The 57671-nt window shown below is 65.6% G+C and carries 49 protein-coding genes and 1 pseudogene (1 of these 50 running past the window's edge); 20 read left to right on the top strand and 30 right to left on the bottom strand.

The features are described 5' to 3' along the window. A protein-coding gene (locus CBY09_RS03320; RefSeq protein WP_133066230.1) for an FG-GAP repeat protein crosses the window boundary here: on the bottom strand, positions 1–1342 show its 5' portion. The gene continues 977 nt to the left of window position 1, outside the view; only the first 1342 of its 2319 coding nucleotides appear in the window; the start codon lies at positions 1340–1342; the stop codon falls past the left edge of the window. A 276-nt stretch (positions 1343–1618) separates the two neighbouring features. On the opposite strand from CBY09_RS03320, the gene CBY09_RS03310 reads away from it, so the two are divergent. Then, positions 1619–3343: a hypothetical protein gene (locus CBY09_RS03310; protein ID WP_133066229.1), complete on the top strand. Its 1725-nt coding sequence runs from the start codon at positions 1619–1621 to the stop codon at positions 3341–3343. 292 nt (positions 3344–3635) lie between these two features. On the opposite strand, the gene CBY09_RS03305 is transcribed toward CBY09_RS03310, so the two are convergent. Next, positions 3636–6032, bottom strand: a complete 2397-nt coding sequence (locus CBY09_RS03305; RefSeq protein ID WP_094286407.1) for a DNA polymerase II — start codon at positions 6030–6032, stop codon at positions 3636–3638. 402 nt (positions 6033–6434) lie between these two features. Between CBY09_RS03305 and CBY09_RS03300 the strand changes: the two genes are divergently transcribed. Together CBY09_RS03300 and groL are read left to right on the top strand one after the other, a co-directional pair. Next, positions 6435–6725, top strand: a complete 291-nt coding sequence (locus CBY09_RS03300) for a co-chaperone GroES (protein WP_056173280.1) — start codon at positions 6435–6437, stop codon at positions 6723–6725. Positions 6726–6820: 95 nt separating this feature from the next. After that, positions 6821–8467: a chaperonin GroEL gene (gene groL / locus CBY09_RS03295; protein WP_094286405.1), complete on the top strand. Its 1647-nt coding sequence runs from the start codon at positions 6821–6823 to the stop codon at positions 8465–8467. A gap of 123 nt (positions 8468–8590) precedes the next feature. Here the strand turns inward: groL and CBY09_RS03290 are convergent, their stop codons facing one another. The 3 genes from CBY09_RS03290 to edd all read right to left on the bottom strand — a co-directional run bounded on the left by CBY09_RS03290 (position 8591) and on the right by edd (position 11543). Next, positions 8591–8890, bottom strand: coding sequence for a DUF805 domain-containing protein (locus CBY09_RS03290; protein ID WP_094286403.1), 300 nt, complete (start codon positions 8888–8890; stop codon positions 8591–8593). Positions 8891–9126: 236 nt separating this feature from the next. Beyond that, a complete protein-coding gene (gene eda, locus CBY09_RS03285; protein ID WP_094286401.1) occupies positions 9127–9783 on the bottom strand; it encodes a bifunctional 4-hydroxy-2-oxoglutarate aldolase/2-dehydro-3-deoxy-phosphogluconate aldolase in 657 nt (218 codons plus the stop codon). Next, on the bottom strand, positions 9774–11543 hold the full coding sequence (edd, locus tag CBY09_RS03280; protein WP_094287951.1) for a phosphogluconate dehydratase: 1770 nt from the start codon (positions 11541–11543) through the stop codon (positions 9774–9776). Before edd ends, eda begins: the two co-directional genes overlap by 10 nt. Positions 11544–11642: 99 nt before the next feature. Between edd and CBY09_RS03275 the strand changes: the two genes are divergently transcribed. Further along, a complete protein-coding gene (locus CBY09_RS03275; RefSeq protein ID WP_094286399.1) occupies positions 11643–12572 on the top strand; it encodes an SMP-30/gluconolactonase/LRE family protein in 930 nt (309 codons plus the stop codon). 90 nt (positions 12573–12662) lie between these two features. Here CBY09_RS03275 and CBY09_RS03270 read toward each other — a convergent pair whose 3' ends face one another. From CBY09_RS03270 to pgi, 3 genes are all read right to left on the bottom strand, one after another. Beyond that, a complete protein-coding gene (locus tag CBY09_RS03270) occupies positions 12663–13094 on the bottom strand; it encodes a GNAT family N-acetyltransferase (RefSeq protein ID WP_094287949.1) in 432 nt (143 codons plus the stop codon). Between the two features lie 45 nt (positions 13095–13139). Then, positions 13140–14369: an AGE family epimerase/isomerase gene (locus CBY09_RS03265; protein WP_094286397.1), complete on the bottom strand. Its 1230-nt coding sequence runs from the start codon at positions 14367–14369 to the stop codon at positions 13140–13142. 113 nt (positions 14370–14482) lie between these two features. Further along, a complete protein-coding gene (gene pgi, locus CBY09_RS03260; protein ID WP_420807440.1) occupies positions 14483–16045 on the bottom strand; it encodes a glucose-6-phosphate isomerase in 1563 nt (520 codons plus the stop codon). Positions 16046–16226: 181 nt separating this feature from the next. Here pgi and zwf point away from each other — a divergent pair, with 181 nt between their 5' ends. Then, the gene (zwf, locus tag CBY09_RS03255; RefSeq protein ID WP_063460134.1) at positions 16227–17681 is read left to right on the top strand and encodes a glucose-6-phosphate dehydrogenase; all 1455 of its coding nucleotides are present in this window, start codon (positions 16227–16229) and stop codon (positions 17679–17681) included. Between the two features lie 47 nt (positions 17682–17728). Here zwf and gloA2 read toward each other — a convergent pair whose 3' ends face one another. The 7 genes from gloA2 to CBY09_RS03220 all read right to left on the bottom strand — a co-directional run bounded on the left by gloA2 (position 17729) and on the right by CBY09_RS03220 (position 24807). Further along, positions 17729–18166, bottom strand: coding sequence for an SMU1112c/YaeR family gloxylase I-like metalloprotein (gene gloA2 / locus CBY09_RS03250; RefSeq protein WP_205734084.1), 438 nt, complete (start codon positions 18164–18166; stop codon positions 17729–17731). Then, complete coding sequence (gene glk, locus CBY09_RS03245) at positions 18163–19140, bottom strand: glucokinase (protein WP_094286393.1); 978 nt, start codon at positions 19138–19140, stop codon at positions 18163–18165. Before glk ends, gloA2 begins: the two co-directional genes overlap by 4 nt. 229 nt (positions 19141–19369) lie before the next feature. Next, a complete protein-coding gene (locus CBY09_RS03240; protein WP_094286391.1) occupies positions 19370–20437 on the bottom strand; it encodes an ABC transporter ATP-binding protein in 1068 nt (355 codons plus the stop codon). A 14-nt stretch (positions 20438–20451) separates the two neighbouring features. After that, positions 20452–21321 (bottom strand): carbohydrate ABC transporter permease, encoded by an 870-nt coding sequence (locus CBY09_RS03235; protein WP_094286389.1) that lies wholly within the window; start codon positions 21319–21321, stop codon positions 20452–20454. Next, positions 21311–22192 carry a carbohydrate ABC transporter permease gene (locus tag CBY09_RS03230; RefSeq protein ID WP_094286387.1) on the bottom strand — a complete coding sequence of 294 codons (882 nt, stop codon included), beginning with the start codon at positions 22190–22192 and terminating at the stop codon, positions 21311–21313. The genes CBY09_RS03235 and CBY09_RS03230 overlap by 11 nt, the downstream gene beginning before the upstream one ends. A 122-nt stretch (positions 22193–22314) precedes the next feature. Continuing rightward, positions 22315–23499, bottom strand: a complete 1185-nt coding sequence (locus CBY09_RS03225) for a carbohydrate porin (protein ID WP_476692198.1) — start codon at positions 23497–23499, stop codon at positions 22315–22317. Positions 23500–23556: 57 nt separating this feature from the next. Continuing rightward, positions 23557–24807 carry an ABC transporter substrate-binding protein gene (locus CBY09_RS03220; RefSeq protein WP_094286382.1) on the bottom strand — a complete coding sequence of 417 codons (1251 nt, stop codon included), beginning with the start codon at positions 24805–24807 and terminating at the stop codon, positions 23557–23559. A 168-nt stretch (positions 24808–24975) separates the two neighbouring features. On the opposite strand from CBY09_RS03220, the gene CBY09_RS03215 reads away from it, so the two are divergent. Together CBY09_RS03215 and CBY09_RS03210 are read left to right on the top strand one after the other, a co-directional pair. Then, positions 24976–25692, top strand: coding sequence for a response regulator transcription factor (locus CBY09_RS03215; RefSeq protein WP_063460119.1), 717 nt, complete (start codon positions 24976–24978; stop codon positions 25690–25692). Positions 25693–25853: 161 nt separating this feature from the next. Continuing rightward, on the top strand, positions 25854–27248 hold the full coding sequence (locus CBY09_RS03210; RefSeq protein ID WP_094286380.1) for a sensor histidine kinase: 1395 nt from the start codon (positions 25854–25856) through the stop codon (positions 27246–27248). Positions 27249–27443: 195 nt separating this feature from the next. On the opposite strand, the gene tal is transcribed toward CBY09_RS03210, so the two are convergent. Genes tal through CBY09_RS03190 form a run of 4 tightly spaced genes read right to left on the bottom strand, consistent with a single transcriptional unit; the run spans position 27444 to position 32770 of the window. After that, positions 27444–28394: a transaldolase gene (tal, locus tag CBY09_RS03205; RefSeq protein ID WP_094286378.1), complete on the bottom strand. Its 951-nt coding sequence runs from the start codon at positions 28392–28394 to the stop codon at positions 27444–27446. A 10-nt stretch (positions 28395–28404) separates the two neighbouring features. Continuing rightward, complete coding sequence (locus tag CBY09_RS03200; RefSeq protein ID WP_094286376.1) at positions 28405–29487, bottom strand: ABC transporter ATP-binding protein; 1083 nt, start codon at positions 29485–29487, stop codon at positions 28405–28407. 26 nt (positions 29488–29513) lie between these two features. Then, positions 29514–31745 (bottom strand): ABC transporter permease, encoded by a 2232-nt coding sequence (locus tag CBY09_RS03195; RefSeq protein ID WP_094286374.1) that lies wholly within the window; start codon positions 31743–31745, stop codon positions 29514–29516. Beyond that, positions 31745–32770, bottom strand: coding sequence for an ABC transporter substrate-binding protein (locus CBY09_RS03190; protein WP_094286372.1), 1026 nt, complete (start codon positions 32768–32770; stop codon positions 31745–31747). The genes CBY09_RS03195 and CBY09_RS03190 overlap by 1 nt, the downstream gene beginning before the upstream one ends. A gap of 237 nt (positions 32771–33007) precedes the next feature. Here CBY09_RS03190 and CBY09_RS03185 point away from each other — a divergent pair, with 237 nt between their 5' ends. Next, positions 33008–33853 carry a MurR/RpiR family transcriptional regulator gene (locus CBY09_RS03185; protein ID WP_063460113.1) on the top strand — a complete coding sequence of 282 codons (846 nt, stop codon included), beginning with the start codon at positions 33008–33010 and terminating at the stop codon, positions 33851–33853. A gap of 113 nt (positions 33854–33966) precedes the next feature. Here CBY09_RS03185 and CBY09_RS03180 read toward each other — a convergent pair whose 3' ends face one another. The 9 genes from CBY09_RS03180 to CBY09_RS03140 form a co-directional block, all read right to left on the bottom strand. After that, positions 33967–35883 (bottom strand): bifunctional metallophosphatase/5'-nucleotidase, encoded by a 1917-nt coding sequence (locus CBY09_RS03180; protein WP_420807437.1) that lies wholly within the window; start codon positions 35881–35883, stop codon positions 33967–33969. A 372-nt stretch (positions 35884–36255) separates the two neighbouring features. Further along, complete coding sequence (locus CBY09_RS03175) at positions 36256–37293, bottom strand: ABC transporter ATP-binding protein (protein WP_094286370.1); 1038 nt, start codon at positions 37291–37293, stop codon at positions 36256–36258. Continuing rightward, a complete protein-coding gene (locus CBY09_RS03170; protein WP_094287943.1) occupies positions 37290–38294 on the bottom strand; it encodes an ABC transporter ATP-binding protein in 1005 nt (334 codons plus the stop codon). Before CBY09_RS03170 ends, CBY09_RS03175 begins: the two co-directional genes overlap by 4 nt. A 29-nt stretch (positions 38295–38323) precedes the next feature. Continuing rightward, complete coding sequence (locus tag CBY09_RS03165) at positions 38324–39235, bottom strand: ABC transporter permease (protein ID WP_094286368.1); 912 nt, start codon at positions 39233–39235, stop codon at positions 38324–38326. 118 nt (positions 39236–39353) lie between these two features. Next, the gene (locus CBY09_RS03160; protein ID WP_094286366.1) at positions 39354–40934 is read right to left on the bottom strand and encodes an ABC transporter substrate-binding protein; all 1581 of its coding nucleotides are present in this window, start codon (positions 40932–40934) and stop codon (positions 39354–39356) included. Between the two features lie 89 nt (positions 40935–41023). Then, entirely contained in the window at positions 41024–42241 is a 1218-nt protein-coding gene (locus tag CBY09_RS03155) for a M20 aminoacylase family protein (protein ID WP_094286364.1), read from the bottom strand. Positions 42242–42412: 171 nt separating this feature from the next. Then, on the bottom strand, positions 42413–43393 hold the full coding sequence (locus CBY09_RS03150; protein ID WP_094286361.1) for an ABC transporter permease: 981 nt from the start codon (positions 43391–43393) through the stop codon (positions 42413–42415). A 138-nt stretch (positions 43394–43531) separates the two neighbouring features. Continuing rightward, positions 43532–45112, bottom strand: coding sequence for an ABC transporter substrate-binding protein (locus CBY09_RS03145; RefSeq protein WP_094286359.1), 1581 nt, complete (start codon positions 45110–45112; stop codon positions 43532–43534). A 512-nt stretch (positions 45113–45624) separates the two neighbouring features. Beyond that, complete coding sequence (locus CBY09_RS03140; protein WP_094286357.1) at positions 45625–46671, bottom strand: porin; 1047 nt, start codon at positions 46669–46671, stop codon at positions 45625–45627. Positions 46672–46985: 314 nt separating this feature from the next. Between CBY09_RS03140 and coq7 the strand changes: the two genes are divergently transcribed. Further along, positions 46986–47603: a 2-polyprenyl-3-methyl-6-methoxy-1,4-benzoquinone monooxygenase gene (gene coq7, locus CBY09_RS03135; protein WP_094286355.1), complete on the top strand. Its 618-nt coding sequence runs from the start codon at positions 46986–46988 to the stop codon at positions 47601–47603. A gap of 36 nt (positions 47604–47639) precedes the next feature. On the opposite strand, the gene CBY09_RS03130 is transcribed toward coq7, so the two are convergent. Continuing rightward, positions 47640–48089, bottom strand: coding sequence for an OsmC family protein (locus CBY09_RS03130; protein ID WP_094286352.1), 450 nt, complete (start codon positions 48087–48089; stop codon positions 47640–47642). Positions 48090–48447: 358 nt separating this feature from the next. Between CBY09_RS03130 and ilvA the strand changes: the two genes are divergently transcribed. The 3 genes from ilvA (at position 48448) to CBY09_RS03115 (ending at position 51483) form a co-directional block, all read left to right on the top strand. Further along, positions 48448–50007 carry a threonine ammonia-lyase, biosynthetic gene (gene ilvA / locus CBY09_RS03125; RefSeq protein WP_094287941.1) on the top strand — a complete coding sequence of 520 codons (1560 nt, stop codon included), beginning with the start codon at positions 48448–48450 and terminating at the stop codon, positions 50005–50007. A gap of 85 nt (positions 50008–50092) precedes the next feature. After that, complete coding sequence (locus CBY09_RS03120) at positions 50093–50899, top strand: adenosylcobinamide-GDP ribazoletransferase (RefSeq protein WP_094286350.1); 807 nt, start codon at positions 50093–50095, stop codon at positions 50897–50899. Then, positions 50896–51483, top strand: coding sequence for a histidine phosphatase family protein (locus tag CBY09_RS03115; RefSeq protein WP_094286348.1), 588 nt, complete (start codon positions 50896–50898; stop codon positions 51481–51483). Before CBY09_RS03120 ends, CBY09_RS03115 begins: the two co-directional genes overlap by 4 nt. 46 nt (positions 51484–51529) lie before the next feature. On the opposite strand, the gene CBY09_RS03110 is transcribed toward CBY09_RS03115, so the two are convergent. Then, positions 51530–51985, bottom strand: a complete 456-nt coding sequence (locus CBY09_RS03110) for a type II secretion system protein N (RefSeq protein ID WP_094286347.1) — start codon at positions 51983–51985, stop codon at positions 51530–51532. A gap of 48 nt (positions 51986–52033) precedes the next feature. On the opposite strand from CBY09_RS03110, the gene gspG reads away from it, so the two are divergent. The 8 genes and pseudogenes from gspG to CBY09_RS03070 all read left to right on the top strand — a co-directional run. Then, on the top strand, positions 52034–52498 hold the full coding sequence (gene gspG, locus CBY09_RS03105) for a type II secretion system major pseudopilin GspG (RefSeq protein ID WP_063460098.1): 465 nt from the start codon (positions 52034–52036) through the stop codon (positions 52496–52498). Positions 52499–52635: 137 nt separating this feature from the next. Next, on the top strand, positions 52636–53067 hold the full coding sequence (locus CBY09_RS03100; RefSeq protein ID WP_094286343.1) for a prepilin-type N-terminal cleavage/methylation domain-containing protein: 432 nt from the start codon (positions 52636–52638) through the stop codon (positions 53065–53067). Next, positions 53064–53438 carry a type II secretion system minor pseudopilin GspI gene (gspI, locus tag CBY09_RS03095; protein ID WP_094286341.1) on the top strand — a complete coding sequence of 125 codons (375 nt, stop codon included), beginning with the start codon at positions 53064–53066 and terminating at the stop codon, positions 53436–53438. Before CBY09_RS03100 ends, gspI begins: the two co-directional genes overlap by 4 nt. Then, positions 53438–54256 (top strand): PulJ/GspJ family protein, encoded by an 819-nt coding sequence (locus CBY09_RS03090; protein ID WP_205734083.1) that lies wholly within the window; start codon positions 53438–53440, stop codon positions 54254–54256. The genes gspI and CBY09_RS03090 overlap by 1 nt, the downstream gene beginning before the upstream one ends. 98 nt (positions 54257–54354) lie before the next feature. Beyond that, the gene (gspK, locus tag CBY09_RS03085; protein WP_276208240.1) at positions 54355–55332 is read left to right on the top strand and encodes a type II secretion system minor pseudopilin GspK; all 978 of its coding nucleotides are present in this window, start codon (positions 54355–54357) and stop codon (positions 55330–55332) included. A gap of 83 nt (positions 55333–55415) precedes the next feature. After that, positions 55416–56726 carry a type II secretion system protein GspL gene (gene gspL, locus CBY09_RS03080; RefSeq protein WP_094286337.1) on the top strand — a complete coding sequence of 437 codons (1311 nt, stop codon included), beginning with the start codon at positions 55416–55418 and terminating at the stop codon, positions 56724–56726. Further along, entirely contained in the window at positions 56723–57280 is a 558-nt protein-coding gene (gspM, locus tag CBY09_RS03075) for a type II secretion system protein GspM (RefSeq protein ID WP_094286335.1), read from the top strand. The genes gspL and gspM overlap by 4 nt, the downstream gene beginning before the upstream one ends. A gap of 32 nt (positions 57281–57312) precedes the next feature. Next, a pseudogene (locus tag CBY09_RS03070) lies at positions 57313–57671 on the top strand (type II secretion system protein N); the annotation flags it as partial.

Here is a 57671-nt window from a genome sequence, read left to right as displayed (position 1 = left end):
TGCTGGCCTTGATGAAGGCCTGTTGCGACCAGGTGCTGCCCGAGCGGGAATACACGTACACCGCGCCGGAGCTGCTGGCGAGGTTGTTGCTGGGGGGCATCACCGCAAAGGTTCCTGTCTGGTCGCCGCTTTCACCGTCCGCACCAATGGCAAGGGTATTGCCGTCGGCCGACAGGGCTACAGCGTTGCCAAAGTAATCGTTGGCCTCGCCCCCAGGCGCGGTGATGCGTGCCTGTTGCGACCAGATGCTGCCGGTGCGGGTGAAGACATACACCGCGCCCGTGTTGCCAGCTTCGCCATAGGCCCCGACAGCCAGCGTGGTGCCATTGGCGGACAAGGCCACCCGGTTCCCGAACCGCGCTTCGGCTGCGGTGCTGGCGGCCTTGAAGTAGCCAATGGCCTGCACCATGTCTGCCGCCACCGGGGCGGACGGGGCGCTGCAACCGCTGATGTTGCAGGCCCGCACGGTGTAGGTGGCGTTCAGCCGCTGGTGCAGCAACACCGGCACCCCATACGCCAGCGCGGTGGTGGCCGTGGTCCCGATCTGCGCAGCCGCCAGCGGGCCCGCACCATCGGGGTCTTCGTGCACGGTGTAGCTGGTGGCATGGGTGGCCGGTAGCCATGAGAAGTTCAACGCCTTGGCCCCATAGGTGATGCCCAGGCCCAGGGGGGCGGCGGCGACGGGTGGAGGCGGCGGAGGCGGTGGGGGCACATCGATCGTGCGGCAGGTCACCCGCACCTGCGTCACCGGTGCCAAGGCCACACCGGTGGCGCTGTTGGCCTCACAGAACTGGTCCAGGGGCTGCACCTGCACGGCCACCGAATAGGTGCTGCCATGGGGCACGGCCAGGGCAAAGCGGAATGCCCCATCGATAGTCACCAACAGGTCGGCCGTGCCATTGAGCCGCAAGGTCAGCCCCCCCGCCAGGCCCACCACCGTCCCGCCCACTGCATAGGTGTTGGTGGTGCAACGGACCAACACGTTGGTGACCGGCCCCGCCACCACGCCCGTGCCGTTCTCCACCAGGCAGGTCTGCCCGGTGGGCTGGGTGCGCACCACAATGTTGTAAGACTCGCCCTGCGCCACCTGGGTGGCGTAGCTGCCGCTGGCGGTGATGGTCCACTCCCCGCGTGTGCCATTGGCAAGCACCAGCACGCCCGCAAGCCCGGACACCTGGCCGCCCACCGGGTGCAACACCGCCGCAGGCGGCGGGGCGGGCACGGCGTCGCCGCCTCCCCCACCACAAGCTGCCAGCACACCAGCGGCCACCCCCACCAGCCAGCGGGCCGCCCACCGGCGGATGCCCGCCAATGCCCCATGCAGCCCTTCGGGATGTGGCAATCCATGGGGCCCAAACCACGCGCCTTTTCGGTGCTGCGGACAGGCGGTTTCGGATTCAAGGGAGGCAGATCGAGGCATCAAAGGTTCTCCGCGCACAGGACAGGGACGGTGGCCCGGAAGGCCACCAGGCACTCTAGTTTTTGCAGCCCCATCCACCCACCCCACCGAAGCGGGGTTGACAGGCGGGACGGCGGCCTGCCCCTTTCACCTTTCCCTTTCAGTTCTGCGGCCCGCTGCCGATAAACCCAGGATAAAACCAACGAGAAAAAACCACCCATGAGTGTTGTCGGCCTGTCCAGCCGTCCCCCCGCGCTGGCAACGGCGTGGAGCCCCACAGTAACCCCCGCCCCATCGGCAGCAACGCGCCCGGTAGCGGCGCAGCCAGCGCCGGTCACCCCACAAAAACCCGTTGCAGCCAGCAGCCCCACCACCACCAACAACATCGCCAGCGCCACCGTGCAGGGCAACCCACGCTTCCTGCACATCACGCAGATGCCAGGCAGCCTGCAGACAACCCCCGCCACCTACGAAGCACTGCTGGACATGCAGACCCGGGGCGGGCGCATGCAGGTGTGGGAACAAGCCCCGGACAACGCCCTGGCCGAGGTGATGGGCCGCAACGCCAGTGCCACCACACAGCAAGGCCGCCTGGCGGGCCTGGGCTCTGCGCTGCTGGGGCAGGTGGCCAGCACGGGCGTGGGCTACCGGCAAACCGTGGTGGACATGGCTGCCGTCGCTTCGCCCGACCGGATCCAGGGCAAGGCCATGGATGCGCTCTGGTCCTTCAAGAGCCGCCCCAGTGGCAGTGTGGAACTCTCCATCGAGACGCGGTCTGGCGCCAGGGTGCGCCTGTCCATCCACGACCAGCTTGAGCCCAGCGCCTCCGGCGCGGGCATGTCGGTCGAGGTCGTGGTGGAAGGGGAACTCGGTGTGCAGGAGCGCGAAGCGCTCCGCGCCCTGGCCAGCGGATTCGACAAGGCAGTGCAGGGGCTGTCGGGTGACGACCCGAAGCTGGATGTGGAAGAACTGCTCCGGTTCGACAGCAAGGTATTCACCCGGCTGGAACTCCAGACAGAGATGTATGGCAAGGACAGGGATGGCAACCGGGTGTTGACGCTGGGCGCGCAGCTCCAGGTCGATGGAGACCGGCGCGCAGTGCAGCTGCGAAGTCGCGACGGCGTGGTGAAGATGGCAACCGACCTGCGCCAGCCCGCCCAATGGGGTACGGACGCACAACGGGCCAATGCTGTCGAGCGCTACCTGGGCCGCATCGACAAGGCAGCAGAACGCGGCCAGGCCCGACAGGCCCTGGTGGACCTGTTCAAGTCCAGCTTTGCAGCCATGCACAGCCGCTACGACGCCCCCCACACAGGCGTTGGCCTGAAACCCGGCACCGCGCTGCACACCCTGCCCGGCACCTTCGGCGAAGAAGACCAGGGCCTGTTGACGGGCCTGGCGGACTTTGACGCCAGCATCACGGCCACCACGCGGGCCACCAACCCGCGCCGCACGCAGGAACTCGACACCTTCCACTACACGCTGAACCAGTCCACCCACATCACGGGCAGCTCCAGCCGCAACCGGGCCGTCAGCCAGACCCAGACCGCGCAGCTCGTGGCCTCCTACCACCAGTCTCTGCTGGTGTCGGCCGCCCCCCGGCTTGACACCACCTCGGCGTCACAGAACTACCTCTACAACAAGGTGGACGACAGCAGCAGCACGGAGGCGCACCTGGCCTACGACAACGGCGAGGCCATCCGCGCCACACTCACCCAGGCCGCGTCCCTCTCGCTGCACACGCTCAGGGTGGAAAACAACCAGGTCACGGGCAACAGCACCAGTGCACCCGGGCCACAGTCCCGGCACACCGACCTGCTCCCCCTGCTCAAGCAGCTGCAGCTGCAGCGCCAGCAAGACGCCCAGGAAGCCGACGACACCGCGCGCCGCGAGCGGCAGGAAACCCTGCAGGCCTGGCAGACACAGGTTTTGCAGGGCCTGTGATGGCCGCGCCGCCCCTGCCCCCCGGGCGAAGGTGTTCTGCACGCCTTAGCTGCAAAACGCCAGTCAACCTGAGAGACCCAGCAGACGTAAGTCATTGATTTTTTAGCTTCCTCCAAACTGCGCCATTGGTGTTTAGAGGCCCGCGCCACTCTACATTCGTCGGTGCGGTTTTTGCGCCACTACAGTTTCGTGAGTGCGAAGCTTGCTATCGGACGCAGAAATGACTTTGTGTGCTTGCCCTCGTCAACCACTCCGCATCAGGGTGTCGCACCAGGTCAACCACTGGTGCTCCCTAGAACAGCACCTTCTGCGCACTCGTCAATGCCACAAAGCTGTCGCCCAACGGCTGAAGAATCGCATCGGCGATGGGCTGGAGTTGTTTGACGAGGTAGTGCTCATAGTCAATGCGCGAGTACCGGGCCTCCAGAGGCTCGGGGCCGCTCTGCGTCATCACGTACTCGATCCAGCCTCCACGCTGGTACTGCTGCGGACGGTTCAGCTTCGCGTTGTGCGCGTCAGCAATGCGCGCCGCGCGCACCTGGGGAGGCACGTTGACCTCATAGGCATCGAGTCGGTGGCGCAGGCGTTTTCGGTAGACGAGCAGCGCATCCATCTGACCATCCAGCATTGACCGCGCATAGTCGGTCACGAACTCCCGGTAGGGCTCACCGTGGAAGATGCGTGATAACAAGCCTTCCTGGAACTGGCGCGCCAACGGGGTCCAGTCGCTGCGGGCCATCTCCAGCCCGCGATAAACCATCTCCTCCCGACCTTCTTCATCGACGCTCAGGCCGGCGTAGCGCTTCTTGCTGCCGACGTCCGATCCCCGGATGGTGGGCATGAAGAACTTGGCGTAGTGGGTATCGAACTCGATTTCGAGGAAGTTCTCCAGCTGCTGCTCTTCTCGCAGCTTGCGGGTCCACCAGGCGTTGACTTCCTGCACCAGATGGGCCGCAATGGCGTGCGCCTCCGCATTGGGATAGGTGCGTTTGAGCCAGATGAAGATGGAGTCGGTGTCTCCGTAGATGACCTGGTATCCACGCAGCTCAACGAACGTCCGGGTGAGCTTCATCACCTCGTGGCCGCGCAGGGTCACGGCGGACACCAGCTTCGGATTGAAGAAGCGGCACTCGGACGCGCCGAGCACCCCGGCGAAGGAATTCATGAGCAGCTTCAGGGCCTGCGACAGCGGCTGGTTCCGGTTCCGCTTGGCCTCGTCCCGGGCATTCGAGAGTGTGGTCACGATGTCCGGCAGACAGTGTTTGTCGCGCGAAAACAGCGTGCCTTGCGGCCCCTGCACCAACCCGCTCTGGATGTCGGCGCTCTCTCCCTCGGCCAGACCCACGGGGTCCACCAGAAAGGTCCGGATGATGGAGGGGTACAGGCTTTTGTAGTCCAGGACCACGACGGAGTCGTAGAAGCCCGGGGTGGAGTCCATCACATAGCCGCCGGGAAAGGCCTTGGCTGCGATGTCACCCACGTTGGGAGCCACGTAGCCCAGGCGGTGCATGCGCGGCAGGTAGTGGTGGCTGAATGCGGCGATGGAGCCGCCGAAGTGATCTATCTGCAAGCCTGTCGTCTGGGCTCGCTCCAGTACGAACGGCAGCAGTTCCAGTTTTTCGAAGATTCGCAGGACGAGCGCGCAGTCGCGGATGTTGTAGCTGGCCAGCGCGGGCTTGTCTTCCTGGTAGCGCCGCTCGATCTCCGCCATCTTGTCGTAGGCATCGCCGATCTCCTTGCCCTCGCCCAGCAATGCCTGCGAGACCGCTTCGAGGCTGAAAGACGGGAAGCTCCACATGCCCGCCCGCAGTGCTTCGATGCCATCGACAACCACACGCCCGGGCATGGGCGCGAACAGGTAGCCCTGACGGCCGGGGTGCGTACGCCACACGATGGGGCGGCGCTCGCGTCCGAGCAACAGCTGCACGGAGTTCGCGTCGGCGGTCTTTTGCAGCACCCGCAGGTCGAACTGGATCACGCTCCAGCCGACGATGACATCCGGGTCATGGTCCGCAAACCAGGCATTGAGCTGCTCGATCATCGCCCTGCGAGTTGAGCAGTACACAAGCCTGAAGTCCATCGGCGACACAGCTGGCGCCGGCACAGACTCTGGTGCTTCCCCCAGCATGAACACCACCCGGTCACCCGCACCATCCAGTGCGATGGAGTACAGATCCTCCGTTGCGCTCGTCTCGATGTCCAGCGACACCACCTTCAACACCGGGCGCCAACCAGACGCGGGCTTCAACCTGCCGTCGAGGATGGTCGAACCTTCGCGCTGGCCTCCCTCGACCAGAACACCGGCCGTGATGAACCGCTCCATCAGGTAGCGATCGTGCGGGCGGACATCCGCTTCGTAGAGCGGTATTCCCAGTGGCTGGAGTGCGCGCGCCAGCTTGCCCAGATCGCGGAACCTGCGAGCATAGACACCGAGGACGGGCTTCTGGTCGAACGTCTTCAGATCGAGCTCCCTTACCTCCAAGCCCTGCGCGCTTGCCAGCGGAGCTTGCGCTGCGGCCCGATGGCAGTCAGGCAGAAAGGCGACCGACGTCTGTCGGGTTATCAGCACCTTCTTCGGCCCCTCGTCGGTGGCCAGCCAATACTCGATCTCGGTGCCGTCTGGGAGGTCCCGCCAGTTGCGGGTGAGAAGGAAGCCCCGGAGTTCGGTGGTTGCGAGGGCTGAGGACATCAGGTGGAGCAGGGGACGCTGGCGCGGCAATTCTGATGCCTAGGGCGAGATGGTGGAGAGGTGCGGTGGCTCTTGTGCATGATACTGATTTTTTATACAGTATCGTAAAACTGCCACCAAGAAGGCCATGCACAAACCATCGCGCTATGTATTCCGCCCTGCCCGGCCAGCACCCGCATTGCTGCGGCGCATTTGGGCGTGGTTCTGAGGCGGCGCTGCTGCGCTACAGCACTTCTCCCCCATGTTCTGAGGGGGTGTCTTGAAACGGCCACAAATGCCCGTATCATTAGCACTCACCGCAGACGAGTGCTAACACCGCACTCGCATGCCGGAAGTTTGGGAGCGCCTGGGCATCCAGGCGCTGAGTACGTCAGCTTTTTTACTGAAAACAGGAGCATTGCAATGAACCTTCGCCCTCTGCACGATCGCGTGATCGTCAAGCGTATCGAAAGCGAAACCACGACCGCCTCCGGCATCGTGATCCCTGACAACGCCGCTGAAAAGCCCGATCAAGGTGAAGTGCTGGCCGTAGGTCCCGGCAAGAAGAACGACAAGGGCGAAGTGCTCGCCCTGAACGTGAAGGTCGGTGACCGCGTTCTGTTCGGCAAGTACTCGGGCCAGACCGTCAAGGTCAACGGCGACGAGCTGCTGGTCATGAAGGAAGACGATTTGTTTGCTGTGGTCGAGAAGTAATTTCTCATCCCTGCGTTACTCATCTTTTCATAGCTGCTGACGCTTGATTGACAGGCACCAGCAGCAAATTTGAACCTAATTTTCAGGAGCCAAAAATGGCAGCAAAAGACGTAGTTTTCGGCGGCGAAGCCCGCGCTCGCATGGTTGAAGGCGTGAACATCCTGGCCAACGCGGTCAAGGTCACGCTGGGCCCCAAGGGCCGCAATGTGGTGCTGGAGCGCTCGTTCGGCGCCCCCACCGTGACCAAGGACGGTGTGTCCGTGGCCAAGGAAATCGAACTCAAGGACAAGCTGCAGAACATGGGCGCCCAGCTCGTGAAGGAAGTGGCCTCCAAGACCAGCGACAACGCTGGTGACGGCACCACCACCGCCACCGTGCTGGCCCAGGCCATCGTGCGCGAAGGCTCCAAGTACGTGGCCGCTGGCCTGAACCCCATGGACCTGAAGCGCGGTATCGACAAGGCCGTGCTGGCCCTGACCGAAGAGCTGAAGAAGGCTTCCAAGCCCACCACCACCTCCAAGGAAATCGCCCAAGTGGGTTCGATCTCCGCCAACTCCGACGAATCCATCGGCAAGATCATTGCGGACGCCATGGACAAGGTCGGAAAGGAAGGCGTGATCACCGTGGAAGACGGCAAGTCCCTGCAAAACGAGCTGGATGTCGTGGAAGGCATGCAATTCGACCGCGGCTACCTGTCGCCCTACTTCATCAACAACCCCGAAAAGCAAGCCGCTCTGCTGGACAACCCCTTCGTGCTGCTGTTCGACAAGAAGATCAGCAACATCCGCGACCTGCTGCCCACGCTGGAACAAGTCGCCAAGGCCGGCCGTCCCCTGCTGATCATTGCTGAAGAAGTCGAAGGCGAAGCCCTGGCTACGCTGGTGGTCAACACCATCCGCGGCATCCTGAAGGTCGTGGCTGTGAAGGCTCCTGGCTTCGGTGACCGTCGCAAGGCCATGCTGGAAGACATCGCCATCCTGACGGGCGGCAAGGTCATCGCTGAAGAAGTGGGCCTGAGCCTGGAGAAGGTCACGCTGGCCGACCTGGGCCAAGCCAAGCGCATCGAAGTGGGCAAGGAAAACACCATCATCATCGACGGTGCTGGTGCCGCTGCCGACATCGAAGCCCGCGTGAAGCAAATCCGCATCCAGATCGAAGAAGCGACCAGCGACTACGACCGTGAAAAGCTGCAAGAGCGCGTGGCCAAGCTGGCTGGCGGCGTGGCAGTGATCAAGGTGGGCGCTGCGACCGAAGTCGAAATGAAGGAAAAGAAGGCCCGCGTGGAAGACGCCCTGCACGCTACCCGCGCTGCTGTGGAAGAAGGCATCGTGGCCGGTGGTGGCGTGGCCCTGCTGCGCGCACGCCAAGCGGCTGGCGAGATCAAGGGCGACAACGCTGACCAAGACGCTGGCGTGAAGCTGATCCTGAAGGCCATCGAAGCCCCTCTGCGCGAGATCGTTTACAACGCTGGTGGCGAGCCATCGGTGGTGGTGAACGCCGTGCTGAACGGCAAGGGCAACTACGGCTTCAACGCTGCCAACGACACCTATGGCGACATGATCGAAATGGGTATCCTGGACCCCACGAAGGTGACCCGTACAGCCCTGCAGAACGCCGCTTCCGTGGCTTCGCTGCTGCTGACGACCGAAGCCATGGTGGCCGAGGCTCCGAAGGACGACGCACCTGCTGCTGGCATGCCCGACATGGGCGGCATGGGTGGCATGGGCGGCATGGGCATGTAATTGCCCGGCCCCTGCGCAGCAGCCCGGTGCTCGCTGCGCAGTCCACAACACAAAAGCCCGCAGGCCTTACGGTCTGCGGGCTTTTTTATGGCGGCCTTGTTGGGGCCGCTTGCAGCGGTGGCTTTACTCCCCGCTGGGCTGCACCCACCAGTAGATCAGCACCAGCGAACCGATACCGGTGAGTGACAGCAGCTGCCACCAGCCCGACCGGCCAATGTCATGCAAGCGGCGCGCCCCCACAGCCAGGGCGGGCAACAATAAGGCCAGCGCCACAATGCCGTACAGCACCTCGCTCACAAAGCCGGTCACCACCAGCACCACCACCTGGAACAGGGCAAACCACCAGAACTCCGAGCGTGGTGCGCGGCCCGAAAAGCCCGCGTACTGCGCGAAGCAGCTTTTGACAGCAGAAACAAAATCCATAGTGCACTCCCTCTCTTGGTTGAAAAAACAAACCAGCGATGTGGGGGACCTTGGCCCCCGCGCCATGATAGGGGGGCTCTGCGTCAGCGCCCGAAGGAAATTGCTGGGCGCCGTCGTGCGGTGTGGATGGCACGCAGCGCATTGGCGGCCGTCTACTATATTTTTTATAGCTACAAAGACATGCCCATCAGGCGGAAACGGCCATTTTTTGCTAAATTTTTCTACGCCAAATGACTTCACCCCGCGTTGCGCAGCGCCTGCGTGGCGCGTGCCAGCTCGGTGATGCGCGTCCAGTCGCCCGCGCGCACCGCATCGGTGGGCGTGAGCCACGAGCCGCCCACGCAGCGCACATTGGGCAGCGCCAGGTAGTTGGGGGCGGTGGCGTTGGTGATGCCGCCCGTGGGGCAAAAGCTCACCTGGCCAAACGGGCTGGCCCAGGACTTGAGCAGCGGAATGCCGCCCACGGCCTCGGCCGGGAACAGCTTGAGGAACGAGAATCCGTCGGCCAGCGCCGCCATGATCTCGCTCGACGTGGCCACACCGGGCAGCAGCGGAAGGTTCAGGCCCTTGCAGGCACTGCCCACTGCCGACGTGTAGCCGGGGCTCACGGCAAACCGTGCACCGGCTTCGCTCGCGCGGCGGGCGTCATCGGCGTTGAGCACTGTGCCCACGCCCACCACGGCCTCGGGCAGATGGCGGGCGATGGTTTCGATGGCGGGCAGGCCCGCAGCGGTGCGCAGTGTCACTTCCAGCACCTTCACGCCACCGGCCAGCAGGGCCTCGGCCAGGGGCAGTGCGTCTTCCACGCGGTCGATCACGATGACGGGGATGACGGGGCCATGGCTGGCGATGTCGAGAGGATTCATGGGGGTGGAAGCAGGGGTTACAGCCATGTGCAGGCTCCTTGTTCGGCACCGCCGGCGTGGCGGCGAAAGTTGGTGAAGAGTTCGCGGCCAAAGCCGGTTTGCGCAGGTGCGTTGTAGGGCGAGGGTGTGCGTGCGGCCCAGGTGGCGTCATCGACCAGCACATCCAGCGTACCCGCCACGGCATCGACCCGCACGATATCGCCATCGCGCACCTTGGCCAGCGGGCCACCGGCCAGCGCCTCGGGCGTGACGTGGATGGCGGCGGGCACCTTGCCCGATGCGCCGCTCATGCGCCCATCGGTCACCAGCGCCACTTTGAAGCCCTGGTTCTGCAGCACCGCCAGCGGGGGCGTGAGCTTGTGCAACTCGGGCATGCCATTGGCCTGCGGGCCCTGGAAGCGCACCACAGCCACCATGTCATGATTCACATCGCCCGCGCTGAAGGCGGCGAGCAAGGCTTCCTGCGAATCGAACACGCGGGCGGGTGCTTCGACGATGTGGCGGTCTTCCGGCACGGCCGAGACCTTGATCACCGCACGGCCCAGTCGCCCCTGCAACAGGCGCAGGCCGCCCGTGGGCGAGAAGGGCTTGGACACAGGGCGCAGCACGCTTTCGTCGCCCGACTGGGCCGGTGCGCCCTGCCCGCCATCGGCAATGCCACCCGCGTTCACGCTCAACACATCGGGGTGCATGAAGCCGCCAGCGAGCAACTCGCGCAGGATCCAGGGCGGGCCACCTGCTGCCTGGAACTGGTTCACGTCGGCATCGCCATTGGGGTACACGCGGGCCAGCAGCGGCACCACAGACGAGAGTTCGTCAAAGTCCGTCCAGTCGATCAGAATGCCCGCGCTGCGCGCAATCGCCACCCAGTGGATCAGGTGGTTGGTCGAGCCGCCTGTGGCCAGCAGGGCCACCATGGCGTTGACGATGCAGCGCTCGTCCACCAGCTTGCCGATGGGCGTGAAGCGCTTGCCGCGCTTGCCGATGTCGAGCACCGTGCGCAGCGCCTGGCGCGTGAAGGCCTCGCGTGCTTCGGTACCGGGCGACTCGAACGCCGCGCCGGGCACATGCAGACCCATGGCTTCGAGCAGCATCTGGTTGCTGTTGGCGGTGCCATAAAACGTGCAGGTGCCGGGACTGTGGTACGCGGCCGACTCGGCCTGGAGCAGTTCGTCGCGGCCCACCAGCCCCTGCGCGTACTGCTCGCGCACCTTGGCCTTGTCCTTGTTCGACAAGCCCGTGCCCATGGGGCCTGCGGGCACAAACACGCAGGGCAGATGCCCGTAGTGCAGCGCGCCAATCAGCAGGCCCGGCACGATCTTGTCGCACACGCCCAGCAACAGCGCGCCATCGAACACGTCGTGGGACAGCGCTACCGCCGTGGCCATGGCAATGGCGTCGCGGGAGAACAGCGACAGCTCCATGCCGGGCGTGCCCTGCGTCACGCCGTCGCACATCGCAGGCACGCCACCGGCCACCTGCACTGTGGCTCCCTGCTTGGCGGCTTCATCGCGCAGGATGGCAGGGTAGCCCTGGTACGGCTGGTGGGCCGAGAGCATGTCGTTGTAGGCCGTGACGATGCCGATGTTGGGGGCCTTCTCGACCGTGACCTTGAACTTGTCAGAGCCCGGCAGCGCCGCATAGGCGTGGGCCAGGTTGGCGCAGCCCATGCGGTCTTGGGCGGGCTTGCGGGCGATCATGGCGTCAATGCCAGCAAGGTAGGCGCCGCGCGTGTCTGCGCTGCGCTGGACAATGCGCTCGGTCACGCGCGCTACAACTGGGTGCATGGAGGTCTCCATCGGTGGGTGGCAAGGCCCCGTGCATGGCGCCGGGGCTCAGTATCTGAGGCCCTAGAATGTAACTCGATAACCACCACGATTCAACCCATGTCCCTGCAAACCTTGCCCTTGCCGCCGTCCGAACTGGGCGAATCCCCCTTCTGGCACCCCACGGAGAAATCCCTGTATTGGTGTGACATTCAGGGTCAAGCAGTACACGCATGGCATCCCGAAAGCGGCCGCCACCGGCAATGGCGCATGCCCAGCGAGCCTGGCTGCTGTGCGCCAGCGGCTGATGGGCGATTGGTAATCGGGTTACGAAACGGTTTCTATCTTCTGGATACCGCGAAGGACAGCGCCGACCCCACCGCCCTCACCTGCCTGGCCTTGCTGCCCGCTGACCTGCACGACACCGCTGTGCTGCGCCTGAACGATGGTCGCTGCGACACGACAGGCCGCTTCTGGGCAGGCTCCGTCATCACGCCGCGAACGGCACCGAATGCCGCGCTGTGGTGCCTGCAGACCGACCCGACCAGCGCCACCGGCTACCGCGTGCGCCACATGGCAGGCGACAACTTCACCGCCAACGGCCTGGCCTTCAGCCCCGACAACCGCACGCTGTACTGGTCGAACACGCCGGAGCACCGCATCGACCAGTTCGACTTCGATGTGGCCACGGGCGAAATCACCAACCGCCGCCCTTGGGTGCAGTTCGATCGCAAGGTGGAAGGCCAGCCCTACGGTGGGCGGCCCGATGGTGCGGCGGTGGATGTGGAAGGCAACTACTGGGTGGCGATGTACGAAGGGGCTTGCGTGTTGCAGCTTTCGCCAGCGGGTGAGGTGCTGCAGCGCATTACCGTGCCGGTGCAGTGTCCGACCATGGTGTGTTTTGGAGGGGAGGATTTGCAGACGTTGTTCATCACGTCGGCACGGGCGGGGCGGCCGGTGGAGGAGCAGGAGGCGGCGGTGCCGGCAGGGTCGCTGTTCAGCGTGCGGGTGGAGACTGCTGGACTACCAGTGAACCTCTTCACGTATTAAGGACGCTGGGCGGTTCAAGGACCATTGCAGACGTTTGGCTTTCCTGAAGGTTGGCACCTACCACCTACGCCGACCCTCACGACAGAAGAACTAGGCTTCACTGAGGTAGCCCTTCTCAACTTGCTGCTTCTGATTCTCAAAAATGGCCATGGCAGTCTTCATTCGCAAGAAGCCAAACTTTCTATAGAAAGGCTCTTTGCCAGGAACTGCATACAAGATGATTTTCTTGTGTCCGCATGACATTTCCATCAACTTGCTGACAACCTGTTTGCCGAGGCCTGTACCTTGATGACCAGGCGATACCGCAATGTCGCAGATGTACGAGCAATCTGCACCATCTGCGAGCGCGCGCCCCACAGCTACGAGCTTCGCATTCTCGTAGACGAAACACTTGAACATGCTGTTTGAGAAGACCTTCTGCAGATGAAGCGGGCTCTTCTCACCCAGAGGGGCGGCTCGATAAAGGGCAGAAAGTTCTTCCCAGTCGATCCCATCAGTAGAGAGTTTCCATTCGAGTGACACTTGTGACTCCCTTGCCCGAAATTGGCCGATAGCCATCATTCTTACTCACACCCCTCCCAGCGCCCCCAACACGTCATAACACGCCCCCATGTTGTGATAGTCCACCTTCCCCGCATTGCTCTTCTCGCGGGTGGTATTGCGGTTGTCGCGGTGCAGGATGCGAAACCATGCGCCATGTTCATGGTCCACAAAGTGGGCCCAGCAGTAGGCCCAGATGCGGTCGTACCACTGCCAGTAGCGCTCGTTGCCCGTGCGAACAGCAAGCACCGCTGCAGCCGCCATGCTCTCGGCCTGCACCCAGTGGTATTTGCCGTCGTCGCAGATGCTGCCGTCGGGCGCCATGCCGTAGTACAGGCCGCCGTGTTCGGCATCCCAACCCCGCTCCACAGCGGTATCGAACAGGCGCTGCGCACACGGCAGGTGCCATTCGGCGGGCAGCAAGGCGTCGAGTTGCAGCAGCAGCTTGGCCCATTCGGTCTGGTGGCCGATCTGGTAGCCCCAGGGGCGGAAGATGTTGCTGCGGTCATGGCGGTTGTAGTCCCAGTCCACGGACCAGTCGGCATGGAAGTGCTCCCACACCCAACCTTCGGCAGCGGGCGCAAGGGCGCGGGTGGACAGCGCGGCCTGCCGCTGGCAGATACCTTGCGCGAGTTGTTCGGCACACTCGATGTAACGACGCTCGCCCGTAGCGCGGAAGGAGGAGATCATGGCCTCGCAGGCGTGCATGTTGGCGTTCTGGCCTCGGTAGCTGGTCACCTGCCACTCGGGGCTTGCCTCGTCGGCATACAGGCCTGCGGCAGGTTGCCAGAAGTGCTGTTCGGCAGTTTCAAAAGCCTCAGACAGCCAATCGCGGGCCTCGGGCACTCCGGCCTCGCAAGCGCGGGCATACGCCAGCATCACAAAGGCCATGCCGTAGCAGTGGCGCGTGGCGTCTTGCACGGTGGTGCGGCCATCCTGCCAGTCGATCAGCCAGGCGTAGCCGCCCGTGGCAGGGTCAAGAAACGCGGTGCGCAGGAACGTGAGCGCGTGCCGCATGCCCGCCTGATAACGCGCCTCCCCCGTGGTGCGGTAGAGCATGGCGTGCGTGACCACAAAACGGGTGGCGCTGACGAGATGGCGGGTGTGCGTGTTGTAAACCGTGCCGTCGTCCAGAAAGAAGTGGAACTGCCCGCCGCTCGGATCGGTGGCCACGGGGTCGTAGAACGCCATGGTGGCCCGCAGATGCTGGCGCAAAAAGGCTGCGGAGCGGAAGTCCGGATAGGGCGGAATCGCCATGGGGGGGGTCTCCTGATGCGTTAGCTGTAGGCCAGAAACCGTGCCGGTCTCTGCCGGTGGGGGGGGCCTGGTCTGCCGCCAGCGCTGCCCCAAGAAAAGCAATGTTCCGGGGGTCAGGCCGCGCTGCGCAACAGGCCCAGCAGGCCCGCCGTGGAGCCATCGAGCCCGGCCACATCGCCGCTCTCCAGCCGTGCCTCCAGGTCCTTGGCCAGCACCTTGCCCAGCTCCACGCCCCACTGGTCAAAGCTGTTGATGCCCCACAGGCTGCCGCTCACAAACACGCGGTGCTCCTGCAGCGCAATCAGCGCGCCCAGCGATGTGGGAGTGAGGGATTCGAGCAGCATCAGGGTGCTGGGACGGTTGCCCGGAAAGTGCCGGTGGCCGTCGTCGCTGACCTTGCCCACCATCAGCGCCTGCGTCTGCGCCAGCGCGTTAGCCAGCAGCTTTTGCTGATGGCCGGGCAGCGGGTGCGAGGCCTTGCGCACGGCCACGATCTCCAGCGGCAGCACGTCGGCCCCCTGGTGCAGCATCTGGAAGAACGCGTGCTGGCCGTTGGTGCCGGGCTCGCCCCACAGCACGGGCGATGTGACGCAGGCCAGCGTGCTGCCGTCTTGCGCCACGCGCTTGCCGTTGCTCTCCATCTCCAGCTGCTGCAGGTAGGCCGAGTAACGGCCCAGCGCGGCGTGGTACGGCGCGATGCAGCGGCTGGTGAAGCCATGGAAATTGCGGTACCAGACATCGAGCAGTCCCAGGCGCACCGGCAGGTTCTGCGCCAGCGGCGCGGTGCGGAAATGCTCGTCCATGGCATGTGCGCCCGCGAGGAAGTCGCGGAAGCCTTGGGCACCAATCGCAATAGCAATCGGCAGGCCAATGGCCGACCACAGCGAGTAGCGGCCGCCCACCCAGTCCCAGAACCCGAAGGTGGTGGTGATGCCCAGGGCCGCTGCGGCTTCGATGTTGGTGGTGAGTGCGGCAAAGTGGCGGGCCACATCGCGACCGCCCTGGGCAGCAAACCACGCGAGTGCCGAGCGCGCGTTGGTCATGGTCTCGGCCGTGGTGAAGGTTTTGGACGCGATGAGGAACAGCGTGCTCTCGGGCCGCAGGCCCTTGAGCACATGGTGCAACTCATGCCCGTCCACGTTCGACACAAAGTGGAAGCGCTTGCCGGGGATGCGGAACTCTTCGAGCGCGCGCACCGCCATGTGCGGGCCCAGGTCCGACCCGCCAATGCCGATGTTCACCACGTCGGTGATGGCGGCATCGCTACGCACCTGCTCGGCATACTGCAGCATCGCATCAAGCGTGTGGTGCACATCGGCCAGACGCTGCACGGTCTCCGGCACATCACCGGGCAGGGCCACGCCTGCAGGGCGGCGCAGCAGCGTGTGCAGCACGGCGCGGTTTTCGGTGGTGTTGATGGCCTCGCCCGCCAACATCGCATCGCGGTGCTGTTCCACCCCGCAGGCGCGGGCCAGATCCAATAGCAGGGCTTCGGTCTCGCAGCTCCACAGGTTCTTGGAGAGGTCGGCAAACACGTGGGGCGCCTGCTGGCTGAAATGCGCAAAACGACCCGCGTCTTGAGCAAAGGCCTGGCGCATGTCCAGGCTGCGGCCCTGGGCGTCAAAGTGGGCCGCCAGCAGGGGCCAAAGGGCAGTCTGGTCGCAACGGGTGGGCATGAGGGTCATGTCGTCTGGGGTTGGAAATGCGCCGGAATGGTAACTTGATTACAGAAATTCAACGAGTTTTACGGATTCTTTTGGGTTACATGCAGCAGGAACATAGCAAAGAAGGCCACAAATTTATGTAACGTGATTACAATTCCACGCAGCAAAACGACACACCCACCACGGAGACACCATGAGTTTTGACCTCGTCCTGTTCGGCGGCACCGGCGACCTTGCCTGGCGCAAGCTCATGCCCGCATTGTTTCAGGCATTCCGCCATGGCACGCTGCCCGAGGGCGGGCGCATCATCGCCGTGGCGCGCGACGACCTGAGCGACGAACAATACCGCAGCCTGATCCAGTCGCGGTTCGACAGCGTGGAACTGGCCAAGCGCCCCACACCGGACGAGTTTGCGCGGTTTGCGGCCTTGCTGAATTACCTGCGCATGGACCTGTCCAAAACCCAGGACTACGAACGCCTGGCCGAGACACTGAAGGCACGCGGCGCCGACTCGGTGGTGATGTACGTGGCCACCGCGCCCAGCCTGTTCACCAACGTGTGCGAGCAGATCGCCGCCGTGGGCCTGAACGGCCCCACCACCCGCGTGGTGCTGGAAAAGCCCCTGGGCCACGACCTGCAGTCCAACCGCGCCATCAACGACACCCTGCGCCGCGTGCTCAAGGAAGAGCAGGTCTTCCGCATCGACCACTATCTGGGCAAGCCCTCGGTGCAGAACCTGTTTGCGCTGCGATTTGGCAACGCGCTGTTCGAGCCCCTGTGGCGCCGCGAGACCATTGCCAACATCCAGATCACGATTGCCGAAGAGCTGGGCGTGGAATCGCGCGGCGCGTTCTACGACCAGACCGGTGCGATGCGCGACATGGTGCAGAACCACGCGCTGCAGCTCTTGTGCGCGATCGGCATGGAGCCGCCCATCAACTCCAGCGCCAACGCGATCCGCGACGAAAAGCTCAAGGTACTGCAGTCGCTCAAGCCCTGGACGCTGGAAACCATTGGCCAGCATGTGATCCGCGGCCAGTACGCGGCGGGCAACCACCAGGGCCAGCCCGTGCCCGGCTATGCACAAGAAAAAGGCGTGGCCCCCGGCAGCACCACCGAGACCTTTGTGGCGCTGCGCACCGAAATCAGCAACTGGCGCTGGGCGGGTGTGCCGTTCTATATCCGCACCGGCAAGCGGCTGGCGGGGCGCGACGCGCACATCGTCATCAACTTCCGCCCCGTGCCCCACCCCATCTTCAAGACGCCCGCAGGCGCTGCCAACCGGCTGGTGATCAACCTGCAGCCCAAGGACGGGCTGGAGCTGCACCTGATGGCCCAGGGCGCCGCCCAGCACCAGACGGAACCCGCGCTGTCGCAGGTGCACCTGAACCTGGACTTTGACCAGCGCTTTGGCACCGAGCGCGTGGGCGCCTACGAGCGCCTGCTGCTCGATGTAATTGCAGGCCGCCTGAACCTGTTCGTGCGCAGCGACGAGCAGGAAGAAGCCTGGCGCTGGGTGGAACCCATCCTGCAATATTGGAAGAACGACCCGGCAGGCCCTCGCCCCTACCCTGCGGGCAGCTGGGGCCCGCGTGCGGCCAGCGCGATGATTGCGCGCGACGGGTATTGCTGGAGTGAAGAGATGTGACACGGAAAAAGGCCCACCAGGGCCTTTTCTTTTTTGGGTGAGTGCAATCAGCGCGGCATGGCGCTGGTCGCAGGCCCGACCAGCTCGATCGGCAGCCCGTCCGGGTCGGCAAAAAAGGTGAACAGTGCACCGGTGAACGGATCCACCCGCACCGGCTCCACGGCCACGCCATGCGCCACCAGCGCGGCCACGCTGGCCTCCATATCGGCTACGCGCAACGCCAGATGGCGCAGGCCACAGGCCTCGGGGTAGGACGGGCGCGGCGGCGGGTTTGGAAAGGAGAACAGCTCCACCTGCGTGCCATCAGGCAGTTGCAGGTCGAGCTTGTGCGACTGCCGCTCGGCGCGGTAGTGCTCGTGCACCACCTGCAGGCCCAGCACCTCGGTGTAGAAGTGGCGCGAGCGCGCGTAGTCACTGGCGATGATGGCCACGTGGTGCACACCGGTGGGCCGGAGCATGGGCGGTGCTGCGCTGTCGCTACTCATACGTCCGAGCCCGCAATGTCCAGCGCGCGCGATGCACCGTGCAGCGCGGGCGTGGCGCCGGGGTCGATCACCCAGCAGGGAATCGTCGCCAGGTAAGACTGGAAGCGCCCCTTGGATTCAAACCGCGCGCGGAACGGCGACTGGTCAAACCAGGTGCCCAGGCGCGGCACCATGCCGCCGCCGATGAACACACCACCGCGCGCGCCCAGCGTGAGCGCGAGGTTGCCCGCCACACTCCCCAGAAAGCCACAGAACAGCTCCAGCGCCTCCAGCGCCAGCGGGTCGTTGGCTTGCAGGGCCAACTCAGTCACCTGTGCGGCCGAGCTGATCTCTTTGCCGCCACGCTGGGCCAACCTGCGCAGCGCGTGGTACAGGTCCACCAGCCCGGCGCCACACACGGCGCGTTCGGCAGACACATGGCCGTAGCGCTCTTGCAGGATGCCCAGCACATCAAATTCGCGCTGGGTCTGCGCGGCCAGCGTGACATGGCCACCCTCGCCCGACAGCGGCACCCCCAGGCTGGAGCCCGGCGGAAACACCAGGCCCGACACCCCCAGGCCCGTGCCCGGGCCCAGCAGCGCAATCGCGGCGCCCGGCACGGCCGCGCCGCCGCCCACGGGGCGCAGCTGATCGGGCGTGAGCAGGGGCAGCGCCAGCGCGAGTGCGGTGAAGTCGTTGATGACCACCAGCCGCTCAAAACCAAACGCCTCGCGCACGGCGCGCTGCGAGAAGCTCCAGCTGTGGTTGGTCATGCGGATGGCGTCGCCCGTGACGGGGTTGGCGATGCCGAACGCGGCCTCGCGCGGCGTGGGCACGCCCACCTCTTGCAGGTAGGCCAATAGCGCTGCGTCCACCGTGGGGAACTGCGCGCAGGGCAAGACCCGCGTGTCGTTGAGCGGGCCCGTGGGCGATGCCTGCCAGGCCAGGCGGATGTTGGTGCCGCCAATGTCGGCAAGAAGGCGCTGCGGGTGCATAGATCGACGAAAAGAATCCCAAACGGTCCGAAGAAAGGCCGGGCGGGCAGAACGTGCCACCCGCCCGGCTGTAGGAGAGCCAGCGGCTGCGGCCCTCATTAGCTATATTATTGATAGCTTAAAAAGCATGCCAGCCGCGCGCAGAAGCCTGTTTTTACTTCAAATCTTTGCCCTGACAAAGACCAAAGTCGGGTGGCGGCGCCTGCGCCGCAGGTTCACGCGTTTTCTCTCAGGCCACCAGCCGCTCTTCGGACTGCGCATCGAACCAGTGGGCGTGCGCGGGCGCCAGGGCCAGGCCCACATGCTCGCCGGGCTGCACGCGGGTCTGGGCGTCGGTGCGCAGCGTGACGCTGCCTGCGGCGGTGTCCACCATCACATAGGTGTCCGGGCCCGTGGGCTCCACCACGCTGACCCGGCCGCGCCAGGGGGCGGTCTCCTGCATCACCAGGTGCTCGGGGCGCACGCCCAGCAGCACCTCGTTGGCACTGGATGGGGGTGGCGCCAGGTTCAACGCCGCACCCTGGATGCCAAACTGCCCGCCCGTGACGGCGCCGCGCAGCAGGTTCATGGTGGGCGAGCCGATGAAGGTCGCCACGTAGGTGTTGGCCGGGCGGTTGTAGATCTCGTCGGGGGTGCCCAGCTGCTGCACCACGCCGCCCTTCATCACCGCGATGCGCGAGCCCAGCGTCATGGCCTCGACCTGGTCGTGCGTGACGTACACGCTGGTGATGCCGCTGGCCTGGTGCAGGCGCTTGATCTCGGCGCGCATCTCCACGCGCAGCTTGGCGTCGAGGTTGGACAGCGGCTCGTCGAACAGGAACAGCTGCGGCTGGCGCGCGAGCGCCCGGCCCATGGCCACGCGCTGGCGCTGGCCACCCGAGAGCTGGCTGGGTCGGCGGTCCAGCAGGTGGCTGATCTGCAGCATGGCGGCCACTTCGTCGATGCGCTTCTGGCGCTCGGCCTTGGGCATCTTGCGCATCTCCAGCGCAAAGCCGATGTTGTCGGCCACGGACAGCGTGGGGTACAGCGCATAGCTCTGGAACACCATGGCGATGTCGCGGTCGCGCGGGGGCATGCCCACCACGTTCTTGCCGCCGATGCGGATCTCGCCCTCGGTGGGCTCGTCCAGCCCCGCAATGATGTTGAGCAGCGTGGACTTGCCGCAGCCCGAGGGGCCGACGAGGATGAGGAACTCGCCGGGTGCGACGTGGATGTCCACCTTGCGCAGCACTTCCACGCTTTTGTCGCCCTTGCCGAAGCGCTTGTTGATGCCTGCGATGTCGAGTGATGACGCCATGATTTCTTACTCTCTTAACCTTTGACGGCGCCAGCAGTGAGCCCGCGCACAAAAAACTTACCGGCCAGCACGTAGATCACCATGGTCGGCAGGCCCGCGATGATGGCGGCCGCCATGTCCACGTTGTAGGCCTTCACGCTGCTGCTGGTGTTGGCCAGGTTGTTCAGGCCCACCGTCACCGGCTTCGAGTCCGTGCCCGAGAACACCACGCCGAACAGGAAGTCGTTCCAGATGTTGGTGAACTGCCAGATCAGCGTGACCATGACGATGGGCGTGGACAGCGGCAGCACGATGCGCCAGAAGATCTGGAAGAAGCTGGCGCCATCCATGCGGGCCGCGTTCACCAGCTCCTTGGGGATGGCCGCGTAGTAGTTGCGGAAGAACAGCGTGGTGCCCGCGAGGCCCGCCAGGCAGTGCACCAGCACCAGCCCGGTGATGGAGCTGGACAGACCCAGCCAGCCCAGCACCTGGCTCATGGGCAGCAGCACCACCTGGAAGGGCATGAACACGCCGAACAGCAGCAGGCCGAACAGCACATCGCTGCCGCGAAACTTCCACAAGCTCAGCACATAGCCGTTGACGGCGCCCCACACAGTGGAGATCAGCACGGCGGGCACAGCCATGGCCACCGAGTTCATGAAGAACGGGCGCAGGCCATTGCAGTCCACGCCGGTGCAAGCGCTGGACCAGGCCGTGCCCCAGGCCGACCAGTTCAGCGAGCCCGGCAGCGCCAGCAGCGAGGTGCTGCGGATCTCTTCTGCGTCCTTGAACGAGGTGACCAGCATCGCGTACAGCGGCAACAGAAAGAAGGCGGTGGCCAGGGCCAGTACCGCGTAGACCAGAAAGCGGCCCACGGAAGGGAGCAAAGAAGGCTTAGCGGTCATGGGCTTTGGTCCGCAGTTCGCTGTAAAGGTAAGGAATCACCAGGGCTGCCACGGTGGCCAGCATCATGGTGGCACTGGCTGCGCCCAGGCCAATCTGCCCGCGCGAGAACGACATGGTGTACATGAAGGTGGCGGGCACATCGGTGGCAAAACCGGGGCCACCGGCGGTGAGTGCCATCACCAGGTCAAAACTCTTGATCGCCAGGTGCGACAGCACCATGAGCGTGGAGAAGAACACGGGCCTGAGCGCGGGCAGCACGATGCGCCAGTAGATGCGCGGCAGCGAAGCGCCATCGACCTGGGCGGCCTTGATGATGCTGTCGTCGATGCCGCGCAGGCCCGCCAGGAACAGCGCCATCGCAAACCCGGCGCTTTGCCAGATGCCCGCGATGACCACGCAGTAGATGGCCATCTCGGTGTCCACCAGCCAGCCAAATTCAAAGTTGGGAAAGCCCCAGTCGCGCACCATTTTCTCGATGCCCAGGCCCGGGTTGAGCAGCCACTTCCAGGCCGTGCCGGTCACCACAAACGACAGCGCCATGGGGTACAGGTAGATGGTGCGCAGCGCGCCTTCGGCGCGGATCTTCTGGTCCAGCAGCACGGCCAGCACCACGCCGATGGCCAGCGAGCCGCCCACGTAGCCCACGCCGAAGATGCCCAGGTTCTTGAGGGCCACCCACCAGCGGTCCATCTCCCACAGGCGCTCGTACTGCGCCAGGCCCGCCCATTCGTAGTTGGGCAGCATGCGCGAGACGGTGAGGCTGAGCACGCCGTTCCACACCATCAGGCCATAAATGAAGGCGAAGCCCAGCACAAAGGCAGGCGCTACGACCAGCTTGGGCAGCCATGTTTCAAAGGTGTTCTTGCTCATGGCCACGGTATGTGTTTGTCATCGTCCTGCATGGAAAAAAAGCGGGGGACACGCAGGAGTGCCCCCCAAACTGAACAAAGTAACCTCTGGATAACTCGCTATCTCACTACCTCCTCAACGGATCACCACCACACCTCGTACTGCACGCCCACCAGCGTGCGCGAGGTCTTGCCATTGGCGCCAAAGCTGCCCGCGTTGGCTGCGGCGGCGGCCTGGTTCCAGTTGGCCTTGGTCACGTACAGGCGCAGCTCGGGGCGCGACCAGAAGTCTTCCGACAGCGCCAGGGCACCTGCCAGCGTGGCCTTGGACAGGCGCTGGTCCGGGCCGCTGCCCTTGCGGGTGGTGGTGGACAGTTCCACCAGGCCCTTGAAGTTCTTGCTGAACGCATACGAGCCCCGGCCACCCAGCGAGAAGTCCTTGGTCTCCACACCGGTCAGGTCGGCCTTGTTGGTCTGGTAGCCAATGAGGGCCTGGCCGCCAAAGGGGCCGCTTTGCCAGTTGATGGAGTCGGCAATGCGCGTGGAGCGGCGGCCAGCGCGCGTGCCGTCGATGGCTTCGAACTCGCCGTCGATGCGGGCATGGCCGCGCGAGGTCTGCAGGTAGAAGGTGTTGCTGATGCTGGGCAGCAGGAATTCCTTTTGCGTGTGCATGAAGGAGATGCCCGAACCCGAACCACCGTTGACCTGGCCCTTGCCGCCCACGGCCGTGAGCAGCACGCGCAGCTTGCCGCCGGGGTTGGTGTTGATCTCGGACAGGTCGGCGTTGATGCGGTGCGCCTTCACATTGTTGGGCAGGCCGCCGTCGAACTTGTCGCCGGTGAACAGGCCCACGCCCAGCTTCATGCCACCCACGGGCACGTCGGTCACACCGGCGCCGATGTTGTCGCCATAGTTCAGCAGGAAGTAGTCAACGATGTGCACATCCTGGATGCGCAGGCGGCGCTGGCCGGCCCAGAACTTGGCTTCGGGGGCGAACGAGAAGCCGCTCATTTCCACAAACGCCTGCTCGGTGCTGATGTCGCCGCTGCCCCACTTGGCGGGCATGTAGTTCACCTTCCACTTCACGCCGCCGGCTTCGAAGGTGCGCGCAAAGTTGACTTCGATGCCGTTGTCGCCCTCGTTGCCCAGGCGGAACTTCTGCAGCTCGCCGCCGAGCGACAGGTTGCCCTTGACGCCGTCGGAGTGGTTGAACACAGGGCCACCGCGCGAGTAGCCGTTGAACTCAAAGCCTGCTACGTCCATAGCAAAGGCGCCATTCGCGCATGCGGCGGCCAAAGCCACCGCCGTGAGGCGGTTTCTTGTCTTCATGATGGGATCCCTCTGGGGTTGGTTTTAGTGCGTGTGTGCGCGTGTGTCTTGCACGGCTTACTTGGTTTTCGCGGCGGCCGCGATCTTCTTCATGGCATCGGCGACGCTGACCTTGTCGTCGTTCCAGAACTGGCTGACCACGTCCTTGATGGCGCCTTCGGTGGCCGGGGCAATCGCCATGCCGTGGGCCGCGCTGGGCACCAGGCCGCCGCTCTTGGCGGTGTCCACAAAGTCCTTGGCCGAGGCCTTGGCGCAGTCGTCGAACTTGTCCATCGGCTGGCCCGCACGCACGGGGATGGAACCCTTGTTCAGGTTGAACACTTCCTGGAAGGCCGGGCTCATGATGGAGCTGGCCAGGTCGCTCTGCGCCTTCTGTGCGGCTGCGTCCTTGAGCTTGAACAGGATGAACGAATCGACGTTGAAGGTGAACGCGTTGGCCGAGCCCGGGGCAGCGGAGCACAGGAAGTCCTTGCCCGGCGCCTTGCCTGCCGCCAGGAACTCGCCTTTGGCCCAGTCACCCATCAGCTGAAAGCCCGCCTTGCCCTGGATCAGCATGGCCGTGGCCAGATTCCAGTCGCGGCCGGGTGCGCCGGGGTCGGTGTAGCCCTTGATGCGGCGGAAGGTCTCGAGCGACTTCTTCATGTTGTCGCTGGTGAGCGCAGAGTTGTCGAGCTTGACGAGCGCGTCCTGATAGAACTTGGGTCCACCCACGCCGAGCACCACGGACTCAAACGTGGTGAAGTCCTGCCAGTTCTGGCCGCCATGGGCCACCGGGATCAGGCCGGCAGCCTTGAGCTTGTCGGCGGCGGCGAAGAACTCGTCCCAGGTCTTGGGCATGGCGGCCACGCCAGCCTTCTTCAGGGCCTCGGAGCTGCCCCACATCCAGTTGACGCGGTGCACATTGACGGGGGCGGCCACGTAGGCGCCCTTGTACTTCATCACATCGGCGACCACCTTGGGCAGCAGCTCGTCCCACTTCTCGGCCTTGGCCAGCGTGTCCATGTTGGCCAGCACGCCTTCCGACGCCCATTCCTGGATGGCAGGGCCCTTGGTCTGCGCGGCCGAAGGGGGGTTGCCCGAGATCACGCGGCTTTTCAGCACCGTCATGGCGCTGTCGCCACCACCACCGGCCACGGCAAAGTCGCGCCAGGTGTGGCCCTTGCCCTGCATGATCTTCTTGAGTTCGGCCACCGACTTGGCCTCGCCGCCCGAAGTCCAGTAGTGCAGGACCTCGACCTCCCCCGCGCTGGCCGACATCGCTGCCGCCAGGCCCACCGCCACTGCGGCGATTTTTGTCATCTTCCACATACCCGTGTCTCCTCGATGTTTGAATCCGTTTGGTGCGCCGCAATTCGGTGCTGTTCAGCGCAGTCGGTACTTTAATTACAATAATTAATTTAATTCTCAGGGCTTTCCCTGAGAGTCGCAACCGGGCCACAAAGGCTTGGCTGCGGGGCCCTTTGATATGCTCAATCCATGGCCACGCTACTCATTGTCGAAGACGACGCTCTCTTGCTCGACGCACTTTCCGGCCAACTCAAGCAACTCGATTACAGCGTCTGCACCGCCAGCAGCGTGCCGCAGGCCATGGCGCTTTTGCAGATGCAGGCAGTGGACGGGATCATCCTGGACCTGGGCCTGCCGGGCGCCGATGGCATTGAGCTGCTGACCTGGGCGCGCGCCCACATTGCGGGCCTGCCCGTGCTGATCCTCACGGCCCGCGACGGCGTGGAAGACCGCGTGCAGGGCCTCAACGCCGGGGCCGACGACTACCTCACCAAACCCTTCAACATGCAGGAGCTGCAGGCCCGCCTGCAGGCCATGCTGCGCCGTGCGCGCCAGCCCGCATTTACCCAGGCCAGCAGCACCCAGGGCCCGCAGCTCACCACCCTGGGCCCGCTGGTGCTGGACCACGCGGGCCAGGCAGCCGCGCTGAACGGCGACCCGCTGGACCTGACCCAGCGCGAGTGGGAACTGCTGGCCCTGCTGGCCCACCGTGTGGGCGAGGTGGTCACGCGCGACGACGTGCTGGCCGCCTGGCGCGCCAGCCCCACCGAACCCGGCCAGGCCGCAGCGCCATTGGCCTCGAATGCGCTGGAGGTGTATGTGCACCGCCTGCGCAAGAAGCTGGACGCCTCGCCCCTGAACATCCGCAATATCCGGGGGTTGGGGTACATGCTGAATAGACCATGAAGCCCCCCCTGAGATGCTTCGCATCTTCCCCCCGTGGGGGGGACGCCGCCAGCGCACACAAGCGCAGCGCCGTATCTGCGGCTTGGCGGCCCTTGCGCGGCGGCACTGGCCTCGGTCGCGCCAGTTGCAAGCCGCGCGCCACTTGATTTTTACGGTCATTCATGCGCCACGTTCCCGGGGTTTCTCTTCAACGCAAGCTGCTGCTGTGGCTGTTGCTGCCGCAGCTGGTGTTGTGGCTGTCCGGCGGGTTTCTGGCGTGGCGGATTGCGCTGCAGAACGGCGAGAAGGGGATTGACCAGACGCTGACGCAGTCGGTGCGGGCGCTGGCGCGGCAAATCAAGCCGATTGGCGACGGGCTGCTGGTGGACTTTCCGAAGGCCGCGCAGGACATCCTGGAGCAAGACCCGGCCGACCGCATTACCTACATGGTGTCGTCCCCACCCGGGCGCTTTCTGCTGGGCAACGCCCAGCTGCCGCCGCCGCCGCCCGTCGATGTGCGCGTGGGCGACCCCTACCTGTACCACGCCCGCGTGGACGACCGCCCCGTGCGCGTGGCCCTGCTGGACGTGGACTACGGCACCGCCTCTACCCGCCAGCGCCTGCGCGTGCAGGTGGCCCAGAGCCTCACCGTGCGTGAGCGCATTGCGCAGGAGCTGCTGGAGCAGATGGTGTTCCCCATGGGCCTGATGGGCCTGGCCCTGAGTGCCGTGGTGTACGCCGGCGTGCTGCGCGGCCTGCAGCCCCTCAAGCGCCTGGAGGCGCAGATCGAACGCGCGGGCGCCCAGCCCCACACGGGCACCACACCGCTGCTGCCGATCGAGCTGACATCGGCCCCGCAGGAGGTGCATTCGCTGGCCAGCACCATCAACCGGCTGCTGGAAACCGTGGCACGCGGCCAGCAAAAGGAAAAGCGTTTTCTCAACGACGCCGCCCACCAGTTGCGCACCCCGCTCGCAGGCCTGATCGGCCAGACCGAGCTGGCCTTGCACGAAAGTCACGAACCGGCAGTGCAGGCCCGCCTGCAGAAGGTGCTGTCGGCCGCCCAGCGCAGCGCCCACCTGGTGCACCAGCTGCTGCAGCTGGCGCGATCTGAGTCGAACGTGGAGATGCAGTCCATCGACCTGGCCGCCCTGGCCCGCGAGGTGGCCCGCGAATGGGCCGCCCGCGCCCTGGCCCAGGGCATGGACCTGGGCTACGAGGGCGACGACAGCCTGCCCGTGCAGGGCCACCCGCTGCTGCTGCGCGAGGCGCTGAACAACCTCATCGACAACGCCCTGCACTACGCAGGCCCCGGCGCCACCGTGACGGTGCGCGTAGGCCACGAGGAGCCCGGCCGCTGGGCCTTGCTGGTGGTGGAGGACGACGGGCCGGGTGTACCGGCCGAGCACCTGGGCGATCTGTTTGCGCGGTTCTGGCGCGGGTCCGACAAGGCGGGCGGCTGTGGACTGGGCCTGTCGATCGTGGAGGAGATTGCACTGCGGCACGGCGGCCGGACGGTGGCCGAGGGGGTGGTGCCGAAGGGATTGCGGGTGGGGATGCGGGTGCCTGCGGGGTGATTTTTTGAGATTTTTTGGGCTTCTCCGCGCTCTGGATACATCTTTACAGCTCTTTTTTTGATAGCAGATAGATCTAAAAGGCTGAGTTTTCGAAGCCTGGGCGCCACCTCGGAACCGTTCGGGCTGAGCTACAAAAAACAAAGCGGCTGGTGCTCCCAAAACAAGCACCAGCCGCCCAAAAAACCAAAAGCAACTTCAAGCCGCCAGGATCAGCTTCTCCAGCTTCACCGCATCCGCAGCAAACGCCCGAATCCCCTCAGCCAGCTTCTCCGTCGCCATCGCGTCCTCATTCAACGCATAACGGAACCCCGCCTCGTCATAGTTCACCGCAGGCAAGTCCATCGCCTTGGCAGCCTCCGCATCCAGCGCGCGCTGCAACGGCGCCTCGCTCGCCGCCAGCTGCGCCAACAGCTCGGGCGCAATGGTCAGCAGGTCACACCCGGCCAGCGCCGTGATCTGGCCCACGTTGCGAAAGCTCGCGCCCATCACCTCGGTAGCAATGCCAAAACGCTTGTAGTGGTTGTAGATCTGCGTGACCGATTGCACGCCCGGGTCGTTGGCGCCAGCGCGGGCGGCTTCGTCCCAGCTCGCACCCGCCTGCTTCTTGTACCAGTCGTAAATACGGCCCACAAAGGGCGAGATCAGCTGCACCTTGGCGTCGCCGCAGGCCACGGCCTGGGCGAACGAGAACAGCAGTGTGAGGTTGGTATGGATGCCCTTGCGCTCCAGCTGCTCGGCGGCCTTGATGCCTTCCCAGGTGGAGGCGATCTTGATCAGCACGCGGTCGATGTGGATGCCTTCGGCCTGGTACAGCTCGATGATGCGCTCGGCGCGCGTGACGGTGGCGCTGGTGTCAAAGCTCAGGCGGGCATCGACCTCGGTGGACACACGGCCCGGGATGGTGGCCAGGATCTCGCGGCCGAAGCGCACGAGCAGGCGGTCGATGATTTCATCCATCGGGCGGCCCCGGAACTGGGCCACGGTGTCTTGCAGCAGCGGCGCGTACTCAGGCTTTTGCACGGCTTTGAGGATCAGCGACGGGTTGGTGGTGGCATCCTGGGGCTGGAACTGCGCCAGTTGCTTGAAGTCGCCGGTGTCGGCAACCACGGTGGTGAACTGTTTGAGGGCGTCGAGTTGGTGCGTCATGGTGGCGCCATTATTCCGCATCGGGCGTAGAGCCTTCAGTACTACCAACCACCGATACGCCGTGCACCCCCAGGCCCAGCCCCACCTCGTCACCCACGGCCAGCACATCGTCGAGGTCGGACGACACCACAAAGATGCTCCCGAGCGCGGTTTCAAACGTGTACTCGTGCACCGCGCCCAGGTAGGCCGACTTGGCCAGCCGCGCGGGCAGCAGCCCCTCGCCCTGGCGGGTGATGCGCCAGGCCTCGGGGCGCACCGCCACCTTCACCGGGCCGCTCTGCACCGCCATGCGGGGGCGCAGCACCAGTGGGCCGAGCGCCACCGTGCCGTCAGCGTCGGCCATGGCCGGGAACAGCATGGCCTCGCCCATGAAGCCCGCAACAAACTCACTGTGCGGGGTTTCGTACAACGCGCGGGGCGAGCCTTTTTGCGCAATCAGGCCCTGGTTCATCACGATGATCTGGTCGCTCACGGCCATGGCCTCGGCCTGGTCGTGCGTGACGTAGGCCACCGTGAGCGACAGGCGCTGCTGCAGCGCACGGATTTCTTCGCGCATCTCGCGGCGCAGGCGCGCGTCGAGGTTGGACAGGGGCTCGTCAAACAGCAGCACCTCGGGCTCCAGCACCAGCGCGCGGGCCAGGGCCACACGCTGCTGCTGGCCGCCCGACAGCTCGCTGGGCAGGCGGTCGTCAAACCCCACCAGGCCCACGCCGCGCAGCGCCTCCACGGCCTTGGCGCGGGCCGCCTCCTTGGCTTGGCCGGACATGCGCAGGCCGTACATCACGTTCTCCACCACGTTCATGTGCGGGAACAGCGCGTAGCTCTGGAACATCATGCTCACGTTGCGTTGGGCGGGGCCCAGCGTGGTCACGTCCTTGCCGCCGATGAATATCTCGCCGGACGTGGGCGACTCCAGCCCGGCGATCATGCGCAAGGTGGTCGTCTTGCCGCAGCCCGAGGGGCCGAGGATGGTGGTGAGCGTGCCACGCGGCACCTCAAAGCTGATGCCCTTGACAGCCATGGCCGCACTGCTGTCAGTGCCGTAGCGCTTGGTGATGTTGCGGAACACGATGCCCGCGTCGCTGTGGTTCATGGCGTTGTTCTTCTTTTGGAGAGTGGTCAGTGCGCGGCGGGTGCGGCTGCACGCCGCCCAAGCTTGCGGTCGCCGACGAGCAGTTGAATGAGTCCGATGGAGGCCGACATGAGGATGATGAGCACCGTGCAGTACGCCAGCGCCACGCCATAGTCGCCATTGCCCACGCGGCCGATGATGTAGGTGGTGGCCAGCTCGTTCTCGGCCGTGACCAGAAAGATCACCGCGCTCACGGTGGTGATGGCGCGCACAAAGCTGTAGACCAGCGCGGCCACCAGCGCGGGCTTGAGCAGCGGCAGCACCACGTGGCGCAGCGTCTGCACGCTGCCTGCGCGCAGCATGACGGACGCTTCATCCAGCGACCGGTCGAGCTGCTTGAAAGCCGCCGTGCCCGCCCGCACGCCCACCGGCAAATTGCGGAACATGAAGCACAACACAATGATGAGCGCCGTGCCCGTCAGCTCGAACGGCGGCACGTTGAAGGCCAGGATGTAGCTCACGCCCAGCACCGTGCCCGGGATGGCAAACGCCAGCAAGGCCGAGAACTCGAACGCGCCCTGCCCCCGGAACTCGGTGCGCGCCAGCAGCCACGCAATGCCGATGCCCAGCGTGGCCGTGAGCGGCGCCGAAATGGCGGCGAGCTTGAGGGTCGTGAAGAACGAGTTCCACGCCGTGCCCGCCCACACCACACCGAACTGCCCCCATTCCACGCTGAACGCGGTACGGAAATGCGCCAGCGTGATGGTGTAGTCGCGCCCCCAGGTCTGCACAAAACCACCGGCGAGCGCGAACAGGTACACGATGAGGGTGAACGCCATCCAGGGCAGCGCAATGGAGTGCACCGCGCGGCGCACGCCTTGGGGCAGCGGCATGGCAATGCCTGCATCGCCCTTGCCCGAGACGGTGGTGAAGTTCTGCTTGCCCAGTAGCCCGCGCTGAATGGCGAACACGGTGAGCGCGAACAGCGTGAGGATCCAGGCCAGCGATGCGGCACGGCCCTGGTCGTACTGCGCGCCCACGATGGCGAAGAAAATTTCGGTGGACAGCACCGAGAACTGCCCGCCCACCACGATGGGGTTGCCGAAGTCGGCCATGCTCTCGATGAAGCCCACCAGGAAGGCGTTGGCCAGGCCGGGCTTGAGCAGCGGCAGCGTGACGGTCATGAAGGTCTGGTGCGGGCTGGCGCGCAGGGTTTGTGCGGCCTCTTCCAGGCTGGGGGCCACGCCCTGCACCACGCCGCGCATGATCATGAAGGCGATGGGCGTGAAGGCGAAGGTCTGTGCCACCCACACGCCGAACCAGCCGTAGAACCAGCGCGTGGGCGTGATGCCAAACGCGTACTCCAGAAACTGGTTGAACACCCCCGCGCGGCCGAACAGCAGGATGAGCCCCAGGCCCACCACAAAGGGCGGCGTGATGATGGGCAGCAGCGCCACGATGTTGAGCGGCCGGGCATACCGGCGCGAGGCACGCTCGGCCATCAGCGCCATGAAGGTGCCCAGCAGCGTGGTGCTGGTCGCTGTCATGAGGCCCAGGAACAGCGTGTTCCACGCCACGCCGCAGCGCTGCCCGCCCCCCAGGCAGGCCAGGCCAAAGTTGCGCTCGTGTGCGATGCGCTCCCACATCACGGCCAGCGAGAACGGGCCGTCCTCCAGAAAAAACGCGGCCGACAGCGCCTTGAGCACCGGGAACACGATGAACAGCGCCAGCAGGCTGCCACAGCCCAGCACGGCCGCCGCCACAAACAGATCGCCCTTGAAGAAGCCGCGCCGCGCAACGCCAAACGACAGCAGCACCAGCAACGCCGACAGCACCACAAATCCACCCCAGCCCATGCCGGGCTGGCGTGTGCCCAGTTCGCCCAGGCTGGCATTTATCCATTCAAACGCCCAGCCGCGCGCGCCAATGGTGAAGCCACCGAGCAGCAAGGCCACCAGCCCCAGCGCGCCCCCAGCCACCAACACAGCGCCTTGCTGGCGGCCCGCAGGCAGGGCCGCCCCCACGCCTGCCACAGCCAGGCCCAGCAGGCCCAGCCACAGCCAGGGGCGCCCATGCTGCGCGGCCTGCAGCAGGCCATTGGCGGCCTGCGCATCGCCCCACACCAGTCCCACGGCCAGCAGGCCGTTGGCGTCCTGCTGCGCATACCAGGGCAGCAGCAGGTAGCCAAGCACACCGATCAGCACCCAGGCCCACAGGGGCCGGTTGGCCGCCACCGCCCGCCGGGGCGCGAGCCCCATCGCCACAGACGCGGCCGCCATCAGCGCGCCGCGTTCTGGACTTCTTTTTCCCAGCGCGCAATCAGGCGGCGGCGCTCGGCGCTGGCACCGTACTTGGCGTAGTCGTAGTTGATGAGCTTGATCTTGGCGGGGTCGGTCATGCGCGGGTCTTTGGGCACCTGCGTGTTGCTGGGCAGCTGGAACTGCTTGGCCGCCAGGCCAAACTGCTGGCCACCGGGCGTGAGCGCCCATTCGTAGAACTTCTTGGCGGCCTCGGTATTGGGGCCGTTCTTGACGATGCTCATCGAACCCACTTCGGCGCCCGTGCCTTCAGACGGGGTGACAGAGCCCACGGGGAAGCCGTTGACCGCCTCGGTGGTCACGTCGTGCACAAAGCTTACCGAGATGGTGGTCTCGCCGCGCGCCGCCGCCTTGACGGGCGCCGTGCCCGAGCGGGTGTAGGTGCTGATGTTGGGGTGCAGGGCCTTGAGGTATTCAAAGGCCTTTTCCTCACCCATGATCTGCACCAGCGTGGCGATCATGGTGTAAGCCGTGCCGCTGGATGCGGGGTTGGCCATCTGCACCTCGCCCTTGAACTCGGGCTTGAGCAGGTCGGCCCAGGACTGCGGGGCTTTCAGCTTGCGCTTGGCCAGCAGCTCTGTGTTGTAGCCGAAGCCCAGCGGGCCCAGGTACACGCCCACAGTGCGGTACTTGGAGTCAGCGGCCTGCTTCTGCGCCCAAGGATGCAGCTGCGCGAGCTGGGCCGATTTGTACTCGAGCGTGAGGCCTTGCTCAGCCGCCTGCAGGTGCGGGTCGCCCGTGCCGCCAAACCAGATGTCGGTCTTGGGGTTGGCCTTCTCGGCGTTGAGCTGTGCGAGCGCTTCGCCCGAGCCTTTGGCCGTCATGTTGACCTTGGTGCCGGTGGTCTTGGAATACACGGTGGACATCAGGTTGCACCACTCGGCCTGCACCGAGCAGATGATGTTGACTTGGCCTTGGGCATAAGCGCTGGAGGCCAGCAGGGCCAGGGCGGCAGCGGCAAAGGTGTGGAGGATGGGCTTGCGCATCGGGGCTTCCGTTCCAATCAAATATGACAATAAAGTTTCAGCCCATCCTAGAGCCCGGCCACGCCCCCGGCCACCGGGATAACACGCAGGGTGTGCAAGCACAGGTGAACGCAGGGGCACATGCAGAGGGCTCCGGCCAGATTGAGCCGCCCTCGTGGTAACTCATGACCCACTTTGCGTGAAACGCAGTTACCATTTCTTTCTCTGCCGCCGCCCCCCACCAGGAAACCTGCCTCCATGCTCGACCGCATTACCGCCTCGCTCTCGTCCCTGGCCCCTGCCGAACAACGTGTGGCCAAGCTGGTGCTGGCCGACCCCCGCAGCTTTGCCCGCCTGCCCGTGCGCGAACTGGCCGAGCGCGCCCATGTGAGCAAGCCCACCGTGGTGCGGTTTTGCCGCAGCATGGGGTATGACGGCCTGGCGGACTTCAAGCTCAAGCTCGCGGGCAGCGTGAGCGAGGGGGTGCCCTTCATCCACCGCAGCGTGGACGTGGACGACAAGACAGGCGACGTGCTGGTGAAGGTGGTGGACAACGCCGTGGCGGCGTTCCTGCAATACCGCAACGCCGCCAGCACCGTGGCGCTGGAGCGCGCGGCCGAGGCCATTGCCGCCACCTGGCAAACCGGCAAGCGCATCGAGTTCTACGGCGTGGGCAACTCCGGCATCGTGGCACAGGACGCGCAGCACAAGTTCTTCCGCCTGGGCGTCACGTCCATCGCCACCAGCGACGGCCACATGCAGGTGATGAGCGCCACCTTGCTGGGCCCGGGCGACTGTGCGGTGATCATCTCCAACTCGGGCCGCACGCGCGACCTGATGGACGCGGCCGACATTGCACGCAAGAACGGCGCCACCACCATCGCCATCACCGCCAGCGGCTCGCCCCTGGCCAGCACCTGCCAGATCCACCTGGCCGCCGACCACCCCGAGGGCTACGACCGCTACAGCCCCATGGTGTCGCGCCTCATGCACCTGCTCATCATCGATGTGCTGGCCACCTGCGTGGCGCTGCGCATCGGCGGCTCGCTGCAGCCCATCCTGCAGCAGATGAAAGAAAACCTGCGCGCCAAGCGTTACGCCTGAGGGCAGGATCCGGCCGCACCAGGGGCGTGCGGCACGAATACTACAAAAAACATAGCTGCCAGCGCATACCCATCAGGCGCAGGCAGCCATTTCGACCTCAAACTCCGACGCACTCAGTTCGCAAAACTCCGGGTGCTGTACAGCTCCATCGGCAGGCGCTGGAGCAGCGGCAGCCCGGTGGCCGTGTCCTTGGCCTGCTTGTCGATGTAGCTGAGGAACACGTCGGCATCCAGCACGCCAATGTCCAGGCGGCGCGCGGCGGGCACGGCGGCCAGGGTCTTGTAGCCGTCACCGCCGGTGGCGTTGAAGCTCAGCACGAACAGCTTGTAGGTCTTGGCGGTGTCCAGCGCACCCCACGCACCCGTGGCAGGGTTGCGCACCTCGATGTTGGCCACGCGGCTGCCGAAGGCGGCCTTGGCATTCACGTCGTAGCGCAGGCCGCCGGTGTAGGGGTACGGTCCGGTGGAGCCGCCCGCGCCGTACACGGCTTCCAGACCGTCTTCGAGCATGCCCTTGACCTCCTGGCCCGTGATGTCCAGGCGGAACAGCATGTTGCCGAACGGCAGCACCTGGATCACCTGCGCGGCCGTCACCGTGCCCTGCAACGGGATGCGCACGCCGCCGCCGCTTTGCAGTGTGATGTCGGCACCGCCGTATTTCTCGTTGGCCACCTCCAGGTAGGCCTGGGCCACCAGCTGCTGGATGTCGCCGCCGCGCAGGCTCACGCTGCCTTCGGCGTTGCAGGCTGCACTGGAGCGGCTGTAGTCCACCGAGCCCACACCACCGGGCACACGGCGCGAACACAGCTCTTGCGGCACCACGGCCACCTGGGTCTTGTTGAACACGGCCACGCGGTCCTTGAACGGTTGCAGGGCCGTGGTGGCGGGGGCAGATGGCGTGGTGATGCGCAGCACGCCGGTGGCGGCGGCACTGGCCTTGATCGCCGCCTTTTCCGCATCGGTGGCGGCCTTGCCGCCGAGGGTGAAGCTGTCGCCGATCAGCACATGGGGCGTGCCCGTGCACTGCGTGACCTCGCCCTGCGCGTTGAAGCTCACCTTGAGCTCACCCACCACCTGCGCGTATTCCCAGGCCTGCACCACACACACGGGCTTGCCGTCCTTGTCGGTGATGCGGGTGGGGTAGGCCCCGGCGGGCGAGCCCACGCCACTGGTGCGCAGGGCGTCAGGCCCCAACAGGGTGTGCGAGTCGCCACCCACCACCACGTCCACCCCCGACAGGCGCGCCGCCACCTGCTTGTCGTACTCGTAGCCGATGTGGCTGAGCAGGATGATCTTGTTAACGTTCTTGGCGCGCAGGGCATCGATCTCGCGCTGGGCGGCGGCGGTCTCATCCTGGAAGGTGGTGTCGGCGTCGGGGCTGGACGATGCCTTGGTCTTTTGTGCAATGGTCAGGCCCACGATGCCGATCTTTTGCCCGTCGCGCTCGACTACGGTGGAGGGGCTGACGTAGCCCGCTGCGCGTGTGGGGTTGAGGGCAGAGCCTGCACCGAACTGCACATTGGCACTGAGCACGGGCGTCTTGCAGGCCCCCTTGCGCAGCAGGTCCAGAAAGCCCTTGAGGCCCGTGTCGCCCTTGTCGAACTCGTGGTTGCCCAGGGTGAAGGCGTCAAAACACACGGTGTTCATCAGGGCTGCGTCGGCCTCGCCGTCGGCCCCGGCGCGGTTGAAGTACAGCGTGCCGGTGAGCGCATCGCCCGCGTGCAGCTTGAGCACATGGGGGGACTGGGCCGCCAGCTCGCTGATGGCGGCCGTGACGCGCGGAAAGCCACCGGCGTCCACCGCCACATCCACGGTCGATGTACCACCGGCCGAGAGCTTGAGCGTCTTGGACCGGGACTCCAGCGTGGAGTGGTGGTCGTTGATGTGCAGGATGGTCAGCTCCAGCGGCTTGCCCTGCTCGCCACCATCGGAGCCGCCACAGGCGGCCAAGACACTGGCGGCCGCCAGCGCCAGCATGCCCACGCGCACACGGCGCACCTGCTTCTGAATTGCCCACAAACGCATCGTCATGTTCCAGCCCCTGTGTTGAGAGCGGCTAACAAAACTCAGCGCAGCGGTTCTGGCCAGGCGCCGCGTCGCAGGCAGTACGAGTAGTACGACAAGACGCGGCAACGACGCCAGAAGAGTTTTGTTATCCGCTGTTAGAGCCTGCATGGTGGGCAGGCCGCGTGACAGGGGCGTGAAACAGCACCGGGCTTCGCCCAGGGCAAAAACGCCACAGGCCCCCGAAGGAGCCTGTGGCGTTGTCTGGCGTGGAACCCACCGCGCGGGACGGGCGCGGGACGGGTGTGTTCTGGACGGGAGAGGGCAATTTTCTAAAGAAAAAAGGCCCTCACCGCGCGTCCATCATGCCTTTATAGCTACATATTCAATAGCAAACTATCAAACACGGCCCTCTTCCACCGCGTGGCAGGCGATGCGGATGCCGCCGATGGTCAGCAGCTTGGGGCGCTCGGTGCGGCAGCGGTCGTTCACATGCGGGCAGCGGGGGTTGAAGGCGCAGCCGGGCGGCGGGTTCAGCGGGTTGGGCACCTCGCCCTGCACGGGGGTGCGCGCTTTGCCCGTGTCGTGCATCTTGGGGATGGCATCGAGCAGCATGCGCGTGTAGGGGTGGCGCGGGCTGTTGAACAACTGGTGCTTGTCGGCCAGCTCCACCAGGCGGCCCAGGTACATCACGCCGACCTGGTCGCTCACGTGGCGCACCACGGCCAGGTTGTGGCTGATGAACAGGTAGGTGAGCTGCCGCTCGCGCTGCAGGTCCTTCATGATGTTGAGCACCTGGGCCTGCACCGACACGTCGAGCGCCGAGGTGGGCTCGTCGCACACGAGGAACTCGGGCTCGGTGGCGAGGGCGCGCGCAATGGAGATGCGCTGGCGCTGGCCGCCGGAGAACTGGTGCGGGTACTTGACCATGTCGAGTGGCGACAGGCCCACGGACTTGAGCAGCTCACCCACGCGGGCCTTGAGTTCGGCCTTGTCGGTGATGAGGCCATGCTCGCGCAGCGGCTCGCCGATGATGTCTTCCACCAGCCAGCGCGGGTTCAGGCTCGCGTACGGGTCCTGGAAGATCATCTGGATGCGGCGGCGCATGGCGCGGGCGTCGTTGCCCTTGAAGGCCGCATGGGCGTCCTGGTTGTCGAACGTGAGGCCGCCGCGTGTGGGCTCGTACAGGCCCACCAGCAGGCGGGCCACGGTGCTTTTGCCGCAGCCGGACTCGCCCACCAGGGCCAGGGTCTTGCCCTTCTCGATCTCGAAACTCACGCCGTCCACGGCGTGCAGCAGGGTGCGCGGCTTGCGCTCGATCACGCGGTTGAGCCAGGGGGCGGAGACATCGAAGGTCTTGGCCAGGTCATGGGCCTGGACCAGGGCCTTGCTCTTGGCGGGTGCGGATGCCGCAGTGGTGGTGGTAGCGGCGCTCATGCGTTCACCCCGGCTTTCGTGGCGGTATTGGCGGTTGTGGACGCACCGGCGTGCAGCCAGCAGGCGGCACGGGTGGAGCCCGCTGGCATCAGTTCAGGGCGTTCGGTCATGCAACGGTCAAAGGTGTTGGGGCAGCGGGGGTTGTAGGCGCAGCCCTTGGGGATGGCGTTCAGGCGCGGCATGGCGCCGTCGATCTGGTTCAGGCGCTCGCGGTCCTGCTCCATGTCGGGGATGGAGGCCATGAGGCCGCTGGTGTAGGGGTGCGAGGGCTTGTTGATCACGTCGTGCACCGGGCCGATCTCGGCCACACGCCCGGCGTACAGCACGGCCACGCGGTCGCAGGTCTCGGCGATCACGCCCATGTCGTGGGTGATCAGCATCACGGCCGCGCCGCGCGATTTGCAGATGTTTTTCAGCAGCGTGATGATCTGCGCCTGGATCGACACGTCGAGCGCCGTGGTGGGCTCGTCGGCCACGATGAGCTTGGGCTCGGCGGCCAGGGCCAGGGCAATCACCACCCGCTGGCGCATGCCGCCGGAGAACTGGTGCGGGTAGTGGTCGATGCGCTCCTCGGCCGCCGGAATGCCGGTGTCCTTGAGCAGTGCAATGGCGCGCTGGCGCGCTTCGGCGGGAGTGACCGGCAGGTGGGCCAGGATGGTCTCGGTGAGCTGGCGGCCCACGGTGTACAGCGGGTTCAGCGAGGTCAGCGGGTCCTGGAAGATCGCGCCGATGCGGCGGCCACGGATGTGGCGCATTTCCTCGTTGCCGAGGTTGTCGATGCGCTGGCCTTCCAGCAGGATCTGGCCCGAGGCCACGCGGCCTGGCGGCTCCAGCAGGCCAATGATGGCCGCGCCGGTGAGGGATTTGCCCGCACCGGACTCTCCCACCACGCCCAGGATCTCGCCGGGTGCAATGGAAAAGGAAATGTCGTCCAGGGCGCGCAGGGTACCGCGGCGGCCGGGAAATTCGACTACGAGGTTTTTGACTTCGAGAAGACTCATGGGAATGTCGCTTTTCTTGTTGTTCTTGTTCAACGCAGACGTGGGTTGAGCGCGTCGCGCAGCCAGTCACCCAGCAGGTTCACCGACAGGGCAATCAGCACCAGCATTGCGCCGGGGAACACGGTGATCCACCATTCGCCCGAGAACAGGTAGTCATTGCCGATGCGGATCAGCGTGCCCAGCGAAGGCGAGGTGGGCGGTGCGCCCACGCCCAGGAAGGACAGCGTGGCTTCGGTGATGATGGCCGTGGCCACCTGGATGGTGGCCAGCACCAGCACCGGGCCCATCACGTTGGGCAGCACATGCTTGCGCATGATGCGCAGGGGCGACACACCGGTGACGCGGGCGGCCTGCACGTATTCCTTGTTGCGCTCCACCAGCGTGGAGCCGCGCACCGTGCGCGCATATTGCACCCAGCCGGTAAGCGAGATGGAGATGATCAGCACGCCAAAGGCCAGGGACTCGTGCGCGTTGGGAAACAGCGCGCGGCCCACGCCAGCGATCAGCAGGGCCACCAGGATGGCGGGGAAGGACAGCATCACGTCGCACAGGCGCATGAGCAGGCCATCGATCCAGCCACCCTTGAAGCCAGCCAGCAGGCCGAAAGCCACGCCCACCAGCACCGACAGCACCACGGAGGCCAGGCCCACGACGAGGGAGATGCGGGCGCCATAGATCAGCGCGGACAGGATGTCGCGGCCCTGGTCGTCGGTACCCAGGGGGTACTTCCAGGTGCCCATTTCGCTCCAGGCGGGCGGCAGACGGGCGTCGCTCAGCTCCAGCGTGGCCAGATCAAAGGGGTTGTGGGGGGCGACCCATCCGGCAAACACCGAACAGAACACACAGATCAGCGCAATCGCGGCAGCGACCATCGCCATGGGCGATGTGCGAAAGCTGTAGCCGACATCGCTGTCAAGCCAGCGGGCAAGGGTTGTTTTCATTGTGGGAACCAGTAAACAAACACCACCGCCTGGCCCGGGTAGCAGCCGGGCGGTGGTGCGAACTTTCAAGAGAACCGGTTGTTCTCTCTTTCTTCTCTTCGATCTTTTGCGGGCGGACTTACTTGTTGATGCTCATCCACTTGAAGGGCATGAAGTTGTCCGCCAGCTGCACCAGCTTGACGTTCTTGTTCACACCCCAGGCCAGGGCCTGCTGGTGCAGCGGGATGTGGCCCACATCGGCAGCATGCAGGTCAAACGCTTCCTTGATCATGGCGTTGCGCTTGGCCTTGTCGGTCTCGGACTGGATCTTGAGGGTCAGCTCGTCCACCTTGGGGTTGCAGTACGACCCCAGATTGAACTGGCCCGCCCCCTTGTCGTCCACGCAGCGCACCAGCGCATTCAGGGCGTTGTGCGAGTCGTAGGTGGCGGGGGTCCAGCCCAGCATGTAGAAGCTGGTGTCGCGGCGCAGGATCTTGGGGAAGTAGGTACCCTTGGTTTCGGCCTGCAGGTTGACCTTGACGTTGATGCGCGAGAGGTTGGCGGCCACGGTCTGGCAGATGCGGCCGTCGTTCACGTAGCGGTCGTTCGGGCAGTTCATGGCCACTTCAAAGCCGTTGGGGTAGCCCGCTTCGGCCAGCAGCTTCTTGGCGGCTTCCACGTCGTAGGGCAGGCGCTTGGCATCGGGCTGGAAGCCGTTGATGCCGGGGCCGACCAGCAGGGCCGAGGGGTTGGAAGCGCCGCGCATCACCGTGCGCTTGATGCCTTCGATGTCGATGGCCTGGTAGAAGGCCTGGCGCACGCGCTTGTCCTTGAAGGGGTTCTTGCCCTTGACGTTGGAGTACAGCAGCTCGTCGCGCTTCTGGTCCATGCCCAGGAAGATGGTGCGCAGCTCGGGGCCGGTGATGGCGCGAGTGTTGGCGCCGCCGTTCACGCGGTCGATGTCCTGCACGGGCACGGGCTCCATCACATCCACCTCGCCCGACAGCAGGGCCGCCACGCGCGTGGCATCGTTGCCGATGGGGGTGAACACGACTTCGGTGGCGTTGCCTTCGATCTTGCCCCAGTAGGTACCGTTGCGGGTGAACACCGAGCGCACGTTGGGCTGGCGCTCACGCAGGCGGAAGGGGCCCGTGCCGTTGGCCCGGAACGAGGCCGCGTTCTCGATGCCCTTGCGGCGGTCCACCGGACCCAGGGCCTGGTTGGTCTCGCACCATTTCTTGCTCATCATGTACACGAGCGAGATCACGTCGGGCAGGATGGGGAACGGGGTCTTGGTTTCGATCTCGACCGTGTGGTCGTCGATCTTGCGCACTTCCTTGAAGTCGTTGGTGTAGCTCTTCATGTCCGAGCCTTCCACCTGGGTGCGCGCGAAGCTGAACACCACGTCGTCGGCGGTGAACGGCGTGCCGTCATGGAATTGCACGCCCTTGCGCAACTCGAAGCGCCAGACGGTGGGCGAAGTCTGCTTCCAGGACGTGGCCAGCGCGGGCGCCAGGCTCAGGTCCTTGTTCCGGCCGACCAGGGGCTCGTACACGTTGCCGGTCACGCTCAGCTGCAGCGACTCGTTGAGCGAGTGCGGGTCCATCGACAGCGAGTCGCCCTGGTTGGCGACCCGGATGGTCTGCGCATTGGCAACCAGGCTGGCCGTCGCCATGGCGGCAAACAAGGTGGCAAGGGCAACTTTCTTCTGGAATTTCATCGGAATCTCCTCGTGAAAAAAAGGATACGAAAGGGGGACATCCAAGGGGATGGGGTGTGGCGTTGCGTGGAGAAACGAGAGGCGTGCTCTCAGGGCATGGCCAGTGGCATCGATTGCTCGATCAGGCTCGCATGCAACGCAGAGCCCAACGGCAGGATGTCGTCGTTGAAGTCATAGCGGCTGTTGTGCAGCGCACTGCCGCTGGCCCCCGTGCCCTGGCCCAGGCGCAGGTAGGCGCCGGGGCGGGTCTGGAGCATGAAGGCGAAATCCTCGGCGCCCATGCTGGGTTCCAGGTCACGCACGACGTGGTCGGCGCCCAGCAGCGATTCGGCAACATCACCGGCAAAGAGGGCTTCGCTTTCGCTGTTGATGGTGGCCGGGTAGATGCGTTCGTAGTGCACGGTGGCCGTCGCGCCAAAGCCCAGGGCGATGGCATTGCACAGCTCCTTGAGGCGCTTTTCCACCATCTCCTGCACCACAGGATCGAACGTACGCACCGTGCCCACCAGCGTGGCAGAACCCGGCAGCACACTGAAGGCCCCCAGATCGCCCGCCTGCGCGGCACAGATGCTGACCACAGCGCTTTCGATGGGGCGCACATTGCGCGACACGATGGTCTGCGCCGCCGTGATAATGTGGGCCGCCACGACCATCACGTCCACGGTCTGGTAGGCGTGGGCGCCATGGCCGCCGCGACCGGTGATCTCGATGGTGAAGCGATCCGCAGCCGCCATCATGGGGCCCGAGTTGATGCCCACCGTGCCAGGCTTCATCGCAGGCCAGTTGTGCATGGCATAGATGGACTGCACCGGGAAGCGGTCAAACAGGCCGTCTTCCATCATCACGCGAGCACCCGCAAAACCTTCTTCGCCGGGCTGGAACACCAGCACGGCCGTGCCGTCGAAATTGCGGGTCTCCGCAAGATAGCGCGCAGCGCCCACCAGCATGGCAGTGTGGCCATCATGGCCACAACCATGCATCAGGCCGGGTTTGCACGACTTCCAGGAGAAGTCGTTGTGCTCGGCCAGAGGCAACGCATCCATATCGGCGCGCAGGCCGACCATGCTGCCGCTGGACGTGCTGCGCCCCCGGATCACACCCACCACACCGGTGCGCCCGATGCCCTCGTGGATCTCGTCCACACCGCAGAGCGCCAAGGCTTCCTTGACGCGTTTGCTGGTGTAGACCTCCTCGAACCCCAGCTCGGGGTGGGCGTGCAGATCACGCCGCAATGCCGTCAGCTCGGGATGGAACTGGGCGATATGTGCAAACGCCCGTCCACCCGCTTTGTATCGAAGCGACTGCATTTCAGTAGTCCACAGAGCTGCACGCAACCCACAATGCGTGAAACTGGCGCGGCCCAGGCCAGCGCCCCCGCGCAAGGGCCGCCCCGCCGCGCTGGGGGCGTCCCCTTCCCGCATTGCAACGCAATGCGAGAGAGGGGGAAGGCGCGAAGCGACTCAGGGGGAGCTTCATCTCTAGTGGCCTCCCGCCTTGCCCACGCGCAGGCGGGGGTCCACCGCAAAGTACAACAGATCCACCACCAGATTGATGACCACAAAAATCAGGGCAATCAGGCAGAGGTAGGCGGCCATCACAGGGATGTCGGCAAAGGTCACGGCCTGGATGAACAGCAGACCCATGCCCGGCCACTGGAACACGGTCTCGGTGATGATGGCAAACGCGATCAGGCCACCAAGCTGGAGGCCGGTGATGGTCATCACAGGCACCAGCGTGTTCTTGAGCGCATGGCCGAAGTGGATCGCCCGGTTGGACAGGCCCCGTGCGCGCGCAAACTTGATGTAGTCGGTGCGCAGCACCTCCAGCATTTCAGCCCGCACCAGCCGCATGATCAGCGTGAGCTGGAAGATCGCCAAGGTGACTGCCGGCAGGATGATGTGGTGCCAGCCCTTGGCCTTGAGCAGGCCTGTGCTCCACCACCCCATCTGAACCACTTCACCACGTCCAAAGCTGGGGAACCAGCCCAGGGTGACCGCAAACACCAGGATCAGCAGGATGCCGATCAGGAAGGTGGGCAGCGACACGCCCAGCAGAGAGATGGTCATGAACAGCTGGCTGGTGAAGGTGCCGCGCTTGAGGGCGGCATAGACCCCCATGGGCACGCCAATCACCAGGGCCAGGAAGGCAGCCACCAGGGCCAGCTCCAGCGTGGCGGGAAACCGCTCCGCGATCAGTCGCGAGACCTTCGCGCCCTGGCGCAGGCTCAGGCCGAATTCGCCTTGCGCTGCGTTCACCAGGAAGTGGCCAAACTGCACAAAAAAGGGTTTGTCCAGACCGAGTGAGGCGCGCAGCTCACGGATCTGTTCAGGGGTGGCATCCTGGCCCAGCAGGAACACCACGGGATCTCCCACATACTGGAACAGCATGAAGGAGATGAAGGCCACCGTGATCATGACAATCACAGCCTGGATCAGGCGGCGCAATATAAAGGCAAGCATCGGAGAGTCGAGTGAGTGTTCGATAGGAGCGCCGCAGCCACTTTTGATGGCCAGGGCGCCGGTGGGCGAAACGTCTTCAATCTAAGTCAAAAAAGAGCAAGGACCACAGGGCCCTTGCTCTCTTCAGGCTGAGGGAGATCAGTTCACCTTGACCGTACGCATGTCCACGCGGTTATCGGCGCGGTGGACCAGTTCCACGTTCTTCTTCATGGCCCATGGGATCACCTGGTCATGCAGCGGAATGTGAGACACCGTGTCGTTGGACAACTGCAGCGCTTCGGTCAACATGCGCGAGCGCACGGGCGCATCGGTTTCCGCCTTGATGCGATCCACCAGGTAGTCCATGCGCTGGTTGCTGTAGCGGCCCACGTTGTAGTTGCCGTCGCCACCCTGGCCCACAGTGCGCACCAGCGACTGCAGGCTGTACAGCGCGTCGAAGGTCGGCACGCCCCAGCCCAGCATGTAGATGCTGGCTTCGTAGCGCTGGATCATCGGGAAGTAGTTCACCAACGGCAGCGTGCGCAGCTTGGCCTTGACCCCCACGCGCGACCACATGGCGGTCACGGCCTGGCAGATGGCCTCATCGTTGATGTAGCGGTTGTTGGGGCAGGCAAAGTCCACTTCAAAACCATCGGGATAGCCCGCTTCGGCCAGCAGCTTCTTGGAAGCTTCCACGCTGTAGGGGAAACGCTTGCCCACCGCTTCGGTGTAACCCGCCACCTGGGGCGACACCAGGGTTCCCGTCGGCTTGCCCAGGCCGCGCATGATGTTGCGCGAGATCGTTTCCGCATCAATGGCCTGGTACAGCGCCTTGCGCACGCGCACGTCCTTGAGCGGATTCTTGCCCTTGATGTTGGAACCCGGGAGTTCTTCACGGAACTGGTCCATGCCGAGGAAGATGGTGCGGTTTTCCACACCGTCAATCACCTTGAGGTCAGGGCTGGCGCGCAGGCGGCCCAGATCCTGGGGCGTGGGGTCCAGCACCATGTCCACTTCGCCCGACAGCAGCGCCGCAATGCGTGTGGCGGCCGACTTGATGGGGGTGTAGACGATCTCGGTCACATTCCCGTCCATCTTGCCCCACCAGTTGGGGTTGCGCTTGAACACCATCTTCACATCGGGCTGCCACGAATCCAGCGTGTAGGGGCCCGTGCCCATGGCATTGCGGTGCGCAAAGTTTTCGTCCGTGCCCTTGATGTCCTTGGGCTCGACCGACTTGTTCTTTTCTGCCCATGCCTTGCTCATGATGCGCAGCTCGGTCATCTGGCGCAGCAGCACCGGATTGGGGGCCGACAGGATCACATCGAAAGTCTGGGCATCTACCTTGGCGACCTTGCTGATGCCCTGGACATAAGGCGTGAAGTTCGAGGTCTTGGCCATGGCACGCTGGATCGAATACACGGCATCGTCCGTGGTCAGCGTGGAACCATCATGGAACTTGACACCCTGACGCAAGGTAAAACGCACCTGCGTGGGGCTGACTTCCTTCCAGGCGGTTGCCAACACAGGCTCCACCTCAAATGTCTTGCTGTTGTAGTAAACCAGGCTCTCATACACGTTGGCGTGAATGCCATTTTGCAGGGCATTGTTTTGAGAGTGGATATCCCACGTGGCGATTTCTCCCTGGCTCGCCCATTTGAAGGGCTTGGCATGCACCACAGGTGCACACAACAGCGCGGCAGCTGCAGCCACCGACAAAAGACTGTATTTGAGTTTCATGGAACCCTCTTGAATAAAAGTTTTACTATGCAGTAATGATTGCTCTATAGCCAACGGGAAATCCCTGAATCCCGGGTACACCGAAGGGCCAATCCACGCTGCTTTCGGCAAGCATCCCATGCAAGGATGGTGCCAATCGGCTGACATCCTTTACCCCAAAGAGATTGCAGCTGAAATAGGGTTACAAGGGACCACAACCCGCAGCAACACAGGACCAACATCCCTCATGTGGCGCTCGAAGCACCAGAGCTTTCCCAACCTTGCCTCCAGCGCTCTGCACCATCTACAAACCCAAACAGCAGGGATCGAGGAACTACCACCTCCACACCATCAGAATTCATCACACAGCATTAGCAGCGCCACACCCAACAGCGATTCACACGTCGGTCACCGTAAATAAACAATACCCAAAACCAGCAACCCCAATCGCAGGATCCGCACAAGCAAAAAAAGCCGCCCGAAGGCGGCTTTTTCGCTTTTGTATCGACCACTGGCATAAGCCAGCGTAGATATTAGAAGCTGTGACGGATACCGAAGTCGTAACCGGTCGAGTTGCGGTTTGCAGCAGTCACGGAACCGTTCAGAGCTTGAGCAGCGCCGTTCTTGTTGCTCACGCGAGCGAACGTGGTGTACAGAGCGGTGCGCTTGGACAGGTTGTGCACGTAGCCCAGAGCGATCTTGTTCGAACGGGGATCAGCACCCACGGTGTCGATCTTGTACGTGGAGTAAGCCAGACGAACTTCGCCAGCGCCCACGGGGATCAGACCACCGATCAGGAAGCCAGTGCCTTCGTTGCCGTTCTTGATGTCGTCGTTGCTGTAGTGAGCCATGATCTTGGCCACGCCCAGATCGTACTGACCACCCAGGTTCCAGGACTTGATGTTGCCAGTCAGGAACTTGGTTTCGGAGAAGGCGATAGCGGCGTTGATGGGGCCGTTGGCATAGCCAGCGCGCAGAGCCAGGCCGTTGCCGTCCTTCTTGTTAGGCGTGCCGCTGTTGTTCTCACCCATGTAGTACTGGGCTTGACCGTAGAAGCCGCCCAGGTTGCCAGGCAGGAAGTAGCCAATAGCGTTCGAAGCGCGAACGGTGGTAGGGCCACCCAGGCTGGAGTTCAGGGTTTGGGTCGTGCCCACGCCGTTCGTGCCGAACGGATCGAACACAGTCAGGTTCCAGAATTGGGGGGTGTAATCACGGCCCAGACGCACTTCACCGAAGCCGCCGTTCAGGCTGACCGTCGAACGACGGTTGAAAGTCAGGCCGCCGCCGGTGCTGGTAGCTGCTTGGTTGTTGGTGTTGGTAACGCCGCCGGTGCCGTTGTCGTTGTTCACGCCAGCTTCGAGCCAGAACGAAGCGGACAGACCGCCACCCAGATCTTCAACGCCACGGAAACCCAGACGGCTGCTGTTGTAGCCGGAGTTCGTCAGTTGCGACTTGTTAGAGACGCTGCCGGAACCGTAGGCATAGGTTGCGTCAACCACGCCGAACAGGGTCACGGAAGATTGAGCCATTGCAGCGCCGGAAGCAGCCAGCACAGCCAGGGCAATCAGGGATTTTTTCATTGCGAGTTACTCCAAGGTTAAACATCGGGCTCCGGTACGGGGGGTCTATGGTGAAAGCACCTGCACAGTCCCGCCGGTTTCCCGGGCCAACCTCCTGGTGGGGAAGTTGCTCTTATTGCACCAGACCCGGCCAGGTTTCGCAAAGGAATTCACCCACAATCGCCCCGAAAGGGAAATTCCGTTGCAGTGTTGCAACATTCCAGTGCATGGGGGCAGAATCGCTCTTGGCCATGCAACTCCCGTGCCCCGCACATTGATTTTTTGTATCAAGGTGCAATTTGTGTTTCGGCACAACTTCGCACCCCAAGCTCTCCATGGACGCTTTTTTTACAGCTGCAGACAGCGCATTGCGCACCCTTTTTGCATCCCATCGGGCGGCCGAAAAGACGCCCGCCCATGGCATGGCCGAAGCCGCACTGGAGCCTAGCGAGAAGCGGCTTGCCGGCGCCCTGATGCGCGTGAACCACGTAGGCGAGGTGTGCGCACAGGCGCTTTACACCGCACAGGCCGCCGTGACCCGTGACCCCGCCTTGCGCGCGCACCTGCAAGAGGCGGCGCGCGAAGAAACCGACCATCTGGCCTGGACCCGGCAACGGCTGGACGCACTCGGCGCCCGGCCCAGCCTGCTCAACCCCCTGTGGTTTGCGGGCGCATTTGCCCTGGGCCTGGCGGCGGCCAAAGTGAGCGACCGGGCCAGCCTGGGGTTTGTGGTGGAAACGGAAAACCAGGTGGCCGCCCACCTGCAAAGTCACCTGGACCGGCTCCCGGAGCACGACCTCGCCTCCCGGGCTGTGGTGGCACGCATGAAAGACGACGAGGAACGACACGCCGCACAGGCCCGTGCATCCGGCGCGCTGGAGTTGCCCGCACCGGCGCGCCTGGCCATGAAGGCGGCGGCCAAGGTCATGACCACCACCGCCCATTACCTCTGAGCAGCAGCTTCCGGGACTTGACCGCCCCGGCAGGCCTCAGGCCTCCAGCACTTCGAACCCAGTGGTGATGTCCGCCGTTTTCCCCAGCATGATGCTGGCCGAGCAGTATTTGTCGTGGCTCATGGCAATGGCGCGCTCCACGGCCGCCGCCGGAATGCCCTTGCCGGTCACTGTGAAGTGCATGTGGATCTTGGTAAACACCTTGGGGTCGGTCTCGGCGCGCTCGGTGGTCAGCTTGACGCTGCAGCCACGCACATCATGGCGGCCGCGCTTGAGGATCAGCACCACGTCATAGGCCGTGCAGCCGCCCGTGCCCGCCAGCACGGTTTCCATGGGCCGGGGCGCCAGGTTCTGCCCGCCATTGGCAGGGTTGGCCGCATCCGGGGCGCCGTCCATGGTCAAAACATGGCCGCTGCCGGTTTCGGCTACAAACCCCATGCCCGAGCGGGTGCCCGCTCTGCCGGTCCAACTGACTGTGCATTCCATTTGTGTTTCTCCTGTGTGACACGTGGTTTTTTTCGCACGGAAAACCGAAACGAAAAGAATTTGATGCGAATTTTGCTGCATCGCAACAAGACTCGCGCTAAACTTAGCCCAAGCGCTGCCGCTTTCGAACGGAAAAGAAGCGGCAGACGGCAAGAAGCCCGGAACCCGGCACTTGCCCTGCACCGATTGTCTCCTCCATCTCCTCAAAGGATGGATTAGCCCCAGGCCTCACGGCCCGGGGCTTTTTTTTGGCTGAACCGGTCGTGTGGCGGGCCCCGCCGGCAAATCGGCCCACAAAAACCGACCCCCTATGATGTGGGCCCCGCCGCTGCCCCGTGGCGGCCCCACCTGCCCTGCCATGACCCAGAACCTCACCCCCGCCGACTACCTCAAGAAGATCCTGACCGCCCGCGTGTACGACGTGGCGGTGGAGTCGGCCCTGGAACCGGCCAAGAGCCTCAGCCGCCGCCTGCACAACAAGGTGCTTTTGAAACGCGAGGACCAGCAGCCCGTATTCAGCTTCAAGCTGCGTGGCGCCTACAACAAGATGGCGCACCTCACGTCTGAGCAGCTCCAGCGCGGCGTGATCTGCGCCTCGGCCGGCAACCATGCCCAGGGCGTGGCCATGAGCGCCCACAAGCTGGGTACGCGCGCAGTGGTTGTCATGCCCACCACCACGCCACAACTCAAGGTGGATGCCGTCAAGACGCTGGGTGGCGACGTGGTGCTGCACGGCGAAAGCTATTCCGACGCCTACGAGCACGCCGCCCGCCTGCAGAAGGAGCAGGGCCTGACCTTTGTGCACCCCTTTGACGACCCGCTGGTCATCGCGGGCCAGGGCACCATCGCCATGGAAATCCTGCGCCAGCTGCAAAGCCTGGGCAGCAACCAGCTCGACGCGGTGTTCGTCGCCATAGGAGGCGGCGGCTTGGTGTCCGGCGTGGCCAACTACATCAAGGCCGTGCGGCCCGAGATCAAGGTGATCGGCGTGCAGATGAACGACTCGGACGCGATGATCCAGTCCGTCAACGCCCACCAGCGCGTCACGCTGCCCGATGTGGGCCTGTTCTCCGACGGCACGGCCGTCAAGCTCGTGGGCGAGGAAACCTTCCGCGTGGCCCAGGGCCTGGTGGATGAATTCGTGACGGTGGACACCGACGCTGTCTGCGCCGCCATCAAGGACATCTTTGTGGACACGCGCAGCATCGTCGAGCCCGCAGGCGCCTTGGCCGTGGCCGCCATCAAACAATATGTGGCCAAGAACAAAACCAAGGGCGAGACCTACGCCGCCATCCTCTGCGGCGCCAACATGAACTTCGACCGCCTGCGCTTTGTGGCGGAACGCGCCGAGGTGGGCGAAGAGCGCGAAGCCCTGTTCGCCGTCACCATCCCCGAAGAGCGCGGCAGCTTCCGCCGCTTTTGCGAGGTGGTGGGCGGCCTGCCCGGCGGCCCGCGCAATGTGACCGAGTTCAACTACCGCATCAGCGACGCCGCCCAGGCCCATGTGTTTGTGGGCCTGACGACCAATGGCAAGGGCGAATCGGAAAAGATCGCCAAGAACTTCGGCCGCCACGGCTTCGAAGCGCTGGACCTGACGCACGACGAACTGGCCAAGGAGCATCTGCGCCACCTCGTGGGCGGCCACTCGGCGCTGGCGCAGGACGAACGCCTGATGCGCTTCACCTTCCCCGAACGGCCGGGCGCGCTGCTCAAGTTCCTGAGCCTGATGCAACCCACCTGGAACATCAGCCTGTTCCACTACCGCAACCAGGGCGCAGACTACGGCCGCATCCTCGTGGGCATGCAGGTGCCACCCGAAGACACCGCCACCTTCGACGCCTTCCTGGCCACGCTGGGCTACCCCTATGTGGAAGAGACGCTCAACCCGGCCTACCGGCTGTTCCTGCGCTCCAAATAATGCTCAAAATGGCCTTCACCGCCTGATAAAAGGGCGTTGATAGCTATCAAAACAGAAGCAAACCCCAACCCACCTACCGCACGCCATGCAAGCCCTGCGCCACTACCTGCTGGCCGTGCAGTTCTTCACCCGCATTCCCGTCACCGGGCGGCTGGCGGACTGGGTGGGCTACAGCCCCGCCATGCTGCGCGCCAGCGCCGCGCACTTCCCCGGCATCGGCTGGTTGGCAGCCCTGCTGGCGGCGGGGGTGTATGGCGGCCTGCACTGGGCGCTGGCCCCCAACCCCTTTGCCCCGGCCGTAGCCGCCGTGCTCAGCACCGTGGCCACCGTGCTCATGACGGGCGGTTTTCACGAAGATGGCCTGGCCGACGTGGCCGACGGCCTGGGCGGCAGCGCCCAGCGCGAACGTGCACTCGACATCATGAAAGACTCGCGCATCGGTGCCTTTGGCGCCATGGCACTGGTGCTGGCCCTGTTGTCCAAACTCAGCCTGCTCGCATTGCTGGGTGCGCACAGCCTGGCCGTCGCGTTGTCGGCCCTGGTCGGCGCGCATGTGCTGTCGCGGCTGTGGCCGCTGTTCATCGTGCGCAGCCTGCCGCATGTGGGCGACACGGCACGCTCCAAAAGCAAACCGCTGGCCGACCAGATATCGGGCGGCGCCCTCGCCACAGCCGTTGCATGGTGTTTTGTGCCGCTAGCGCTTGTCTGGCATGCCCAATCAACTATCTTCTTAATAGCATCCGTCACATTGAGCGCAGGAGCTGCCGCGTGGATGGGGCGCTGGTTTGCACGGCGCCTGCAGGGCTTTACCGGCGATTGCCTGGGCGCCACCCAGCAGGTCAGCGAAATCGGCTTCTACCTGGGCGCGGCGCTCGCCCTGCGCTGGGCATGACGCCCCACGCACCGGGCGCCCGCCTGTGGCTGGTGCGCCATGCCGCCCCCCAGGTGGCCCCGGGCACCTGCTATGGCGCGCTGGATATGCCCGCCGACCCGGCCGCCACCCAGGCCGCAGCGCGGCGCCTGGCCGCCGCCCTGCCCCCAGCGCCAGGGGTGTTTTGCTCGACGCTACAAAGATGTGAGCAGCTGGGGCAATACCTGAGAGCGGAAAGGCCCGATTTGGTTCCGATTCCTGACGTCCGGCTGCGCGAAATGGACTTTGGCGCCTGGGAGGGCCGGGCCTGGAACACCCTCGCCAAAGGCGACATCGATGCCTGGACGGAAGACTTCGCCCACCACGCGCCCGGCGGCGGCGAGCCCCTGTCCCACATGCTCGGCCGCGTGGCGCTGGCGCTGCAGGCGGCCCGCCACTGGAGCGCCCAGCATGCCGGGGCTGATGTCGTGTGGATCACCCACGCAGGCGTGGCGCGCTGCGTGGCCTGGCTGCAGCAGCATGGCGAAGGCGTGATGCCCCGGTCAGACAACTGGCCCGTGGCAGCCCCAGGCTGGGGCGAATGGGAAGTGCGGGATCTGGCCTGAGCCCAGGCTCACCACCAGGCGCCAGTGCCAGGCCTCAAAAGCGGGCTCAGTTCTTGAGCGGCATGTCCAGCGTCAGCGTGGCGGGCCCACCCATCTGGCCGCCCAGCTGTGCCTGCCGGGGGCCCAGCGCCTGCAGCACCAGACCCTCATCCACCGCAGCCCCCACACGGAAGGGCTTGGCGGGTTTGCCATCCACCGCGATCAGGGCCGCCCCGCCGCCGCTGCTGCGGCCCGACAGCACCCCGATCAGCGTGAAGCGGCTGGCCGCTGAGGCCACGGGCGCCACAGGCGCGGCGCCCGGCACCGACGGCTGGGCGCCCAGCAAACGCGCCAGGGCCTGGGCATCGGGCACCACAGGGGCTGGCGCCACCGCCGGACCCACTGCAGAGGCTGAGGGCGCCGACAGGCGCAGCCCCCAGAACACCACACTGGCACCGGCCACGGCCCAGAGCACCAGCGTGCCCAGACGGACGCCCCATTTGCTGTACGAATTGGTCACCATGCGGCGATTATGATTCACGCGATTCGACCCACCGAGAGAACGCCTGCAGTGAACACTTCCCTCCCCCTCCTCGTGCGCTCCGCCCCCCGCCGCCTGGCCCGTACCGTGGCCCGGGGCTTCACCCTCATCGAGCTGATGGTGGTGCTCGTCATCATCGGCGTGCTGGCCGCCCTCATCGTGCCCAACGTGCTGGAACGTGCCGACGACGCCCGCGTCACGGCTGCCCGCACCGACATCACCAACATCATGCAGGCGCTCAAGCTCTACCGCCTGGACAACCAGCGCTACCCCACGGCCGAGCAAGGCCTGCAGTCCCTGGTCATCAAGCCCAGCGCCGCCCCGGTGCCCGGCAACTGGAAGCTGTACCTGGAAAAGCTGCCCAACGACCCCTGGGGCCGCCCTTACCAGTATCTGAACCCCGGCATCAAGGGCGAGATCGACGTGATGTCGTTCGGCGCCGACGGCCAATCGGGCGGCGAAGGCAAGGACGCCGATATCGGCAGCTGGCAATAAATGGCCCCCACGGTCGCGCACTGCGTGTCGCTCCCTGCCCCCCGAGGGGGCCGGGCCTTGCTTGGGGCGGCCCGGCGCTGCGGCCGCACGCCTTCTAGAAACGCCGTGACCATTGCAACCAAGCGCCGCACCGGCCCATGAACCATTCACGCGGCTTCACCCTGTTAGAGCTGCTGGTGGTCCTCAGCATCGTCGCGCTGGCCACCGCCGGTGCGGGCCTGGCCATGCGCGACAGCGGGCAGACGCAGCTGGAGCGCGAGGCCGCGCGGCTGGCTGCGCTGCTCGAATCCGCACGCGCGCAGTCGCGCGCCGGGGGCCTGCCCGTGCGCTGGCGCGCTCTGCCCCAGGGGTTCCGGTTCGAAGGTCTGCCGCCCAGCGCCCAGGCGGCGCTGCCCAACCAGTGGCTGGACAGCGGCACCACCGTGCGCGGCCCGGCCGTGCTGCAGCTGGGGCCCGAGCCCCTGATTGGTCCGCAGCATGTGCTGATCACCCACCAGGCGCACCCTGAGCGGGTCTTGCGCATCGCCACCGATGGCGTGCGCCCGTTTTCTGTGGACGCGGTGCAGTGACCCCCCACCGCCTTCACATCCGACACCGCGGTTTCACGCTGGTGGAAGTGCTGGTGGCGCTGGCCATCGTGGCCATTGCGCTCATGGCGGGGCTGCAGGCCACCTCGGCACTCACGCGCAACGCGCTGCGGCAGTCCGACATCGTGCTGGCCCAGCTCTGCGCCGAGAACGAGCTGGTGCGCGCAAGGCTCTCGCGCCAGATGCCCAGCGTGGGCGACAGCACCCAGCCCTGCGAGCAGGCCGGGCGCCAGCTGCAGGTGCTGACCGTCGTGCGCCCCACACCCAATCCGAGCTTCCGGCGCATCGACGCCCAGGTGCTGGATGGCGAGAACTCCATCCTGCGCATCTCCACCATCATCGGAAGGTATTGATGGAACACCCCCCTGAGGCCCTGCGGGCCTTCCCCCCGCTCTCGCATTGCTGCGCAATGCGGGCAGGGGGACGCCGCCAGCGCGGCGGGGCGGCCCTTGCGCGGCGTCCGCTGGCCTGGGCCGCGCCAGTTGCTCAGGCCTCGCGCCGGCGCCTCGGCAGTGGGGGCACGGCCCCGCGCGGCTTCACCCTGGTCGAGCTGCTGCTGGCGATTGCCGTGATGAGCCTGCTGGCCATCCTGAGCTGGCGCGGGCTCGACGGCATGGTGCGGGCGCAGGAGATCACACGCCAGCGGGCCGATGAGATGCTGGTGCTGCAGGCCGCCCTGGGCCAGTGGGGCACCGACCTGGATGCGCTGATGCCCATCGCCAACACCACACCGCTGGACTGGGACGGCCAGGTGCTGCGCCTCACGCGCCGCAGCAGTGCCGTGCCCGACGAGGGCGCGCTGGTGGTGGCCTGGACACGCCGCAACACCAACACGGGCGGCCAGTGGCTGCGCTGGCAGTCGCCTCCGGTGCGCACCCGCGCAGACTGGCAGCAGGCCTGGCAGCAGGCGGCCCAATGGGCGCGCACACCGGGTGATGCCGAACGGCGCTACGAAGTGGCGCTGCTGCCGCTTGAAAACTGGCAAATCTTCTATTACCGGGGCGGCGCCTGGTCCAATCCGCTGTCCAGCACCGGCACCACGCCGGGCGACAGCTCGGCGGCGGTCCCCGATGGCGTGCGCCTGCAGATCACGCTGCCGCCCGGCCAGGCGCTGGCGGGCCAGCTCACGCGCGACTGGGTCAACCCGGTGCTGGGGGGAGGCAGATCGTGAGTCCCCCCCTGAGCGGCTGCGCCGCATCCCCCCAGGGGGACGCCACCCGTGGCCTTGCAAAGCCAGCTCCACGGTGGCACTCGCTGTTGCAGCGCCCATTGCACAGGCACAGGGCGCGCGGTGCCGCGCTGCTCGCCGCCATGCTCACCGTCACCCTGGTGGCCACGTTCGCCGCCGCCGCCATGTGGCAGCAGTGGCGCGCGGTGGAGGTCGAGACGGCCGAGCGAGGCCGGGTGCAGTCCACCTGGATCCTGATTGGCGCACTCGACTGGTCGCGCCTGATCCTGCGCGAAGACGGGCGCTCGGGCGGCGCAGACCACCTGGCCGAGCCCTGGGCCGTGCCGCTGGAGGAAGCCCGGCTGTCCACCTTTCTGGCCGCCGAAAACAACGTGAGCCAGGTCGATGACGCCAGCACCGACACCACCGAGGCGTTTCTGTCGGGCCAGATCACCGACATGCAGGGCCGCCTGAACATCACCAACCTGGCCGAGGGCGGGCAGGTGCAGGCCGTGGCGCTGCGGCAGTTCACCCGCCTGTTCGAACGCCTGGGCCTGCCCCCGCAGCAGCTCACGCGGCTGGTGGACGGCCTGCGCCGGGCACAGGCGGGCGTGGGCAGCGACGGCAATACCGCGCCGCTGCTGCCCCCTACCATCAGCCAGCTGACATGGCTGGGCCTGAGCCCGGCCACCGTGGCCACCCTGGCCCCCCATGTCACCCTGCTACCGGTGCGCACGCCGGTCAACCTGAACACCGCCGGCATCGACGTGCTGATGGCCGCCATCGACGGGATGGACAGCGCCACTGCGCAGAAGATGGTGCAGGCGCGCGAGGCCCGCCATTTCCGCACCCTCAGCGAGGTGCGCGACCTGGTGGGCGCCAGCATCGACATTCCCGACGGCAGCCTTGCCGTGGCCTCGTCTTACTTTGAAGTGCGGGGCCGCCTGCGCCTGGGCGATGCGATGGTGGACGAACGCTCGCTGGTGCGCAAACAGGGCATCGACGTGACCACGCTGTGGCGCGAGCGGGGCGCGTTTGACCGCGAAAACACCCTGGCCACGGCGCCACTCCCGCGATGAGCTGCAGCACATTGGCGACACCCGCGCAGCGACTGGCTGCCAGTGTCAAGTCCGCCCCCTAAAATGGTCCGCAAAACCTGCCCATGAGCACCCTCATCCTTTTCCTGCCGCCGGTCCGTCCGGGCCCCACCACCGAGTACGGCTACACGCTGACGGCAGACGGCCACACCGCCCTTCGCCACGCCACTGCGCCTGCCGCCCTGCTGCCTGAGCCCACCCGCCCCGGGGGCGAGGTGGTGGCCGTGGTGCCCGCCCGCTCGCTGTCGTGGCAGCGGGTGCAGATGCCCGCCGGTGTGCCCCTGGGCGCAGGCCAGCAGACACCCCGGCTGCGCTCGGTGCTCGAAGGCCTGCTCGAAGACCGCCTGCTGGACGACGCCACCCAGCTGCACTTTGCATTGCAGCCTGGCGCCCACGGCGTGGCCCAGGGCGGCGAGCCTGTGTGGGTGGCCGTGTGCGACCGCACCTGGCTGCGCGAGAACCTGCAGGCGCTGGAAGCCGCTGGCCGCCGCGTGTCCCGCGTGGTGCCTGAATTTGCCCCCGGCCCCACAGCCAGCGGCGGCCCTGAACTCTGCGCGCTGGGCACACCGGAAGAAGCCTTTGTCGTGCTCACCGGCCAGGGCGCCGACCAGGGCGTGGCCGTGTTGCCCCTGACGCCCATGGCCCTGGCGCTGGCCCGTGCAGGCGCTCCCGTGGGCGATGCTGTGGCCGCACAAGACAACAGCAACGCCCTGCCGGTGCGTGCTGAGCCCGCCGTGGCCGCTTTGGCCGAACGCACGCTGGGCCAGCAAGGCCAACGCATTGCGCTGCACACCGCCAGCCAGCGCGCCCTGGATGCCGCCCGGGGCGACTGGGACCTGGCCCAGTTCGACCTGGCCAGCACCGGCCGCACCCGGGCCCTGCGCAAGGCGGGCAGTGCACTGAGCGCGCTGCTGAACGCGCCCCAATGGCGCGCCGCGCGCTGGGGTGTGGGGCTGCTGGTGGTGGCCCACCTGGTGGGCCTCAACGCCTGGGCCTGGCAAGAGCGCCAGGCGCTGGCCGCCAAGCAGGTCGCCGTGCGCACTGCGCTCACCCAGACCTTCCCCAAGGTGCAGGTGGTGGTTGATGCGCCCGTGCAGATGGAGCGCGAACTGGCCCAGCTGCGGCAGGCTGCGGGCAGCGCGTCGGCCCGCGACCTGGAGCCCCTGCTTGCCGCCGCCGGGGCGGCACTGCCCAGCCTGGAGCAACAGGGCCGCCAGCCCACCAGCATCGAATACACCCCCGGCGAGCTGCGCCTGCGCGGCGTGACGCTGGCCCCTGACGAAGAAGCCGCGCTCTCGGCCCGCCTGCAGGCTGCGGGCTACCGGGCCCGGCTGGACGATGGCAGCCTGCTGCTGCGCACCGAGGTGAGCCCATGAGTCCCCCCATCCCAGAGTCGGCACTGAAAGCCCGCTGGCACGCGCTGGCCCCCCGTGAACAGAACCTTGTGCTGGCCGCCGCCGCCCTGGTGGGCCTGGCCCTGCTGTGGTGGGTGGCCGTCGCCCCTGCGCTGGCCACCCTGCGAGCTGCCCCCGCGCGCCATGCGGCGCTCGACGCCCAGTTGCAGCGCATGCTCAGCCTGCAGGCCGAAGCCCAGCAGCTGCAGGCCGCACCCGCCACCAGCCCCGGCGATGCCGTCGGCGCCTTGCGCGCCGCCCTCACGCAGCGCCTGGGCACCACGGCCCAGCTCAATGTGGTGGGTGACCGCGCCACCATCACCCTCAAAGGTGCATCGGCCGATGCGCTGGCGCAGTGGCTGGCCCAGGCTCGCAGCAATGCCCGCGCCACCCCCGTCGAGGCCCGCCTGACCCGCAGCGCCACCGCCGCCACGCCCGCAGGCCAAACCCCGGTCACCCTGGGCCGCCCCGTGGTGGCCATGCCCCGCTGGGACGGCACGCTGGTGCTGGCCCTGCCCACGGCACCCAACCGGTGAACCCGGTGAGCCCCTTGAATCGCCCCGCCACTGTGAACCGATCCCCACGCACGCACCGCAACCCCCGAGGCCGCACGGCCACGGCCGCCGCCCCCCGCCCCGCCTGGGGCTGGGCCCTGGTGGGCGCCGTAGCCGGTGTGCTGCCCGCCGTGGTCGCGTTTGCGCCCGCGCACTGGCTGGCCAGCGGCGTGGCACGCGCCACCCAGGGGCAGGTGCAGCTGCTGCAGGCACGCGGCACGGTCTGGACCGGCTCGGCCCAGCTGGTGCTGACCGGTGGCGCCGCCAGCCGCGACAGCGCCGCCCTGCCCGGCAGCGTGGACTGGCAGCTGCGCCCCAACTTCGATGGCCTGCGCGTGCAGCTGCACGCCGCCTGCTGCACCCCCGCCCCCTT

Source organism: Acidovorax kalamii (assembly GCF_002245625.1).
Taxonomy (GTDB): Bacteria; Pseudomonadota; Gammaproteobacteria; order Burkholderiales; family Burkholderiaceae_C; genus Acidovorax; species Acidovorax kalamii.
The sequence above is the reverse complement of the archived record's forward strand: the minus strand, read 5'-3'. Positions and strand labels throughout refer to the sequence as shown.

Coding starts and splice junctions, on each gene's coding strand:
- CBY09_RS03310 (WP_133066229.1), top strand. CDS start 1,619: ATGAGTGTTGTCGGCCTGTCCAGCCGTCCCCCCGCGCTGGCAACGGCG.
- CBY09_RS03305 (WP_094286407.1), bottom strand. CDS start 6,032: ATGTCCTCAGCCCTCGCAACCACCGAACTCCGGGGCTTCCTTCTCACC.
- CBY09_RS03300 (WP_056173280.1), top strand. CDS start 6,435: ATGAACCTTCGCCCTCTGCACGATCGCGTGATCGTCAAGCGTATCGAA.
- groL (WP_094286405.1), top strand. CDS start 6,821: ATGGCAGCAAAAGACGTAGTTTTCGGCGGCGAAGCCCGCGCTCGCATG.
- CBY09_RS03290 (WP_094286403.1), bottom strand. CDS start 8,890: ATGGATTTTGTTTCTGCTGTCAAAAGCTGCTTCGCGCAGTACGCGGGC.
- eda (WP_094286401.1), bottom strand. CDS start 9,783: ATGGCTGTAACCCCTGCTTCCACCCCCATGAATCCTCTCGACATCGCC.
- edd (WP_094287951.1), bottom strand. CDS start 11,543: ATGCACCCAGTTGTAGCGCGCGTGACCGAGCGCATTGTCCAGCGCAGC.
- CBY09_RS03275 (WP_094286399.1), top strand. CDS start 11,643: ATGTCCCTGCAAACCTTGCCCTTGCCGCCGTCCGAACTGGGCGAATCC.
- CBY09_RS03265 (WP_094286397.1), bottom strand. CDS start 14,369: ATGGCGATTCCGCCCTATCCGGACTTCCGCTCCGCAGCCTTTTTGCGC.
- pgi (WP_420807440.1), bottom strand. CDS start 16,045: ATGCCCACCCGTTGCGACCAGACTGCCCTTTGGCCCCTGCTGGCGGCC.
- zwf (WP_063460134.1), top strand. CDS start 16,227: ATGAGTTTTGACCTCGTCCTGTTCGGCGGCACCGGCGACCTTGCCTGG.
- gloA2 (WP_205734084.1), bottom strand. CDS start 18,166: ATGAGTAGCGACAGCGCAGCACCGCCCATGCTCCGGCCCACCGGTGTG.
- glk (WP_094286393.1), bottom strand. CDS start 19,140: ATGCACCCGCAGCGCCTTCTTGCCGACATTGGCGGCACCAACATCCGC.
- CBY09_RS03240 (WP_094286391.1), bottom strand. CDS start 20,437: ATGGCGTCATCACTCGACATCGCAGGCATCAACAAGCGCTTCGGCAAG.
- CBY09_RS03235 (WP_094286389.1), bottom strand. CDS start 21,321: ATGACCGCTAAGCCTTCTTTGCTCCCTTCCGTGGGCCGCTTTCTGGTC.
- CBY09_RS03230 (WP_094286387.1), bottom strand. CDS start 22,192: ATGAGCAAGAACACCTTTGAAACATGGCTGCCCAAGCTGGTCGTAGCG.
- CBY09_RS03225 (WP_476692198.1), bottom strand. CDS start 23,499: ATGAAGACAAGAAACCGCCTCACGGCGGTGGCTTTGGCCGCCGCATGC.
- CBY09_RS03220 (WP_094286382.1), bottom strand. CDS start 24,807: ATGTGGAAGATGACAAAAATCGCCGCAGTGGCGGTGGGCCTGGCGGCA.
- CBY09_RS03215 (WP_063460119.1), top strand. CDS start 24,976: ATGGCCACGCTACTCATTGTCGAAGACGACGCTCTCTTGCTCGACGCA.
- CBY09_RS03210 (WP_094286380.1), top strand. CDS start 25,854: ATGCGCCACGTTCCCGGGGTTTCTCTTCAACGCAAGCTGCTGCTGTGG.
- tal (WP_094286378.1), bottom strand. CDS start 28,394: ATGACGCACCAACTCGACGCCCTCAAACAGTTCACCACCGTGGTTGCC.
- CBY09_RS03200 (WP_094286376.1), bottom strand. CDS start 29,487: ATGAACCACAGCGACGCGGGCATCGTGTTCCGCAACATCACCAAGCGC.
- CBY09_RS03195 (WP_094286374.1), bottom strand. CDS start 31,745: ATGGCGGCCGCGTCTGTGGCGATGGGGCTCGCGCCCCGGCGGGCGGTG.
- CBY09_RS03190 (WP_094286372.1), bottom strand. CDS start 32,770: ATGCGCAAGCCCATCCTCCACACCTTTGCCGCTGCCGCCCTGGCCCTG.
- CBY09_RS03185 (WP_063460113.1), top strand. CDS start 33,008: ATGCTCGACCGCATTACCGCCTCGCTCTCGTCCCTGGCCCCTGCCGAA.
- CBY09_RS03180 (WP_420807437.1), bottom strand. CDS start 35,883: ATGACGATGCGTTTGTGGGCAATTCAGAAGCAGGTGCGCCGTGTGCGC.
- CBY09_RS03175 (WP_094286370.1), bottom strand. CDS start 37,293: ATGAGCGCCGCTACCACCACCACTGCGGCATCCGCACCCGCCAAGAGC.
- CBY09_RS03170 (WP_094287943.1), bottom strand. CDS start 38,294: ATGAGTCTTCTCGAAGTCAAAAACCTCGTAGTCGAATTTCCCGGCCGC.
- CBY09_RS03165 (WP_094286368.1), bottom strand. CDS start 39,235: ATGAAAACAACCCTTGCCCGCTGGCTTGACAGCGATGTCGGCTACAGC.
- CBY09_RS03160 (WP_094286366.1), bottom strand. CDS start 40,934: ATGAAATTCCAGAAGAAAGTTGCCCTTGCCACCTTGTTTGCCGCCATG.
- CBY09_RS03155 (WP_094286364.1), bottom strand. CDS start 42,241: ATGCAGTCGCTTCGATACAAAGCGGGTGGACGGGCGTTTGCACATATC.
- CBY09_RS03150 (WP_094286361.1), bottom strand. CDS start 43,393: ATGCTTGCCTTTATATTGCGCCGCCTGATCCAGGCTGTGATTGTCATG.
- CBY09_RS03145 (WP_094286359.1), bottom strand. CDS start 45,112: ATGAAACTCAAATACAGTCTTTTGTCGGTGGCTGCAGCTGCCGCGCTG.
- CBY09_RS03140 (WP_094286357.1), bottom strand. CDS start 46,671: ATGAAAAAATCCCTGATTGCCCTGGCTGTGCTGGCTGCTTCCGGCGCT.
- coq7 (WP_094286355.1), top strand. CDS start 46,986: ATGGACGCTTTTTTTACAGCTGCAGACAGCGCATTGCGCACCCTTTTT.
- CBY09_RS03130 (WP_094286352.1), bottom strand. CDS start 48,089: ATGGAATGCACAGTCAGTTGGACCGGCAGAGCGGGCACCCGCTCGGGC.
- ilvA (WP_094287941.1), top strand. CDS start 48,448: ATGACCCAGAACCTCACCCCCGCCGACTACCTCAAGAAGATCCTGACC.
- CBY09_RS03120 (WP_094286350.1), top strand. CDS start 50,093: ATGCAAGCCCTGCGCCACTACCTGCTGGCCGTGCAGTTCTTCACCCGC.
- CBY09_RS03115 (WP_094286348.1), top strand. CDS start 50,896: ATGACGCCCCACGCACCGGGCGCCCGCCTGTGGCTGGTGCGCCATGCC.
- CBY09_RS03110 (WP_094286347.1), bottom strand. CDS start 51,985: ATGGTGACCAATTCGTACAGCAAATGGGGCGTCCGTCTGGGCACGCTG.
- CBY09_RS03100 (WP_094286343.1), top strand. CDS start 52,636: ATGAACCATTCACGCGGCTTCACCCTGTTAGAGCTGCTGGTGGTCCTC.
- CBY09_RS03090 (WP_205734083.1), top strand. CDS start 53,438: ATGGAACACCCCCCTGAGGCCCTGCGGGCCTTCCCCCCGCTCTCGCAT.
- gspL (WP_094286337.1), top strand. CDS start 55,416: ATGAGCACCCTCATCCTTTTCCTGCCGCCGGTCCGTCCGGGCCCCACC.
- gspM (WP_094286335.1), top strand. CDS start 56,723: ATGAGTCCCCCCATCCCAGAGTCGGCACTGAAAGCCCGCTGGCACGCG.